Below are 56,401 nucleotides of genomic sequence, written 5' to 3' on the forward strand. Positions count from 1 at the left end.
GCCATCCGCCTTCCACCAAATCAGCCTAATCGACACCAGACTCAGTTGAGACGAAGTGGGAGCGGGCTTGCCCCGCGATTGCAACTGCCCCCCGCTCAACCCCTCCCGCCTTTCCCCCTCAAACAAATGCATTTTGTCCGAACAAGCGCATCTCTCCTGCACGATAGGTGCGACAATATTGCAGTTCGATGACGTGACTTTCTCGCACATAGTCAGCGTCAAGACTTAGATTCGGGGGCACCTTCCGCCCGCGACAGACCGAAGTCAGTACACCGTGCTGACCGTCCTGGACGTCTCCACCGTCCTACTACTTGAGGTAACAAGCAAGATGGCTAAGGCCGCCGATGTCGTTGTGCAATGCCTGGAAAACGAAGGTGTCGAGTATGTGTTCGGCATTCCTGGTGAGGAGAACCTCGACCTGCTGGAGTCCCTGCGCAAGTCGAAGATCAAGCTGGTACTGACCCGCCACGAGCAGTCTGCAGGCTTCATGGCCGCCACCTATGGCCGCCTGACCGGCAAGACCGGCGTCAGCCTGTCGACCCTCGGCCCTGGCGCGACCAACCTGGTGACCGCCAGTGCATACGCCTACCTGGGCGGTATGCCGATGATGATGATTACCGGCCAGAAGCCGATCAAGAAGTCCAAACAGGGCCGCTTCCAGATCATCGACGTGTGCGGCATGATGGCCCCCATCACCAAGTACACCCACCAGTTCGCCTCGGCCGACAACATCCCCGCGCGCATGCGTGAAGCCTTCCGTCTGGCTGAAGAAGAAAAGCCGGGTGCCGTGCACCTGGAGCTGCCGGAAGACATCGCTGCCGAGCAGACTGATGCCATGCCGATCCCGCGCAGCCTGCACCGCCGTCCGCTGGCCGAGCATGTGGCCATCGAAGCCGCCATCGAGAAACTGCGCACCGCCCGCAGCCCGATCCTGGTGATCGGTGCCGGCGCCAACCGCAAGATGACTGCCAAGGTCCTCAAGCAACTGATCGACAAGACCGGCATTCCGTTCGTCACTACCCAGTTGGGCAAGGGTGTGGTTGACGAGCGCAGCCCACGCTTCCTGGGCAATGCTGCGCTGTCGTCCGGTGACTTCGTGCACCGCGCGATCGAGGCTGCCGATCTGATCATCAACATCGGCCACGACGTGATCGAAAAACCGCCGTTCTTCATGGTCCGTGGCGGCACTGAAGTCATTCACATCAGCTTCCGCTCCGCCGAGGTCGATGCCGTGTACTTCCCGCAGGTCGAAGTGATCGGTGACATCGCCAATGCCGTCTGGCAGATCGGCGAAGGCCTGGGCGATACCTCGCACTGGGACTTCACTCGCCTCATGGCGATTCGCGAAGCCAACGAAGTGCAGATCGCCGAAGGTGCCGATGACGATCGCTTCCCGGTCTACCCACAGCGCCTGGTCGCCGACATCCGCCGCGTGCTGCCATCGGAAGGCATCGTCGCTCTGGACAACGGCATCTACAAGATCTGGTTCGCCCGTAACTACAAGGCGCACAAGCCCAACACCGTGCTGCTCGACAACGCCCTGGCGACCATGGGCGCCGGCCTGCCATCGGCCATGGCGGCGCACTTGGTCTACCCAGATCGCCCAGTGATTTCGGTGTGCGGCGATGGCGGCTTCATGATGAACAGCCAGGAGCTGGAAACCGCAGTGCGTCTGGGCATGCACATCACCGTGGTGATCCTGCGTGACGACGGTTACGGCATGATTCGCTGGAAGCAGGCCAACATGGGCTTCACCGATTTCGGCCTGGACTATGGCAACCCGGACTTCGTCAAATACGCCGAAGCCTATGGTGCCAACGGCCACCGCGTGGAAAGCGCCGAAGGCTTCCTGCCGCTGCTCGAGCACTGCATCAAGACCCCAGGCGTGCACGTGATCGACTGCCCGGTCGACTACTCGGAGAACGACCGTATCCTCAACAGCGAGCTGCGTGAGCGCGCCCTGGCGGTCTAAACGCTGATGCTTCTATCGCGGGTCAAGCCCACTCCCACAGAGCCAATACAGGCCTTGTGGGAGCAGCTTGACCCGCGATGAGGCCAGCCCAGACAACACCTCTGTGCTTCACCTGATCATGTGCTAGGGTGCACCCAAACTCCTTACCCAGGACACCCAGACTCATGCTTCCCCGCCTCAATGACAAAGAACTCGCCCGCCTCGAAGACCTGCTGATCACCTACGGCAACGACTTCTCCGTGCTCAACCTGGCCGAGCTCAATGGTTTCTTTACCGCGCTTGCCAGCTCGCCAACCACCGTCACCCCGGAAAAATGGTTACCCGCCGTCAGCGGCGGCAAAGTGCCTAAGTTCAAACGTCCCGCTCATGAAGAGGCCTACACCGCACTGATGCTGCGTTACTGCAATGACGTAGCCGCCGAGCTGGCCGAGCAGTTGGAGCACTTCGAGCCGTTGTTCGAAGAGAGCGAGGGCGAGGAAGGGCCGGCGATCATTCTCGAAGAGTGGTGCTTTGGCTACATGCGTGGCACCCAGGTCGCCCAGTGGGACGCACTGCCACCGGAGCAGGATGCACTGCTCAAGGCGATCTCCTTGCATGGCCTGGAAGACAACTTCGAGTTGCTCGACTCGATGAGCTTCGATGAGCTGCAAGCTTGCGTGCCGCTGGTGATCGATGCCGCGCGTGGTTTGTATCGCTACCAGAAGCAGCAGCGCCACTGAGTTATTCGCGCAGCGCCATTCGCGCCTGGCCGTGAATGGCTCGCTAATGATTATTTCGCTTGGCGAAATTATGGATTGCCCCTTGCACTGATTCTGTTGCCAGCAGATTAGGTGCAGCATGTGTTCCACAGCCTAACCCGCCTGGAGCGCAATCATGTCGACCGCCATCAAACTGTACAATTTCCCCAAATCTGGCCATGCCCATCGCATCGAGCTGATGCTCTCGCTGCTCAACCTGCCCACCGAACTGGTGTTGGTTGATCTGGCCAAGGGCGCCCACAAGCAGCCCGAGTTCCTGGCCATTAACCCGTTCGGCCAAGTGCCGGTGATCGACGATAACGGCACGGTGATCGCCGATTCCAATGCCATCCTCGTGTATCTGGCCAAGACCTACGGCCAGGGCCGCTGGCTGCCCGAGCAAGCACACGCGGCCGCCCAAGTGCAACGCTGGCTGTCAGTGGCTGCCGGGCCGGTCGCCTATGGCCCTGCCGCTGCGCGGTTGGTGACTGTTTTCGGCGCGACGTTCAACACCGAGGAAGTCATCGCACGTGCCCACACGCTGCTGACAGTGATGGACCGTGAACTGGCCAAGTCGCCATTCCTGGTCGGGGATACGCCCACCATCGCCGATATCGCCAACTACTCCTACATCGCCCACGCGCCGGAGGGCAATGTGTCGCTGGAGCCCTACGCTAACGTCCGTGCCTGGTTGGCGCGCATCGAGGCGCTGCCTGGATTCGTAGCGATGCCACGCACCGCCGTGGGCCTGCAAAGCGCAGATTGATCGCCACCCAACGCTGCGAGGTATTCCACCATGCGCGCACACCATCGAACTTCGCCCTGGCACCCCGGCGAAAAAAGCCTGCAGGAAAAGGTCGGCGTCGCCGAGCGCATGGAGCAGTTCGGGCAAAAGGTCATTCGCGACTACATGCCCGATCAGCATCGCCAGTTCTACCATCAGTTGCCGTTCATGGTGGCCGGCACGGTAGATGCCCAGGGCAGGCCTTGGGCGACCCTGCTCGAAGGCCCAGAAGGCTTCGTCACCTCACCCGAACCCTGCCAGCTGGTGATATCCGCTACACCGGCGCCTGATGATCCTGCTGCATCAGGTATTGCGGCGGGCCAAGCGATTGGCTTGCTGGGCATCGAGCTGCACACAAGGCGACGCAATCGGATCAATGGCCAGATCAGCCTGGCCGTAGGCGGACAGCTGCTGGTTGAAGTGGAGCAATCGTTCGGCAACTGCCCGCAATACATCCAACTGCGTGAATACCGACGAGCCGATCAACCTGCATTGCCGCGTGAGGATTCAGCCACCTTGGACGCCCGGGCGACTGCGATGATCGAGTCGGCCGACACTTTTTTTGTCGCAAGCTACGTCGATCACGACGACGCTCAGCGTTCGGTGGATGTCTCGCACCGGGGAGGTCGCGCAGGCTTCATCAAGGTCGAGGGCAATCGCCTGACCATCCCCGATTATGCCGGCAACCTGCATTTCAACACCCTTGGCAATTTGCTGCTCAATCCACGGGCCGGGCTGTTATTCGTCGATTTTGCCAGTGGCAATGTGCTGCAGCTTTCAGGTCGCACCGAGCTAATTCTGGAGAGCCCGGCCATAGCCGCTTTCGAAGGTGCCGAGCGGCTGTGGACGCTTGAGGTCGAGCTGGTGGTGCTGCGCCCAGCTGGCGTGTCGCTGCGTTGGGGGTTCGAGGAGTATGCGCCGACCAGCCTGATGACCGGCACCTGGGCCGAGGCCGAGCAGCGCCTGAGACAGAGCAAGGCCCAACGAGAGTGGCAGGATTGGCGTGTGCTTCAGATAGCGCAAGAGAGCCGCGATATTCGCTCGTTCTATCTGCAACCACAGGATGGCTTGCCCGTACCATTCGCCGCAGGTCAGCACATACCTGTGCGTGTTCGCCTGGGCGAGGGTTCAGTGGTGCGTACCTACAGCCTGTCCAGTGCGCCCGCCGATGGCTATGTGCGTATCAGCGTCAGGGCGCAAGGCCCGGCATCGCGGCACTTGCATGAACAGGTTGCCGTGGGTGACCTGCTGCAGGTGCGCTTGCCGATGGGCAGTTTCAAGCTCGATAGCGATAGCCCGCGCCCGGTCGTGCTGATTGGTGCGGGCGTCGGGATAACCCCGCTCTGGGCAATGCTGCGCGAGCAGCTGGCGCGCAATCCCAGCAGACCTATCCATCTGTTCCAAGGCGCTCGAAGCCTGGCTGAGTTGCCATTCCAGCAGGAACTGGCTGCGCTGCGACAGGCCAACAGTGCGCTGAGCGTTCACCGAGCCCTGAGCCAGCCGGAAGCGCATGCGCAACAGGGACGGGATTACGAGCTCTCAGGGCGCCTGGGTATTGAGCAGATCAAGAACCGACTGGCCTTGGATGACTACGACTTCTATCTGTGTGGCCCACCTGGTTTCACCCAGGACATCTATGACGGACTACGCGCTGTAAACGTGCCGGATCATCGCCTGCATGCCGAGGCCTTCGGGCCTTCCACGCTCAAACGTCACGGCGATGCCGCGCAGCCGCCCCTGATGCAGCCGCCCGCAGCCAGTGTGCCAGTGCCGGTGTATTTCGCCGGTTCCGCCAAGGAGGCACGCTGGACACCTGACAGCGGCAGCTTGTTGGAACTGGCGGAGAATCGTGGTCTGTTACCGGACTTCAGTTGCCGGGGCGGTTCGTGTGGCAGCTGCAAGACCCGTTTGCTCAGTGGCCAGGTGCATTACCCGAATCCACCGGCAGAACTGCCGGAAAGCGGCTCAGTGTTGATCTGCTGCGCAGTTCCAGCCCAGCTAGAGGGGGACAGTGCTCAAACGTTGGTACTGGATCTATAGATCGCCGCACTTGTGCAAGCGGGTTGGCCCCGCGAATAATCGCCCCACGACAACCACGGGGGCGCGGCATGGATCAGATCCACCTGATGAAGGTGTTGGTGGCCGTCGGCGAGCTGGAGAGCTTTGCCGGCGCCGCCTGCCGTCTGGGCATCTCGCCCGCCGCGGTGACCCGCGCAATCAGCACGCTGGAGGAAACCCTCGGGGTCAAACTGCTGCTACGCACCACCCGCAGTGTGCGCCTGACTGAAGCGGGCAGCCGCTATCTGGAAGACACCCGCAACATTCTCGCCAGCATCGTCGAAGCCAACGAAGCAGCCGCCGGGGTCAATGCAGCGCCCAAGGGCAATCTCTCGGTGACCGCGCCGCTATTGTTCGGCAAGGCCTTCGTCATGCCTTGCATCGTCGACTACCTGCAGGCCTACCCGCAGGTTGATGTGTCGGCGTATTTTCTCGATCGGGTGGTCAACCTGGTGGAGGAGGGCATGGACGTTGCGGTGCGCATCGGCCCGCTGCCCGACTCGGGCCTCAAGGCCTTGTACGTCGGCCAGGTGCGCCGGTTGTTGTGCGCCTCGCCGGAGTACCTCGACCGCCACGGCGTGCCGCAGCATCCGAGTGAGCTGGTGCAGCATACCGTGATTGCTGCCAGCGGTGTGTCACCGCGACTGGATTGGAAGTTCGGGCCGGCCCATGAACCGATCCAGGTTCGGCTCAAGCCGCGCCTGACCGTTACCAGCAATGATGCGGCCATCGTGGCCGCCAGCGCTGGCCTGGGGATCGCCCGGCTGCTGTCCTATCAGGTGGCGGGCGATCTGGCTGCCGGTCGTTTGCAGGTGGTGCTCGAAGCGTACGAAGAGGCGCCTTGGCCGATTCATGTGCTGCACCGGGAAAGCAAGTACGGCTCGGCCAAGGTACGTGCCTTCATCGATAGGCTGGCGCAGCATTTGCGAGCGCATCGGTATCTGAATTGAGCAGCAGAAGGGGAATGTTTCAATCTCCCCCTTCAGCCTGGAGAGGTTTACTTGGCTAGACTGGCGACCACCTTCGCCAGCTTGTCCACTGCTGCACGCATCTCGCTAGGTGTCTGTGCCGCGAAGCCCATCAACAGCCCAGTATCATTGCGCGGCGTCGCATACAGGCTGCCGAGCCCCAATAGATCGATACCTGCCGCCCGTGCCGCCTTGACCACGGCATCCTCCGGCAGGTCGTGGACGAAGTGGCAGGGCATCTGCAGTCCACCGGCGGGGATCCTCGGGAGCATAAACGCTCCAAGATGTTTGTGCACAAGCTCTGCCAGCACGTCCCGTCGCTCGGCATAGAGGGCTCTCATGCGCCGCACATGAGCGCTGTAGTGGCCGCCCTCCATGAACCTGGCCAGCGTCAGTTGGGCCACGGATGCCGTATGCCCGTCCTGCAGCGTCCGTGCGTTGGTCATTGGCGCGACGAGGGAGGGCGGCAAGAGCAGATAGCCGATACGTAACCCGGCAAACAGCGACTTAGTGAAGGTGCCGATGTACAGCGTCCTCTGGTGTGGGTCCAGGCCCTGCACGCAGGCAGTTGGCCGGCCCTCGTAGTGAAACTCGCTGTCGTAGTCATCTTCGATGATCCAGGCACGCTGTTGCCTTGCCCATTCGATCGCTAACAGGCGCCTGTCCAGTGACAACGTTGCACCAGTTGGGTATTGATGGGAAGGCGTAAGAAAAACCGCTCTGGCATTAGCCGCCAACCGGCCCATGCGCTCCACCCGCATGCCGCTGTCATCCACGGGCACCGCAACGCATTCCAGGCCGGCGGCGGCTACGGCTTTGCGGGTGCCCTGATAGAGCGGATCTTCAACCAGCACCTGGTCACCTGCATCCATGAGTACTTGCGCGCACAGGCCAAGGGCCTGCTGTGAGCTGGTGAGGATCAGCACCCGATCGGCAGAAGCCTGCGCTCCCCGTTCGAGATTGAGGTAGTCAGCGATTGCACTGCGCAGCGCGGCCATGCCCTGTGGTGCACTGTGCGCCAATGCCTGAGTGCCATACTCCTTGTACACCTGACGCTCCAGTTTTTCCCAGATGGCCAGGGGAAAGTGTCGGGCCTCAGCCAGCCCAGGCGCGAATGCGCGTGGTGCTTGGAAATTATCCACGCCCCCGCTTTGCAGCATGGCGATCGCTCGGCGACTTAGTTGTGCGGGTTCAGCGCAAAGTGCCTGGTGTTGGCGTTGGCGCAGGAGTAGGTGCCGAGCGCGCTGCGACACAAAGCTGCCACTGCCCACGCGGCGTTCGATGAAGCCCTCTGCATGCAACTGACTGTAAGCTGCTTCAACGGTATCGCGCGACACGCCCAGGGATTGGGCCAATGACCGTGAAGCTGGCAATGGCTGGCTGATCGGCAGCGCGCCATTAACGATCAGTTGGCGAATCGCCCGTTGGATCCGCACGTGCAGCGAAAGCGCCCCGTGGGTCGGGTCAATCATCCAGGCTTTGACCGATTGCAGCTGAGCATGCTTGAACATTGGTCTGGATCACTTGCAAAAAGTGGCGGGGCAATTCAGGCCATTGTATCGCTATAAATGTCCCTGCTTTCCTCACTTAGACAGGGATTTTTCACCATGAGCGCTGCACACACTTTGGTTTCGGTTCGCCGATTGAAGCAAAGCGATTTTCCACAATGGAGCGGGTACTGGGAGCAGTATCAGGCGTTTTATCAAGTGGAGCTGGGAAAGGCCACTAGCGAGCTGACTTGGGCGCGCTTCTTCGACCCGGCAGAGCCCGTGCACTGCGCCGTGGCCACCGACGGCGAGCGGATTCTCGGGTTCGTCCATTTCGTTTTCCACCGCTCGACCTGGGGGCGTAACGACTTCTGCTATCTGGAAGATCTGTTCGTCTGCCCACGTGCGCGAGGGAACAGGGTCGGCAAGCAATTGATCGAGTTCGTTCAGAGCCAAGCGCAGGACAAAGGCTGTGATCGGCTCTACTGGCATACCCAGCAGGGCAACCAAACCGCCCAGCGGCTGTACGATTGGATTGCTGAAAAGCCTGGGGTGATCGAGTATCGAATGGCGCTGACGCCGCAGGGCAATTGACCCCAGTAATCAGATGAGCTGTGCTTGTTGGTTGACGTCCAGGCGCAAAAAAGGCTGCCAATTGGCAGCCTTCTCGATGTCAGCCCGGACCATCAGTCCCAGCTCAACGCCCCACCCGTCTGATACTCGATAACGCGTGTCTCAAAGAAGTTCTTCTCCTTCTTCAAGTCCATGATTTCGCTCATCCACGGGAACGGGTTGGTGGTCCCTGGGTATTCTTCCTTCAGACCAATCTGGGTCAGGCGACGGTTAGCGATGAACTTGAGGTAGTCCTCCATCATCGCGGCGTTCATGCCCAGTACGCCGCGTGGCATGGTGTCACGGGCGTATTCGATCTCCAGCTGGGTCCCTTGCAGGATCATCTGGGTGGCTTCTTCCTTCATCGAGGCATCCCACAGGTGCGGGTTCTCGATCTTGATCTGGTTGATCACGTCGATGCCGAAGTTCAGGTGCATCGACTCGTCACGCAGGATGTACTGGAACTGCTCGGCAACGCCGGTCATCTTGTTGCGGCGACCCATCGACAGGATCTGGGTGAAGCCGCAGTAGAAGAAGATGCCTTCCAGTACGCAGTAGTAGGCGATCAGGTTGCGCAGCAGTTCTTTGTCGGTCTCTGGGGTGCCGGTGTTGAACTCCGGATCCGAGATCGCGCGGGTGTACTTCAGGCCCCAGGCGGCCTTTTTCGCCACCGATGGGATCTCGTGGTACATGTTGAAGATCTCGCCTTCATCCATGCCCAGCGACTCGATGCAGTACTGGTAGGCGTGGGTGTGGATCGCCTCTTCGAAGGCCTGGCGCAGGATGTACTGGCGGCACTCTGGGTTGGTGATCAGGCGGTACACGGCCAGCGCCAGGTTGTTGGCAACCAGCGAGTCAGCGGTGGAGAAGAAGCCCAGGTTACGCATGACGATGCGGCGCTCGTCTTCGGTCAGGCCGTCCTGGCTCTTCCACAGGGCGATGTCGGCGGTCATGTTGACCTCTTGCGGCATCCAGTGGTTGGCGCAGCCGTCGAGGTACTTCTGCCAGGCCCAGTCGTACTTGAACGGTACCAGCTGGTTGAGGTCGGCGCGGCAGTTGATCATGCGCTTCTCGTCAACCGCAACGCGGGCCGAGGAGCCTTCCAGTTCAGCCAGGCCTTCGGCGATGTCCAGGTCGTTCAGGGCAGCCTTGGCGCGCTTGACCGCCTCGGAGTCAGAAGCGGTAGCGGCACGCGCTTCCAGGGCGGCGGCGCCACCGGCGCTGTCGAGCTTGTCGAGGGTAGCGGCGGCGTTGGCCTGCGCGGGGGTGCTGCCTTTGGCGGCGACTTCGCCGTCTTCTTTATCGAATTCGTCCCAGCTCAGCATGGTCCTGGCTCCTGCTAGAGGGTTGCGCGGGGCAACCGGTTGGATTTGAGGTGATGCCTGTACTACGCAAGGCCCATAAGGCAATACGGCGGGCAGTGAGAGCTCGCTCTCGTCACATTTGAAATTGTCGGGTCAGCGCTTGGCCTGTCCTCGAACGAGGGGCCAGGACGCCTGAAAACAGTGTGGCAACGACAAAACATGCGGTCTGGCCAAGCGGGGCTTGTGTCACGCAGTCGATCATTGGCTCAACCCTTTTTTGGGGGGCGAAGTATAACGGAATTCGCAGGCGATCGGAGCGACGCTGGGCCGGTCTGCGGTAATTTTTCGACCGGTACAGGGCGATTCCGTTCACGAATAACGCGTCGTTTCACGGGGAAGGAGTGTAGCCGAAAAATCGCTAGATGTGGTGGTTGGTTATTTGATTTGGCACAAAATATTGTGTTTTAAGCGAGGAGAGAGGAGGGGCGGGAGGCTATGCGCCTCCCGCGATCGGGGGCTAGCCGCACTTCTTGCGAAGCGTTTCGACGATGTGGGTCTTAGGGTTGTCGCGCGCTTCTTCGACCGTGGTGAAGCGGCCGGTTGCAGCATTGCGGCCAATCCTGCGAGTGATGGTTTTTTTCCGAGCCATGCTTGCCTTCCTCATTGGATGTGGGGGCCGATGCCGCCTGTGCGGTGTCGACACTCTTTTTTATCCATTGACGAAGGTTGGCAGGCAGCGGGTGATGATTCCCTGTCAGGCCCCAGTACAGACAAAAATGCCGCAAGCGGCGCTCCTCAGAGCGCCCCTTGCGGCATCAGGCCTTACTGGCAGGCTTCGCAGTCAGGCTCGTCGATCGCGCAGGCCTTCGGCACAGGTGCTGGACCTGCGGCCTGGACCGGGGCGCTGTCGCCACCGCTGGAAACGGCGTTGAGCTTGCCGGTGTTGATGGTCGACTTCTCGGTGCTGGTCGCGGCCAGGGCACGGAGGTAGTAGGTGGTCTTCAGACCACGGTACCAGGCCATGCGGTAGGTCACGTCCAGCTTCTTGCCCGAAGCGCCAGCGATGTACAGGTTCAGCGATTGAGCCTGGTCGATCCACTTCTGGCGACGCGAGGCGGCATCGACGATCCACTTGGTCTCGACTTCGAACGCGGTGGCGTAGAGGTCTTTGAGCTCTTGTGGGATGCGCTCGATCTGCTGGACCGAACCATCGTAGTACTTCAGGTCGTTGATCATCACCGAGTCCCACAGGCCGCGAGCCTTGAGGTCGCGAACCAGGTACGGGTTGATCACGGTGAATTCGCCCGACAGGTTCGATTTCACGTACAGGTTCTGGTAGGTCGGCTCGATCGACTGCGAAACGCCGGTGATGTTGGCGATGGTCGCAGTTGGCGCGATGGCCATGATGTTCGAGTTACGAATACCTTTTTGTACGCGGGCACGTACCGGAGCCCAGTCCAGGGTCTCGTTGAGGTCGACGTCGATGTACTTCTGGCCACGGGCCTCGATCAGGATCTGTTGCGAGTCCAGCGGCAGGATGCCTTTGGACCACAGCGAACCCTGGAAGGTCTCGTAGGCGCCGCGCTCGTCGGCCAGGTCGCAAGAGGCCTGGATGGCGAAGTAGCTGACCGCTTCCATCGACTTGTCGGCGAACTCGACGGCGGCGTCGGAGCCGTAAGGGATGTGCTGCAGGTACAGTGCGTCCTGGAAGCCCATGATGCCCAGGCCGACCGGACGGTGCTTGAAGTTCGAGTTACGCGCTTGCGGCACCGAGTAGTAGTTGATGTCGATCACGTTGTCGAGCATGCGCACGGCGGTGTTGACGGTGCGCTGCAGCTTGGCGGTGTCCAGCTTGCCATCAACGATGTGGTTCGGCAGGTTGATCGAGCCCAGGTTGCAGACCGCGATCTCGTCCTTGTTGGTGTTCAGGGTGATCTCGGTGCACAGGTTCGAGCTGTGCACGACGCCCACGTGTTGCTGCGGCGAACGCAGGTTGCACGGGTCCTTGAAGGTCAGCCATGGGTGGCCGGTCTCGAACAGCATCGAGAGCATCTTGCGCCACAGGTCTTTGGCCTGGATGGTCTTGAACACCTTGATCTTGTTGTACTCGGTCAGGGCTTCGTAGTACTCGTAGCGCTCTTCGAAGGCCTTGCCGGTCAGGTCGTGCAGATCAGGTACTTCGTTCGGCGAGAACAGAGTCCACTTGCCGTCATCGAAGACACGCTTCATGAACAGGTCAGGGATCCAGTTGGCGGTGTTCATGTCGTGGGTACGACGACGGTCATCACCGGTGTTCTTGCGCAGTTCGATGAATTCTTCGATGTCCAGGTGCCAGGTTTCCAGGTAGGCACACACAGCGCCTTTGCGCTTGCCACCCTGGTTCACGGCGACGGCGGTGTCGTTGACCACTTTCAGGAACGGCACGACGCCCTGGGATTTACCGTTGGTGCCCTTGATGTAGGAGCCCAGTGCACGCACAGGGGTCCAGTCGTTGCCCAGGCCACCGGCGAATTTCGACAGCATGGCGTTGTCGTGGATCGCGTGGTAGATGCCCGACAGGTCGTCCGGCACGGTGGTCAGGTAGCAGCTCGACAGCTGTGGACGCAGGGTACCGGCGTTGAACAGGGTCGGGGTCGAAGCCATGTAGTCGAACGACGACAACAGGTTGTAGAACTCGATCGCGCGGGCTTCTTTGTCTTTCTCTTCCAGCGCCAGGCCCATGGCCACACGCATGAAGAACACCTGCGGCAGCTCGAAGCGCACGCCATCCTTGTGGATGAAGTAGCGGTCATACAGGGTCTGCAGGCCCAGGTAGGTGAACTGCTGGTCGCGCTCGTGGTTGATCGCCTTGCCCAGACGCTCCAGGTCGAAGTCGGCCAGGGCAGGGTTGAGCAGCTCGAACTCGATACCTTTGGCCACGTAGGCCGGCAGGGCCTTGGCGTACAGCTCGGCCATCTCGTGGTGAGTGGCGCTGTCGGCGACGCTGAGGAAGCCCAGGCCTTCGGCGCGCAGGGTGTCCATCAGCAGGCGAGCGGTGACGAACGAGTAGTTTGGCTCACGCTCGACCAGGGTACGGGCGGTCATCACCAGGGCGGTGTTGACGTCCTTGATGGCGACGCCGTCGTACAGGTTCTTCAGGGTTTCGCGCTGGATCAGCTCGCCATCGACTTCGGCCAGGCCTTCGCAGGCTTCGCTGATGATGGTGTTCAGGCGGGCCATGTCGAGCGGTGCCAGGCTACCGTCGGCGAGGGTGATGCGGATGCTTGGGTGCGGTTCTACCACCGAGTCGGCGTTGCTGCGGGTAGCACGCTCTTTGGCGCGCTGGTCGCGGTAGATCACGTAGTCGCGGGCAACTTTCTGCTCGCCGGCACGCATCAGGGCCAGTTCGACCTGGTCCTGGATTTCTTCGATGTGGATGGTGCCGCCCGATGGCATGCGACGCTTGAAGGTGGCGGTGACCTGCTCGGTCAGGCGCGCAACGGTGTCGTGGATGCGCGACGAGGCGGCGGCAGTGCCGCCCTCAACTGCGAGGAACGCCTTGGTGATGGCCACGGTGATCTTGTCGTCGGTGTACGCGACGACAGTGCCATTGCGCTTGATCACGCGCAGTTGGCCAGGTGCGGTGGCAGCCAGATCCTGGTTCGAATCTGCGCCCTGCGGCACCTGGGCCTGCGGGTTCTCGCGAGTTGTGTCGGTTTGCATCGGTGGGTGTCTCCACAGTTTCTATATGTTCAGGCGCCTTTTGAGCGCCCACCGTTCCATCCACTAGCCTGGTGGCCCCGCGGGGATGCACACGCACGTGCATCCGCCCGCTCGGGCTTACCGACTTCGGGACAGACTCAGGAATAAGGGGCAATAGCTTGCCGCTCCCTGGCCGAAGTCAAAGGTTCTGGGCCGTGGCCCAAAAACTGTTGCTGTCGAGTGTCACCAGGCGATGCCTGCAACACCCATACCCGAACAAGACCGCTTGGACGGGCTTGCCTCGGTCGCCTCCGCAGGAGCGGTTTGGCTGCGCAAATCACACTAAGTTCAGGCCGAAAAATCGCTTGAGTTTGCGTGCCGACTTGTGTTTGTGATTTCAAGCGAAACCCAATATGTAGTGGTTCGCTGCAATGGGGATACAAGATAATGCGGTCGCGGGGGCTTTGCAAGGTGAGCGCCTGTGGATAACTTGTGCGTAGTTTGTGTGTGATTCGTGGGTATTGGCTGTAGGCCTTGTCCCATGAGGTTTTCACTTTTTTTCTACGCGTTGATGCCCCGGCAGAGTTTTTTTAGGGCGCGCACCCTATCACAAAAAACGGTTCAGTCCAGGGCGTGTTGGCGCGGGCTTGGATGAGATTTGGAAGTCCGTGGTGCGCGACGTAGTATCCGTCGGTGATATTGCCTTTTGGTGAACGGCAGGGACACTGTAGTGGCTCGCGCGCAAACGTATCTCAGCGTGGGAGCGGGCTTGCCCCGCGATGAGGCCCGCCCAGGCAACACCCTACAGCAGATAACTAGAACAACACAGAGGAAGGCCATGGACCAGCCCTGCAACCGCATCCTGATTGTCGAGGACGACCAGCGCCTCGCTGAGCTCACCGCCGAATACCTGCAGGCCAACGGTTTCGAGGTGGCAGTGGAAGGCGATGGCGCGCGCGCAGTGCGGCGCATTCTCGACAGCCAGCCGGACCTGGTGATCCTCGACCTGATGCTGCCCGGCGAAGATGGCCTGAGCATCTGCCGCCGGGTGCGCGGCCAATACCCCGGGCCGATTCTCATGCTCACCGCCCGTAGCGACGAGCTCGATCAGGTCCAAGGCCTGGACCTGGGGGCCGACGACTATGTGTGCAAACCGGTGCGCCCCCGCTTGTTGCTGGCGCGTATCAATGCCCTGTTGCGCCGCAGCGACAGCCTGGATGGCAAGCGCCAGGAGTTGCAATTCGGTGCCCTGCGGATCGACAGCAGCCTGCGCGAGGCCTGGCTCAACGAACAACCGATCGACCTGACCGGCGCCGAATTCGACTTGCTCTGGCTGCTGGCCAGCCACGCAGGGCGGGTGCTCTCGCGCGAACAGATCTTCACCTCCCTGCGCGGCGTCGGCTACGACGGCCAGGACCGCTCCATCGATGTGCGTATTTCCAAGATTCGCCCCAAGATCGGCGATGATCCGATTCACCCGCGGCTGATCAAGACCCTGCGCAGCAAGGGCTATCTATTCGTCGCCGAGGCGGCCCAGGCCTGATGAACTCGATCTTCCTGCGTATCTATGGCGGCATGCTCGCCGTCCTGGTGCTGGTCGCGGTGCTTGGCGTGCTCAGCCTGCACCTGGTCAATCAGGTGCGCGCCGAACAGCACCGCGAGCGCCTGGCCCAGGGCACTTTCAGTTTGATGGCCGACAACCTGGCGCTGCAGAACGACGTCGAGCGCAAGCGTTCGCTGGTGATCTGGGAGCGGCTGCTCGGTGTGCCGCTGGACCTGCAACCGATGAGCGCGTTGACCCTCGACGGCGGCCAGCGAGCGCGTCTTTACCGTGACCTGGTGGTGGTGGAGAAGACTGGCCCGCATGCGGCGCGAGTATTGCGTCGGGTCGGCCGCGAAGACGTGTTGCTCGAAGCCCAGGTCCAGCAGGTCAGCGAGCAATTGGCGCGAGCCACGCTGTACCTGTTGGCCGATGAACTGGTGCGTTATCCGGTCACCGAGCAACAGCGACGCCTGGCCGAGCTGCGCCAGAGCAAGGGCTTTGGTTTTGACGTCGCCCTGCAGCGCTTGGAGCGCGTGGGCCTGGACGACGACCAGCGGCGGCGGGTGGAGGAGGGCGACACGGTGATGGCGTTGGGTAAGGATGGCGACTCGATTCGGGTGTTTGCTGGCCTGCCTGGCTCGCCCTGGGTGCTGGAGATCGGCCCGCTGTATCAGCTCAACCTCTATCCACCGCAGTTGTTGATCCTTATCGCCTTCCTTGGCCTGTGCCTGATCGGCTTGGTCGTGTACCTGCTGGTGCGCCAGTTGGAACGGCGGGTTTCGGGCCTGGAGAATGCCGCCACGCGTATTGCCCAGGGCAGTCTGGATACCCGCGTGCCAGCGGGCGATGCGGACTCGGTCGGGCGTCTGGCGGCAGCGTTCAATGGCATGGCCGAGCACCTGCAGCGTTCGCTGAGCATGCAGCGGGAGTTGGTGCGTGCCGTTTCGCATGAGCTGCGCACACCGGTGGCGCGCCTGCGTTTTGGCCTGGAGATGATCGAAACCGCCAACAGTGAACAAGCCCGGGCCAAGCATCTGGCGGGCATGGACAGCGACATTCAAGACCTCGACAAGCTGGTCGACGAGATGTTGACCTACGCTCGCCTGGAACAGGGCGCACCGGCACTGAAATTCCAGGCCGTCGACCTCGACGCCTTGCTCGACCGGGTGATCGCCGAGTTGGCGCCCCTGCGCGCCGAGGTACGCGTTAGCCGTGGCGTATGCCAGGGACTGGAAGGGGCGGGCGCCTGGGTCGAGGCGGAACCGCGCTATCTGCACCGCGCCTTGCAGAACCTGGTCGGCAACGCCATGCGCCATGCCGAGTCCGAGGTGCGCCTGAGCTATCAGATTGGCCAGCAGCGTTGCCGGATCGATGTCGAAGACGACGGCCCAGGCATTCCCGAAGGCGTCTGGGACCGCATTTTTACCCCCTTCACCCGCCTGGACGACAGCCGCACGCGTGCCTCGGGCGGCCACGGCCTGGGGCTGTCGATCGTGCGACGAATCATTTACTGGCACGGCGGGCGGGCCATGGTCGGGCGTAGCGAAGGCTTGGGCGGTGCGTGTTTCAGCCTCAGTTGGCCACGGGCACAGGCGCCGTCCTGAGGGCTAGACGCTGATCAAACTCAGCAGGTGGCCGTCCTTGATGCAGAACTGCCCGTCGATCTCGAGCCCCTGCTGCCATGCTGGCGACAAGTCAGTGAGCAGGCGAAGCCGGGCCAGGCCGTCGGCGGACCATTCGAGCACTTCGGCGTGTTCGAAGTAGAAGCGTTGTTTAGTGAGTGGGTAGAGGGTCTTGAACAGGCTCTCTTTGAGCGAGAAGGTCAACGTCACAGTCAGGCCAAACTGGCTGCGGTCCAAACGTTCGAGCTCGGCAGGCGTCAGGATCTCCTGGGCCAGGCGCTCGGCACGCTCATCGTCCAGCAGGCTTTCCTGATCCAGACCCAGGCCCTTGCAGCGGCCATCGGCGGCCACGACCGCAGCGGCCCACCCCTTGCCGTGGGTGATCGAGCCATGAATGCCGGTTGGCCAGATCGGAGAGCGGTCTTCATGGCTGCCGGGTACATAGTCGCGACCGTCCAGTTGCTGCAACGCGGCCCGAGCGCAGACGCGGCCCGCCAGGTATTCAGCCCGACGCTTGGCCACCGAACGCTGCAAGCTGGCGCTCTGTTCGATGCCTGCGCGCTGAAAGTCATCGGCGGCAAGCTTGGCGGGGTCGAAGGCACAGCTGACCAGCTGCGCACCGGGGACCGGATGGGGCAGGGGCCAGTGGTGCTGGAGTGGGGCGCAGCAGGCGGGGAGTCTGTTCATGGCCGATATTGTGCCAGCCGATGAGTCATGTGTCAGGGGCCGCTATGCCGCCGTTGGCAGGCTCAATGCACCCTGTAGGAACTGGCTTGCCTGCGATGGGCCGCCAAGCGGCCCCGGCGATAGTCAATCAAACGCAGTCTTGAAGAACGCCTGCATATCCGCCCAAGAGCTCTCGTCCGCCGCCTTGTCATAGCCGATGTCCGGCCCGCCATGCCCGCCATGGCTCAAGCGGTCAGCATCCGGATTGGTAAAGCCATGCTTGGCCCCGGCAATGCCGACGAACTTCATATCAGCCCCGGCCGCCGCCATCTCTTGTTTGAACGCCGCGACCTGCTCGGGTGTGATCATGCTGTCAGCGTCACCGTGCTCCACCAGGATCTTCGCCCTGATAACCCCAGGCTTGGCGGGTTCCTGCGTCACCAGCGCGCCATGGAAGCTCACCACGCCATCAAGCTTTACCCCACGGCGGGCGGCATCGAGCACCACTTTGCCACCGAAGCAGTAACCCACCGCGCCCAGTTGATGCTTATTAATGTTGGGCTGGATCTTCAAGAGCTCAAGACCTGCATCGAAGCGTGCGGCAGCTGCCTTGGGATCCTTCAGGGCGGCGGCCATGAACGCCTTGGCGTCAGCCGGGTGTTCGGTGTTCTTGCCATCGCCGTACATATCGATCGCCAACGCGTTGTAGCCCAGCCCAGCAAGGTCGCGGGCACGGCGCTTGGCGTAGTCGTTCAGCCCCCACCATTCATGCACCACGACGATGCCGGGGCGCTTGCCCTCGATGGCGTCATCGTAGGCGTAGTAACCCACCAGACGGTTGCCGTCGGCGTCCTGGTAAGCGATCTCGCGGGTTTGCACGGCCGCTTGGGTAACAGCGGCGCTGCACATCAGGATCAGGGCAAGCAGAAAACGCATGGTCGTAGCTCCTTTGGACATGGCGTTTCGACAATCGGTGCGACTCGTTCAGCGAAGGTTCAGCCTGGGTTCAGCAGCGGTTCAGGGCGTCCTGCTTACTCTAGCTTCCAGACAGAAACAGCGCATCCAACTGGAGTACGAAGCTATGAAAACACTCAATACCCTGATCGCTGCCATGGCCGTTTGCGCCGCAGGCTTCACCGTCAGCGCCCAGGCCGACGACACCTTCGCCAGCCTCACCTACGGCCAGACCAGCGACAAGATCCGCAAGTCCGGCCTGCTCGACCGCAACACCGACCATCTCAACGCCGATGGCATCATCAGCAAGGACGGCACCTGGGGCGTGCGGGTCGGTAAGATCAACGACCAAGGTCGCTACTACCTGACCTACGACAATGTGTCCAACGACCATAGCGGCCTCAAGCTGCGCCAAGAAAACCTGCTCGGCAGCTACGACCTGTTCCTGCCCGTGACTGATACCACCAAACTGTTCGGCGGCGGTAGCCTGGGCATGACCAAGCTGTCCCAGGAGTCCTCCGGCTACGGTCGCGATACCGACTATGGCTACGCTGTCGGCCTGCAGGCCGGTGTGATCCAGGACATCACCGACAACGCCTCGGTCGAGCTGGGCTACCGTTACCTGCGCAGCAACGCCAGCACCGAGCTGGTCGAACATGGCGGTCCAAAGGTCGGCACCCTGCGCCTGACCAGCAGCGCCCAGACCTACCTGTCGGCCAACTACAAGTTCTGAGGTGATGGCTAAGCCGGACCGGCCCGCTGAAGGGGCCGGTTCGCTGTTATGCTTTTCGTCAGTTCAGGCTTCATCGCGGGGCAAGCCCGCTCAGGTATCGACGCACACCGTTGCGCTAGGAGCGGGCTCGTCCCGCGATGAGGCCAGTAAATAGAGGAAGGAGAGCTGCATGAAACTGCTGGTGGTCGAGGACGAGGCGCTGCTGCGTCACCACCTGTTCACGCGCCTGAGCGAAACGGGCCATGTGGTCCAGGCGGTCGCCAACGCCGAGGAAGCCCTGTATCAGGTCGAGGAGTACCACTTCGACTTGGCAGTGGTCGACCTGGGCTTGCCCGGCATGAGTGGGCTGGACCTGATCCGCCAGTTGCGCAACCAGGGCAAGAGCTTCCCGATCCTCATCCTTACCGCGCGCGGCAACTGGCAGGACAAAGTCGAGGGGCTGGCCGCCGGGGCCGACGACTACGTGGTCAAGCCCTTCCAGTTCGAAGAGCTGGAGGCCCGCCTCAATGCCCTGCTGCGCCGCTCCAGTGGTTTCACCCAGTCGACCATTGCCGCCGGCCCGCTGGTGCTCGACCTCAACCGCAAGCAGGCGACCCTGGACGAGCAGCCGCTGGCGCTGACCGCCTACGAATACCGCATCCTGGAATACCTCATGCGTCATCACCAGCAGGTGGTCGCCAAGGATCGCTTGATGGAGCAGCTCTATCCCGATGACGAGGAGCGTGATCCGAATGTCATCGAAGTGCTGGTTGGCCGTCTGCGCCGCAAGCTCGAAGGTGAGCATGGCTTCAAGCCGATCGACACCGTGCGCGGCCTGGGTTACCTGTTCACCGAGCGCTGCCGATGATTCGCTCGCTGCGCGTGCGCCTGATGCTGGCGGCGGCGCTGCTTGCCTTGCTGTTTATGTTGGCGCTGCTGCCGGCCCTGCAAAAAGCCTTCAGCATGGCGCTGCAAGAGTCGATCGAGCAGCGCCTGGCCTCCGACGTCACCACGCTGATTTCCGCAGCGCGCATCGAGCATGGCCAATTGCAGATGCCCGAGCTGCTGCCGGATGAGCGCTACAACCTCCCTTATACCGGCCTGATGGGCTACATCTTCGATCGCCAGGGCAATCAAGTTTGGCGCTCGCGGGCCACCACCGACCGCAATATCAATTATCACCCCCGCTACGATGGGCGCGGCAACGAGTTCGCGCGGATCCGCCAGGACGACGGTGAGGAGTTCTTCGTCTATGACGTCGAGGTCAAGCTGCTCGGCGGCAAGAACGCCGCCTACAGTATCGTCGCCCTGCAGCCGGTGCGTGAGTACCAAGACACCATCAATGGCCTGCGTGAGAAACTCTATCTGGGCTTTGGCGCAGCCTTGCTGGCGCTGATGGTGCTGCTCTGGGCCGGCCTGACCTGGGGGCTGCGCTCGTTGCGCAGGCTCAGCCTTGAGCTCGACGAAGTGGAAACCGGCGCCCGCGACGGCCTGAGTCGCGAGCACCCACGTGAGCTGCTGCGCCTGACGGGCTCGCTCAACCGCCTGCTGCACAGCGAGCGCGAGCAGCGCCAGCGCTACCGCGATTCGCTCGATGACCTGGCGCACAGCCTGAAAACGCCGCTGGCAGTGCTGCAAGGGGTAGGCGAAAGCATGGGCCAGGGCAGTGGCGAGCGTGAGCAGGCGCGGGTGCTGCAGAGCCAGATCGAGCGCATGAGCCAGCAGATCGACTATCAATTGCAGCGCGCCAGCTTGCGCAAGAGCGGCCTGGTGCGCCACCGGGTGCAGCTCAAACCGCTGCTCGACAGCCTGTGCAGCACATTGGCCAAGGTCTATCGCGACAAGCGCGTGGCCATCGACGTGGATGTCCCAGAGCACGCCCAAGTGCCGATGGAACAGGGCGCTTTGCTCGAGTTGCTTGGCAACCTGTTGGAGAATGCCTATCGGCTATGCCTGGGGCAGGTGCGGGTGAGCCTGCAGGAAACGCCCGGCCACCTGGTGTTGTGCGTCGAGGATGATGGGCCAGGGGTGCCGGCGGATCAGCGCGAGCGGATTCTGCAGCGCGGTGAGCGGTTGGATCGCCAGCATCCGGGGCAGGGCATCGGCCTGGCGGTGGTCAAGGACATCATCGACAGCTATGACGCGCACCTAAGCCTGGATGATTCGCCACTGGGCGGCGCGGCGTTCCGGATCATCTTCAACCTCGATTAAGTGCTTCGTCAGTACCGACCTCATCGCGGGGCAAACCCGCTCCTACAAGGTCACCGCTAATCTTGTAGGAGCGGGCTCGTCCCGCGATGAGGCCAGCAGGGCACACTCCGGGCGGATTCCCGCCATCGACCCTGTTCAATTCCCGCCACCGGGCGGAAATCCGCCAGCGATTCCCCCCGCCATTGCCCCCTCATTGGGCAAGCAAACCCTTCAAATCCGGCTCCTGCACCCAATCCGGGCATTTTGGCATCGCCCTTGCTATTGACTTGGCAGAGACCTGCCCAGGCGGCTCGAACACAACGACAAATCCCTCCAGGTGCAGGAGGGTTAGCGATTCAGGTGCCCCCGCCCTGGGAAGGGTGGAAACCGGCACACTTGAGGAAAATTAGCCATGACGACACGTCAGCCGCTGTACAAATCCCTGTATATCCAGGTGTTGGTTGCCATCACCATCGGTATTCTGCTCGGTCACTACTACCCTGAAACCGGCGTCGCGCTCAAACCCCTGGGTGACGGGTTCGTCAAACTGATCAAAATGGTCATCGCCCCGATCATCTTCTGTACCGTGGTCAGCGGCATCGCTGGCATGCAGAGCATGAAATCGGTCGGCAAGACCGGCGGCTACGCGCTCCTGTACTTCGAAATCGTCTCCACCATCGCCCTGATCATCGGCCTGGTCGTGGTCAACGTGGTCAAGCCAGGCGCTGGCATGCACATTGACGTCAGCACCCTGAACGCCAGCAGCGTGGCCGCCTATGCCGCCGCCGGCGCGCAGCAGACCACCGTCGGCTTCCTGCTCAACATCATCCCTAACACTGTGGTCGGTGCCTTCGCCAACGGCGACATCCTGCAAGTGCTGATGTTCTCGGTGATCTTTGGCTTCGCCCTGCACCGCCTGGGTAGCTACGGCAAGCCGGTGCTGGACCTGATCGACCGCTTCGCCCATGTCATGTTCAACATCATCAACATGATCATGAAGCTGGCCCCGATCGGTGCCTTCGGTGCCATGGCCTTCACCATCGGCCAATACGGCGTCGGTTCGCTGGTGCAGCTGGGCTACCTGATGGCCTGCTTCTACGTCACCTGCCTGGCGTTCATCCTGATCGTGCTCGGCGGTATCTGCCGCGCCCACGGCTTCAGCGTGCTCAAGCTGATCCGCTACATCCGTGAAGAGCTGATGATCGTGCTGGGTACCTCTTCCTCGGAATCTGCCCTGCCGCGCATGCTGGCCAAGATGGAGCGTCTGGGTGCGAAGAAATCCGTGGTTGGCCTGGTCATCCCGACTGGCTACTCGTTCAACCTCGACGGTACCTCGATCTACCTGACCATGGCTGCGGTGTTCATCGCCCAGGCCACTGACACCACCATGGACATCACCCACCAGATCACCCTGCTGCTGGTGCTGCTGGTCGCGTCCAAAGGTGCTGCTGGCGTTACCGGTTCGGGCTTTATCGTCCTGGCTGCGACCCTGTCGGCTGTCGGCCATCTGCCGGTTGCCGGCCTGGCGCTGATCCTCGGCATCGACCGCTTCATGTCCGAGGCGCGTGCGCTGACCAACCTGATTGGTAACGGCGTGGCTACCATCGTCGTGGCCAAGTGGGTCAAGGAGCTGGACGAAGACAAGCTGCAAGCCGAACTGGCTTCCGGTGGTTCGCCGCTGGAAGACACCCGTCCGACTGACGACCTGGGCGTGGCTGAAGGCCCAGCTCGCTGATTCAGGCGTAAGCACAAAGGCGACCTTCGGGTCGCCTTTTTTGTCGCTGGGATTTGTGATGCAGCGTCGGCCTCATCGCGGGGCAAGCCCGCTGCCACGCAGGACGAGCGGCACAAGAGCTGCGTGGGGGCGATAACCCTCTATTCGACGCGCGTCTGGCCGCTGTACACCAGAATCTGCCGGCAGCGCCGACACAGATAACGCCGCCCCTGGCGCACCAGCTTGTGGCGCTGCGCACTGAACGGAAAATCACTCTGCGGGCAAGGGCACTGATAGATGTAGCGCGTAGCCGTGCGCCGCTTCACTTCATAGTTATGGCAGCGATTGGGCGGCAGCTCGTACACCCCACGCATGATCAGCTGCCACTCCTCGCCATGCGGCTGGATGCTGTCGCCAAACAGCTGATGCGCCACCAGGTGGGCCACTTCATGGGCCACCGTCTGGCGCAGGAAGTCTTCCTGGTTGTCGCGGTACAGCTGCAGGTTGAAGCGCAGCAGGTTCTCATGCAGGTGGGCAACCCCGGCTTTCTGGCCGCGCAGCTTGAAGCTGACCTGCGGGCGGGCAAAGGGGCGCTTGAAGAAGGCTTCGGCTTGCTGATAGCAGGTTTCGACGCGGGATTCGAGCAACTCGGGCATGGCGGTGAATAGTCTCCTGAGCCGGGCATTATGCCGTAACCACCTTTGGCCTGCCGAGCCACCGGTCAGCAGGCAGCCAAAGGCCGCCTTGCGGCGGCCCGTGACTTGATGCCCCAGTGTTGGTTTGGATCTAGTTGGTATACACAGGCCCCACGCCCAAGCCCCAGATGATCACGGTGGCGGCCATGATTGCCACCAACACCACCAGGCCCACTGCCAGCACCGAGCTGGAGAACAGGAAGCCTTCATCTGACGGGATGTTCATGAACGTCGGCAAGCCCACATACAACAGGTAAACCGTGTAGCAAATGGCCGCTGTGCCGACCAGCATGCCCAGCCATAGGTGTGGGTAGAGCGCCGCCAGGCCGCCGATGAACAGCGGGGTGGCGGTGTAGGTGGCAAAGGCGATGCATTGGGCCATGGACGGCGTGGCATCGTAGGTGCGCGCCATCCAGTGAATGAAGGCGCCCATCACCGCCACCCCGGCTAGCATGGCCAGGTAGGACATCACGCTCATCCACAGCGCGCTTTCCATGGTCAGCATCACTGCCGGTCGATTACCGATCACCCAGCCCACCTGGGTAGTGCCGATAAATGCCGAGACCGCGGGGATCGCCGCCAGTATCAGCGTGTGGGTCAGGTACATGTGGCTGATGGTTTCGTCCTCGCCACGAATCTCCTTCCACTCCTGATCGGGATGGGTAAACAGCCCCAGAACGTGATGGATCATGCGGGTCACTCCTATCGTCGTTGCCAAACGCCCCCCAAGTGGAGCGCTTGCGGCCCGAGGCCAGGCACCGATGCATGCGGTAATGTGGCCTTATGTCGCAGTATAGGAAGCAGATCCCCGCTTAATACCTGCTTTTTAGAGCAAATTGCGCTGTTAAACGGCTTGCTGATTCCCTTGCAGTCTTTGATCGGAATACGGCCGTTAATTGTGCCCAGGCCCTACGCCCACGTGCGGTTTGTGCGTAAAATAGCCGGCTTTTGTCACACCTCGCGGATTCAAGCGCTATGGGCACCCTCTCGGTCAACCAGAACAAACTGCAAAAACGCCTGCGTCGTCTCGCTGGCGAAGCCATCACCGACTACAACATGATCGAGGATGGCGACAAGGTCATGGTCTGCCTGTCTGGCGGCAAGGACAGCTACACCATGCTCGATGTTCTGCTGCACCTGCAGAAGGTGGCGCCGATCAAGTTCGAGATCGTCGCGGTGAACATGGACCAGAAGCAGCCAGGCTTCCCCGAGCATGTGTTGCCGGCCTACCTCAAGGAACTGGGGGTCGAGTACCACATCGTCGAGAAGGACACCTACTCGGTGGTCAAGGAGCTGGTGCCCGAGGGCAAGACGACCTGCTCGCTGTGCTCGCGCCTGCGCCGTGGCACCTTGTACACCTTCGCCGACGAGATCGGCGCGACCAAGATGGCCCTCGGTCACCACCGCGATGACATCGTCGAAACCTTCTTCCTCAACATGTTCTTCAACGGCGCGCTCAAGGGCATGCCGCCCAAGCTGCGTGCCGATGACGGCCGTAACGTGGTGATCCGCCCGCTGGCCTACTGCCACGAGAAGGACATCCAGGCCTACTCGGACATGAAAGAGTTCCCGATCATCCCGTGCAACCTCTGCGGCTCGCAGGAAAACCTGCAGCGCCAGGTGGTCAAGGAGATGCTGGTGGAGTGGGAGCGCAAGCACCCGGGGCGTACCGAGAGCATCTTCCGCGCCATGCAGAACGTTGCCCCGTCGCAGTTGGCCGACCGCAACCTGTTCGACTTCAACAGCCTGAAGATCGACGAAAACGCCGCGCCGCGCTTCCTTGACGTGCTGAACATCTGAGCCCATGCGCGATTATCAGTGGCTGCATGAGTACTGCCTGAACCGCTTCGGCTCGGCCAAGGCCCTCGAAGCCTTCCTGCCGCGGCCGAAAACCCCGGCGCAGTTACGCGATATCGGCGATGACCGCTACCTATCGACCCTGTCGCTGCGGGTGTTTCGCGCGGGCCTCAAGCACAGCCTGGTGGACGCCAAGTGGCCGGCCTTCGAGCAGGTGTTCTTCGGTTTCGATCCTGAGAAAGTGGTGCTGATGGGCGCCGAGCATCTGGAGCGGCTGATGCAGGATGAGCGGATCATCCGCCACCTGGGCAAGCTCAAGAGCGTGCCGCGCAATGCCCAGATGATTCTGGATATCGAGCAGCAAAAGGGCAGTTTCGGTGCGTTCATCGCCGACTGGCCGGTGACTGATATCGTGGGCTTGTGGAAGTACCTGGCCAAGCATGGCAACCAGCTCGGTGGACTGTCGGCGCCGCGCTTCTTGCGTATGGTCGGCAAGGACACCTTCATTCCAACCGATGACATGGCGGCGGCGTTGATTGCCCAGGGCATCATCGACAAGGCGCCGACCAGCCAGCGCGATCGGGCGTTGGTGCAGGAGCTGTTCAATCAGTGGCATGCCGAGAGTGGCCGGCCGCTGTGTCAGCTCTCGGTGATGCTGGCGCACACAGTCAACCACTGATTCGGCCCCTCGTCGGCGGCCCCTTGTCGGAAGGGGCGTGGGAGCGGACTGCGTGGGAGCGAACTGCCTGGGAGCGAGCTGCGTGGGAGCGGGCTTGCCCCGCGATAGCGATGTCGGCCTCAGCCTCGCTATCGCGGGGCAAGCCCGCTCCCACGTAGCCTACGCAGTCCACGCAGTCCACATAGCTTGTTCTAGTTTCCTTCGCCGGCCAGCCTGCGCTCATGCTGAAACTTCCAGCGCACAAACAGCAGCCCGCTAACAAACAGCCCCAAGCTCACCAGCACCTCGATCCAGCCAAACACCGCGCGCGCCGGATCGAACGCCGCCAACACGCCCTTGATGAAGTAGATGTTCACCACAAAGCAGGTCCAGGCATGCGCCCGGGCGCTGCCCATCAGCATCCCCGGCAGCAACAGCAGCAGCGGGATCAGCTCGATCGCCAGGATGACCTCGACCCGCGCCCCATGCAGGTTGGCGAACCACAGGTTATTGATCACCAGCAGGACGATCAGGCCGAAGAAACAGCCCAGGCTCAGCGCCCGCGTCAAGCGCAGGCGCGGGCTCAACCACTCAAGCGCTGGCAGCACCTTGGGCTTCCTAGCCACGTTCACCACCCAAAGCCTTGGCGGTGCTCGCCAGGCGTTGGCCGAGCGCGCGGCACAGGGCGATCTCATGGCTGTCCAGCTCGCGCTTGCCATCTGCCCCGGCATGATGGCTCGCCCCGTACGGGGTGCCGCCACCACGGGTCTCGAGCAGCGCCGACTCGCTGTAGGGCAGGCCCATGACCAGCATGCCGTGGTGCATCAGCGGCAGCATCATCGACAGCAGGGTGGTCTCCTGGCCGCCGTGCAGGCTGGCGGTGGAGGTGAACACCGCCGCCGGCTTGCCGACCAGCTCACCGCCCAGCCACAGGCTGCTGGTGCCATCGAGGAAGTACTTGAGCGGCGCGGCCATGTTGCCGAAGCGGGTCGGGCTGCCCAGGACCAGCCCGGCGCAGTGGCGCAGGTCGTCGAGGGTGGCGTACAACGCACCGCTGGCGGGGATATCCGGGGCCACTGCCTCGCATTCGGTGGAGATCGCCGGCACGGTGCGCAGGCGCGCTTCCAGGCCGGCCATCTCGACGCCGCGGGCAATGTGCCGGGCCATCTCGCTGGTCGAGCCATGGCGGCTGTAATACAGCACCAGGATGAATGGATCGCTCACGGCAGGATCTCCAGCACCTTCTCGGGTGGGCGACCGATGATCGCCTGGTCGCCGACCACCAGAATCGGCCGCTCGATCAGTTTCGGGTGTTGTGTCATGGCTTCGATCAACTGTTGGTCGCTGAGCGCCGGGTTGGCCAGCTCCAGGGTCTTGTATTCGTCTTCACCGGTGCGCAGCAGCTGGCGCGGGGCGATGCCCAGCTTGCCCAGCAATGCCTTGAGGGTCGCCGCATCGGGCGGGGTTTCCAGGTAGCGCACGATGGTCGGGCTGAGGCCGCGCGCTTCGAGCAGCTCCAAGGCGCCGCGGGATTTCGAGCAGCGCGGGTTATGATAGAGAGTCAGATCAGTCATGACGGGTCGCATCCAGCAGGGTGTGGCGGCTATTCTAACCGCAGCGACTGAATTACAGGTTTAGAAAACTTCGAGAAGGATTGACCCATGGCAAAGCGTTTGGCAGCTGCACTGGCCATCACTGCGAGCCTGTTGCTCGGCGGTTGCGGTGCGGACTACGGCGTGGACCAGCACGGCAATACGGTAAAGGCTGAACAGATCGAGGGGCACTGGCTGGTGCTCAATTACTGGGCCGAATGGTGCGGGCCGTGCCGTACTGAAATCCCTGAGTTGAACGCTGCGGCCAAGCAGTGGGACAGCCAGGGCATCAAGGTGGTCGGGGTGAACTTCGATGGCCTGCAAGGGCAGGAGCTCAAGCAAGCTGCCGAGACCCTCGGGATTGGCTTCACGGTACTGGCCCAGGATCCGGCAGAGCGTTATGAGCTGCCGCGTAGCGAGGCGTTGCCGGTGACCTACATCATCGATGACAAAGGCAAGGTCCGTGAGCAACTGATGGGCGAGCAGACCCTGGAAGGGCTGCAGGAGAAGATCAAGGCCCTCAAAGGCGCCTAATGATGTTGACTTGATACCTGGGGCTGCTTTGCAGCCCTTCGCGGGCAAGCCCGCTCCCACAGGGACCGCGCTTGTACCCGGTACACACTCTGTGGGAGCGAACTTGTCGGGGCGCTGACCCGCCGCGAAGGGCCGCAGAGGGGCCCCAACAGAGGTGATCAGCCTTCTTCAGGCCAGAACCGCAACGGTTTGCCTTGGGCCGGCCAGAACCGAATCTGTTCGATCGCCGAAACATCCCAACGCTGCACCGTCTCCAGCGCCTCGAGGAAACGCTTCTCCTGCTCCATCAACGCCGGCGCGCACAGCTTGCGGGTCTTGCCGACCTTGCCGAAGCTGATCCGCTCACCCTCAAGCGTATACGGCGCAAACCAGTGGTTGCAGCCGCCATTGCCATAGGCGCGGCCGTCTTCGGCCAAGGTCAGGGTCAGGTGGCTGTAATCGATCAGCGGGCGTTCGCCAATCCACTCAAGCACATAGCTCTGCTCTTGTTGCAACTTCGACGGCTGCGCAGCGCAGCCCAGCAGGCCGGTGGCAATCAGCACGCCGGTCAGCATGTTTTTCACTGAGCGCTCTCCTGGCAGTGTGGGCACAGGTGCTTGTCACCCTTGCTGATCCAGCCCAATTCAGCGACGCGGGCACTGGCGGCCGGCTTGTGCGCCTTGTTACCCAGCTTGCCGTCGACGGCGAACTCGAAGTCGAGCACGGCTTGGCAGCTGTCGCACTTGACCTGCCAGTTGAGGATCTCCAGCTCTTTGAACGCCGGGCCGCTGGCCACCGCGACCCACTGGCCGCGCGGGTTGATCAGGTGGCGTACGCTTTCCACGGTCAGGCGCATGGACAAGTCCTTGCTGCCTTTGAGGGTGACCAGCAGGACGTCGTCCTTCTGGATCGATCCGCCATTGCCGGTCACCTGATAGCGACCCGGCACCAGCGCGCGGCATTCGATCAGGGTGTGTTGCGGGTTGAATAGGGTGTAGCGGAAATCGTGCTCGACCATGGGTCCTCCAGAAATGCCGCGTATCCTAGCATCAACCCTCGACCAGATTCTGCGGATTGCCTGCCACCCAGCGGATGATATTTTCCAGGGTGGTCGCAGCGATCGCATCCAGCGCCTCACGGGTCAGGAACGCCTGGTGGGCGGTAATGATCACGTTGGGGAAGGTCAGCAGCCGGGCCAGCACATCATCTTGCAGGGGCAAGTCGGAGCGGTCCTCGAAGAACAGCTGGGCTTCTTCTTCATACACGTCCAAACCCAGGTAGCCGAGTTGGCCGCTCTTGAGCGCATCGATCAGGGCTGGGGTGTCGACCAGCGCACCGCGACCGGTATTGATCAACATCGCGCCCGGTTGCAGCGCTGCCAGGCTGTGGGCGTTGATCAGGTGGCGGGTGTGCTCGGTCAGCGGGCAGTGCAGGCTGACGATCCGCGACTGGCGCAGCAACTCAGGTAGCTCCAGGTAGCGTGCACCCAAGGCCAGCATGTCGGGGTTGGGGTAGGGGTCGTAGGCCAGCAGCTGGCAGCCAAAGCCGGCCATGATGCGGGCGAAGGCCACGCCGATCTGGCCGGTGCCGACCACCCCGACGGTTTTGCCATGCAGGTCGAAGCCGGTCAGCCCGTGCAGGGTGAAGTCGCCTTCGCGGGTGCGGTTGTAGGCGCGATGCAGGCGGCGGTTGAGGGCCATGATCAGCGCCACCGCGTGCTCGGCCACCGCATGCGGCGAGTAGGCCGGCACCCGTACCACGGTCAGCCCCAGGCGTTTGGCGGCGGCCAGGTCGACGTGGTTGTAGCCCGCCGAGCGCAGGGCGATCAGGCGCGTGCCGCCGGCGGCCAGGCGCTCCAGCACCGGCTGGTCCAGTTCGTCGTTGATGAAGGCGCAGACCACCTCGAAGCCGCTGGCCAAGGCGGCGGTGTCCAGGGTCAGGCGGGCCGACTGGAAGTGCAGTTCAAGGTTGTTGTCGGTGCTGGCGCGGGTGAAGCTTTCCTGGTCGTAGTGCTGGCTGCTGAACAACAGAGTGCGCATGGCGGATTCCTTGGCAATGAGGCGAGGTGAGTTTAGCCCGATTGGCTTGGCGGACTTTGATCGGTGCCAAGAGAGGCTCAGTCAGTACCGGCCTATTCGCGGGCAAGCCCGCTCCCACAGGGTCCGAGATGTCGAGAAGCCAGTGGGAGCATCAGTAACCGCACTCAAGCACTCTGCTGCGCCTGTTCGGCCAACCGGCTGATCGCCTGATCCAGCTCATCCAGCGCCTGCAAGGCCTGGGGATTATCCTGCTTGAGCAGGGTCTCGCTACGCTGGCACGCCGCCCGCAACTGCGGCACTCCACAGTAGCGCGATGCGCCATTCAAGCGGTGTACCCGCTCGATCATCGCCTCACGGTCACCCGCTTCACGTGCGCTGCGAATCGCCTGGCGATCAGCCTCCAGCGACTCCAGCAGCATGCTCAGCATGTCCGCTGCCAAGTCCGGCTTGCCCGCGGCCAGGCGCAAGCCTTCTTCCGGGTCGAGCACCTTCAGCTCGCTGCTGTCCGGCAGGCGCTCGGTGATGCGTTCCTGCTGCGGGGTGCCCAGGTTCAGCCCGGTCCATTTCATCACCACCTGGCCCAGTTGCCGTTCACTGATCGGCTTGGTCAGGTAATCGTCCATGCCGCTGTGCAGCAGGGCGCGTTTTTCATTGGCCATGGCATGCGCGGTGAGCGCGACGATCGGCAGCGGGTTACCGCTCTGGCTGTTTTCCCACAGGCGGATCTGCTCGGTGCAGGCGCGCCCGTCCATACCAGGCATCTGCACATCCATCAGCACCAGGTCGAACGGCTCATCCTGCACCGCTTGAACCGCCGCAAAACCATTGTCGACCGCCAGCACCTCGGCGCCGAGGTCTTCGAGCAGGGTCTGCACCAACAACAGGTTGGCCGGGTTGTCGTCGACGCAGAGGATCTTCGGCACCCGCTGGCTGCCGGCAACCCGGACTTCGCTGGTTTGCCGACGTGGCTGAATCAGCTCTACCAGCAGCCGGCGCAGCTTGCGCGTACAGGTCGGCTTGGACAGCAGCTGACCATGTGCGTTGGGCAGGTAAGGGTGGTACAGCGCCTGTTCGGTGGTTGGGCACAGCACCACGCACTGGCAATCCAGGCGCTCCAGTTGTTGGTGGTACTGGGCGAGTTGTTCCGGCGACAGGTTGCCCAGGTTGGCCCCGAGCACGGCGAACTCGAACGGCTGGCCAGCCAGGTGCGCCGCCTGAACGCCTTGCAGCAACTGATCGAAGGAGGCGAACAGACTCACGCTCAAGCCGCAATCTTCCAGTTGGTGCTCAAGAGCCTGGCGCGCCAGTTCGTGGCCGTCGACGATTGCCGCGCGTCGCCCGAGCAAGGGTTGCAGCGGCAAGTCTTCGGCATCGTCGTGGGCCTTGGGCAGGTTCAGGCTGATCCAGAACTGCGAGCCTTCTCCCGGCGTGCTGTCGACGCCGATCTCGCCGCCCATTTGCTCGATCAAGCGCTTGGAGATCACCAGCCCCAGGCCGGTGCCGCCGGGCTGGCGCGATAGCGAGTTATCGGCCTGGCTGAAGGCCTGGAACAGGGTGCGCACATCTTGCGGCGACAGGCCGATGCCGGTGTCTTGCACGCTGATGCGCAGTTGCACGCTGTCTTCTTGCTCGTCTTCGAGCATGGCGCGCACGACGATAGTGCCCTCACGGGTGAACTTGATAGCGTTGCTGACCAGGTTGGTGAGGATCTGCTTGAGCCGCAGCGGGTCGCCGACCAACGACAACGGCGTGTCGCGATAGACCAGGCTGAGCAACTCCAGCTGCTTGGCGTGGGCCGCTGGGGCGAGGATGGTCAGGGTGTCCTGGATCAGGTCGCGCAGGTTGAACGGGATGCTGTCGAGCACCAGCTTGCCGGCCTCGATCTTGGAGAAGTCGAGGATCTCGTTGATGATCCCCAGCAGGTTGTCGGCCGATTTCTCGATCGTGCTCAGGTAATCGAGCTGGCGCGGCGCCAACTCGCTCTTTTGCAGCAGGTGGGTAAAACCGAGGATGCCATTGAGCGGGGTGCGGATCTCATGGCTCATGTTGGCGAGGAACTCGGACTTGATCCGGCTGGCTTCCAGGGCCTCCTTGCGCGCCATGTCCAGCTCGATGTTCTGGATCTCGATGGTCTCAAGGTTCTGGCGCACATCTTCGGTGGCCTGGTCGATGCTGTGCTGCAGCTCTTCGTGGGCGTTGTGCAGGGTTTCGGCCATGCGGTTGATGCCGGCAGCCAACTCGTCCAGCTCGTGGCTGCCCATGGCCGGCAGCCGCGCTTCGAGGTTGCCGTCCTTGAGTTGGGTGACCGCTTGCTTGATGCGGCTGATCGGGTCGTTGATCGTGCGGCTCATGCGCAGGGCGAGCAGGGCCGTCAGGATCAGGCAGCCCAGGATCAACAGTACGCTGGTGAACAGGTTGCGATAGCCGCGCAGCAAGGTGCCGTCGTGGGACAGCTCGATCTCGACCCAGCCGAGCAGTCGCTCGGCCTCGGCGGGGATGGCATCGGTAGCCAGGTCGCGATGATGACCGAACACCGGCATCAGGTAGCGCGTGGCATCGTTGCCACTGCGTTGCAGCAGTTGGGTACCAGTGCCGCCGCTGGGCGGCTGATTGAGCATGCTCGGGCCGGCGTGGGCCAGGCGCGAGCGGTCGGGCGCGAGGAACGCCACGGCGCGCACGTCGGCCTGCTCCAGCGCCTGGGCCGCGATGCGTTCGAGCTGCGGCGCGGTGTGCTGGGCCATCGCCGGTGCGGCCAGCGGCGCCAGCTGTTCGGCGATCATCTTGCCGCGCTGCAGCAATTGGCTGCGCAGCTCGTTCTGCTGCAACCAGGTGAAATAGCTGCCCAGCACCAGTGCCATCAGGCTGGCCGGCAACAAGGCCAGCAACAGCACCCGGCTTCTGATTCCCAAACGATCGAGCACACTCGCCTCCTGTGATGTGCCTTGCGGCCGTCGCCGAGCGGGACGGAATAATCTCGGAACGTTACTCCGGGTCTGGCGCTAATGCACTCATTGCAGACGATTTTTGTCGCCTGCGCTGGCCTCATCACCTCACCGGTCGCAATTGGGTTGCCTGGCCCGGCCACATGGCCAATAATCGCGCAACTGAGAATAAATGTCAGAAGCCAATGAATCCTGTAGCCATTCACAATTCGAACATTCTCGCCATCGAGGACGACCCAGTCCTTGGCGCCTACCTGCATGAGGAGTTGCAGCGTGGCGGCTTCCAGGTGACCTGGTGCCGCAATGGCCAGGAAGGTTTGGAAAGGGCAGGCCGCCAGGTGTTCGATGTCGTGCTCATGGACATCCTGCTGCCTGGCCTCAATGGCCTGGACGCGCTCGCCCAGCTGCGCAGGCGCAGCACGACGCCGGTGATCCTGATGTCGGCGCTCGGTGCCGAGGCCGATCGCATCACAGGCTTCCAGCGCGGTGCCGACGACTACCTGCCCAAGCCGTTCAGCATGGCCGAATTGCAGGTGCGCATCGAGGCGATCCTGCGCCGGGTCGATCTTGAGCGCCGGCGCAAGGTCCAGCCGCAGGTCGAGCCGGGTCAATTGCAGTTCGACGAGGCCGCCAGCGACGTCTGCCTGAATGGTCAATGGGCCGGGCTTACCCCCAGCGAATACCGCCTGCTCGATACCCTCAAGCGCAGCCAGGACGAGGTGCTCAGCAAGCCCTTCCTTTATCAGCAGGTGCTCCAGCGCGGCTACTCGCGTCACGATCGCAGCCTGGACATGCATGTCAGCCAGATCCGCCGCAAGCTCAAGAGCGTGGGTTATCACGATCAGCAGATTCGCACCGTTTGGGGCAAGGGCTACGTGCTCAGTGCCGGTGAGGCCGACTGATCATGCTTGACCGACACTCGTTGTTCTGGCGGCTGGCGATTCTGCTGGTGGGCTTCTGCCTGTTGATGATCGGCCTGAGCTACACCTGGGGCCGGCACATGGAAACCCAGAATGCGTTTCTCTCCGAATCGGCCCGCCAAGAGCTGCGTGGCTATGCCGCCGAGGCCGAGCGGGCCTGGCGCGAAGGCGGCCAGGCTGGGGTCGATCGCTGGCTGGCCGAGATGCACCAGCGCGAACCAGGCTGGGTCGGTGTGCTCGACGCCGACCTGCAATCACTGAGCAGCACGCCGCTGGTCACCGCCGAGCGCCAGCGCATGACCCGCTTGCGCGGCGTCGACTGGCCCATGAGCCGGCGCAGTGTCGATCAGCCCTGGGTGCGCTTGGCGTTTCCCACCCTGCCCGAGCAGGGCATGTTGGTCATCGAGTTGCCCGAGCGGCTCAATCCCGGCAAGTACCGTCTGCTCTGGCAGGTCGTGACCAATGGCGTGATTCCGGGTCTGTTCACCTTGCTCTTGTGCGTGGGTCTGTATCGCATGCTGATCGTGCCGCTGAACCAGCTGCGCGAACAGGCCAATGCCTGGCGCGCCGATCAGCTCTCGGCACGTCTCGACTCGCGCACCACTGGCCGGCATGACGAGTTGGGCGAGTTGGCCCGGGCATTCGACCAGATGGCCGAACGCTTGCAGGGTACGGTCGCCCTGCAGCAGCAACTGCTACGCGATTTGTCCCATGAGATGCGTACTCCGCTGAGCCGTCTGCGCGTCGCCTGCGATGGGGAGAACGACCTTGAGCGTCTGCGCGAGCGCCTGACCCGAGAAGTGGACTGCATGCAGCAACTGGTCGAGGACACGCTGCAACTGGCCTGGCAGGACGCCGAGCGGGCGCCGATGAACCTTGAGCCGATCCAGCTCCAGGCGTTGTGGGACATGCTGGCTGAGGATGCCTGCTACGAGAGTGGCTGGAGCCCGTCGCGGCTGCGCTGCGAGGTGCCGGCAAACTGCTGGGTGCAGGGCAACCTCAATCACTTGGCCCAGGCCTTCGAGAACATGCTGCGCAATGCCATTCGTCATTCGCCTGAACAGGGCTTGATCAGCCTCGGCGCAAAGCGTGAGGGCAATCACTGGCGGATCTGGCTGGAAGATCAAGGCGGCGGTGTGGCCGAGGACGATCTGGAGCGGATCTTCGCGCCTTTCTCGCGCCTGGACGGATCGCGGCCCGGGGATGGGGGCTTTGGCCTGGGCCTGAGCATCGCGCGCGGCGCCATCCAGCGCCAGGGCGGTACCTTGTGGGCGGAGAATGGCAAGCACGGCCTGCGCTTGTGCATGCGCCTGCCGGCGCATATCGCGGGGCAAGCCCGCTCCCACGAGGCCGCTGTAGAGCCAACGTCATACGCTGGAGCCTGAACTGCGCGTGCTCGCCCGGGGAAGCGTCTCTCACGCCTATATAGCGGTTAGCTATAGCAACCGTAGATTGCGTGATATGGCCGCGAAAGGTTTGCCGGTATGATAGTCGCCCCTGCCGTCCGGATTGCGAAATACGCCATGACCCTGCAGTACCCAACCATCGCCGATTGCGTCGGCAATACGCCTCTGGTTCGCCTGCAGCGCTTAGCCGGCGAAACCAGCAATACCTTGCTGCTCAAGCTCGAAGGCAACAACCCCGCAGGCTCGGTCAAAGACCGCCCGGCGCTGTCGATGATCACCCGCGCCGAGCTGCGCAACCAGATCAAGCCCGGTGACACCCTGATCGAAGCGACCTCCGGTAACACCGGTATCGCCTTGGCCATGGCGGCGGCGATCAAGGGTTACAAGATGATCCTGATCATGCCGGACAACTCCACTGCCGAACGCAAGGCGGCGATGACGGCCTATGGCGCCGAGCTGATCCTGGTCAGCAAGGAAGAGGGTATGGAAGGTGCGCGCGATCTGGCCGAGAAGCTCCAGGCCGAAGGCCGTGGCCTGGTCCTGGATCAGTTCGCCAACGGCGACAACCCGATTGCCCACTACACCAGCACCGGCCCGGAAATCTGGCAACAGACGCAAGGCACCATCACTCATCTTGTCAGCTCCATGGGCACCACCGGGACCATCATGGGCTGCTCGCAGTACCTCAAGGAGCAAAACCCAGCGGTGCAGATCGTCGGTCTGCAACCGATGGAAGGCTCGGCCATCCCCGGCATCCGCCGCTGGCCGCAGGAATACCTGCCGAGGATCTTCGATGCCACCCGCGTTGATCGGGTCGTGGACATGTCCCAGGCCGAGGCCGAAAACGTCACCCGTCGCCTTGCCCGTGAAGAGGGCATTTTCTGCGGTGTGTCTTCCGGTGGTGCGGTGGCAGCCATGCTGCGCCTGTCCCAGGAAGTGGAAAACGCCGTGATGGTCGCGATCATTTGTGATCGCGGTGATCGTTATCTCTCCACCGGCCTGTTTGACGCGACCTGATGACCAGCAAGAAAAGCAAAGGCGGCCTGCGCTTCCAACCGGCCGGCGGCAACCGTGCACCCCAAGTCCCGGTGGGCAAGAAGCAGCGCCTGGACATCGAGCGGCTGTCCGGAGATGGCCGAGGTATCGCCTTCCATGACGGGCGCACCTGGTTCGTCAGCGGTGCGTTGGCTGGCGAAGCGGTCGAGGCGCGGGTGCTCAATGCCCGCGGCAAGATCGTCGAAGCGCGTCTTGAGCGGGTGTTGCAGGCCAGCGCCGAACGGCGCCAGGCGCCGTGTCGGCATTTCGACCGCTGCGGCGGCTGCAACTTGCAGCACCTGGCGCATGAAGACCAGCTCGTACTCAAGCAGCGCCTGCTCGCCGAGCAGTTGCAGCGGGTGGCCGGTATCCAGCCGCAGGCCTGGGCCGCGCCGCTGTTCGGTCCGGAGTTTGGCTACCGCCGCCGGGCGCGCATCGCCGTGCGTTGGGACGCCAAGGCGCGGCAACTGGACGTAGGCTTTCGTGCCGAAGCCAGCCAGGACATCATCGCCATCGACGACTGCCCGGTGCTGGTACAGCCCTTGCAAACGATCATGCGGCATTTGCCGACTGTGCTGCGCAGCTTGAGCAAACCTCAGGCCCTGGGCCATGTCGAGCTGTTCAGTGGTAGCGCCGAAGCGTTGCTGGTGCGGCATGTGGCGCCACTGCCGGAAGACGACCTGGCGCGCCTGCAGGCCTTCTGCAAACAAGCCGGTGCCCAGCTATGGTTGCAAGGGGACGGTGAGCCGGCGCCAGTCGAGGCCGGGCAAACCTTGGGCTTCACCCTGGAGCCGTGGGCGTTGCAACTGGCCTGGCGGCCGGGCGACTTCGTCCAGGTCAATGCCCAGGTCAATACGATGATGATCGAGCAGGCCCTGGCCTGGCTCGCGCCGCAAGCCGATGAGCGGGTGCTGGATCTGTTCTGTGGCCTGGGCAACTTTGCCCTGCCGCTGGCCAGGCTGGCCCGCGAAGTGGTTGCGGTGGAAGGTGTACAGGCCATGGTCGATCGGGCCGCGGCCAATGCCGGGGAAAACAATGTGCATAACGCACGGTTTTTTCAGGCCGATTTATCGCAGCCTTTGGCAGGCGCCGGATGGGCCGCCGAGGGCTTTTCTGCGGTACTCTTGGATCCACCGCGCGACGGTGCTTTCGAGGTGGTGCAAGGCATCGCACGCCTCAAGGCCAAGCGGTTGGTCTACGTGTCCTGCAACCCAGCGACGCTGGCGCGAGACGCCCAGGTGCTGGTCGCTCAAGGGTACCGGTTAACAAGGGCCGGGATTCTCGACATGTTTCCTCAGACGGCGCATGTCGAAGCCATGGCGTTATTCGAAGCGGGCTAGTCAGCTGGCCCCTTGGTGCGGCTTCCATGGATTGGAGGTCACACGGTGATTGTCAGTGCACCTGCGTGGTGCGCTGTATGGAAAGGTAAAGCAAAGATGGTACAGGTGAGAGTGCACCAGCCGGTCAACACCGACGGCAGTATCAATCTCGAAGCGTGGTTGGATCATGTGGTCAGCGTCGATTCGGCGTTGGACCGCGTGGCCCTGAAAGAGGCTTGTGAGTTCGCTCAGGAAGTCGAGAAAAAGGGCAACCCGGCCAAGCATTCCTGGGCGGACGGTACGTCCAGCTTCCAGGCCGGTCTGGAAATTGCCGAAATTCTCGCAGACCTGAAGCTTGACCAGGATTCGCTGGTAGCTGCAGTGATCTACCGCTCGGTGCGCGAAGGCAAGGTGACCCTGGCCGAGGTCGGCCAGCGCTTTGGTCCGGTGGTGTCCAAGCTGATCGACGGCGTGCTGCGCATGGCGGCGATCAGTGCCAGTCTTAGCCCGCGTCAGTCGCTGGTACTCGGCTCCCAGGCGCAGGTGGAAAACCTGCGCAAGATGCTCGTGGCCATGGTCGACGACGTGCGCGTGGCCCTGATCAAGCTCGCCGAGCGCACCTGCGCGATTCGTGCGGTCAAGGCCGCCGACGATGAAAAACGCCTGCGCGTGGCGCGTGAGGTGTTCGACATCTATGCGCCGTTGGCCCATCGCCTGGGTATCGGTCATATCAAGTGGGAGCTGGAGGACCTGTCCTTCCGCTACCTCGAACCCGATCAGTACAAGCAGATCGCCAAGCTCCTGCACGAGCGCCGGCTGGACCGCGAGCGGTTTATCAGCGACGTGATGAACCAGCTGCAGAACGAGCTGCTGGCCACCGGCGTCAACGCCGATATCAGTGGCCGGGCGAAACACATCTATTCGATCTGGCGCAAGATGCAGCGCAAGGGCCTGGAGTTCAGCCAGATCTATGACGTGCGCGCCGTGCGCGTGCTGGTGCCGGAAATCCGCGATTGCTACACCGCGCTCGGCATCGTGCATACCCTGTGGCGGCACATCCCCAAGGAATTCGACGACTACATCGCCAACCCCAAGGAGAACGGCTATCGCTCGCTGCACACTGCGGTGATCGGCCCTGAGGGCAAGGTGCTGGAAGTGCAGATCCGTACCCACGGCATGCACGAGGAAGCCGAGCTCGGCGTCTGCGCCCACTGGCGCTACAAGGGCACCGACGTCAAGGCCAGCTCCAACCACTACGAAGAAAAAATCTCCTGGTTGCGCCAGGTGCTGGAGTGGCACGAGGAACTGGGCGACATCGGCGGCCTGGCCGAGCAGTTGCGGGTCGATATCGAGCCGGACCGGGTGTATATCTTTACCCCCGACGGCCATGCCATCGACCTGCCCAAGGGTGCCACGCCGCTGGACTTCGCCTACCGCGTGCACACCGAGATCGGCCACAACTGCCGCGGCGCCAAGATCAACGGGCGGATCGTACCGCTCAACTACAGCCTGCAGACCGGCGAGCAGGTGGAGATCATCACCAGCAAGCACGGCAGCCCTAGCCGCGACTGGCTGAACTCCAACCTCGGCTATGTCACCACCTCGCGGGCACGGGCGAAGATCGTCCACTGGTTCAAGCTGCAAGCACGCGACCAGAACGTCGCTGCCGGCAAGACCCTGCTCGAACGCGAACTCAGCCGCCTCGGCCTGCCGCAGGTGGACTTCGAGCGTTTGGCGGAGAAGGCCAACGTCAAGACGGCCGAGGACATGTTCGCTGCCCTCGGCGCCGGCGACTTGCGCCTGGCCCATCTGGTCAACGCCGCGCAGCAGTTGCTCGAACCTGAGCGCATCGAGCAGATCGAGCTCACCCCGCGCAAATCATCGAGTTCGCGCACCGGCAAGCGTGCCGATATCCAGATCCAGGGGGTCGGCAACCTGCTCACGCAGATGGCCGGTTGCTGCCAGCCGCTGCCCGGTGAGGCGATCGTCGGTTACATCACCCAAGGCCGCGGCGTGACCATCCACCGCCAGGACTGCGCCTCGGTGCTGCAACTGGCTGGCCGTGAGCCGGAGCGGATCATCCAGGTCAGTTGGGGCCCGGTGCCGGTACAGACCTACCCGGTGGACATCATCATCCGCGCCTACGACCGCCCAGGCTTACTGCGCGACGTGTCGCAGGTGTTGCTCAACGAGAAGATCAACGTGCTGGCGGTCAACACCCGCTCGAACAAGGAAGACAACACCGCGCTGATGTCGCTGACCATCGAGATTCCGGGCCTGGGTGCCCTCGGACGCTTGCTGGGGCGCATTTCGCAGTTGCCTAACATCATCGAGACGCGGCGTAATCGTACCCCTTGAAATCGCGGCGGCCTCTTCGCGGGCAAGCCCGTTCCTACAGGATCTCAGCGGTCCTTGTGGGCGCGGGCTTGCCCGCGAATGGGGCGACACGGTCCGGAAGGATTGACCCATGACCTACACCCTAGAAGATCTGCTGCACCTGATGGCCCGGCTGCGCGACCCCAAGCACGGCTGCCCCTGGGACCTCAAGCAGGACTACGCCAGCATTGTCCAGCACACCCTCGAAGAGGCGTATGAAGTCGCCGATACTATCGAGCGCGGCGACTTTGTTCACCTGCAAGGCGAGCTGGGCGACCTGTTGTTCCAGGTGGTCTACTACAGCCAGCTGGCGCGCGAGGAGGGCCGTTTCGAGTTCGCCGGTGTGGTCGATGCCATCACCCGCAAGCTGATTCGTCGCCACCCTCACGTATTCCCCACCGGCGATCTCTATGCGGCCCTCGACACCCCACGCCTGAGTGAGGCCGAGGTCAAAGCCCGTTGGGAGCAGATCAAGGCCGAGGAGCGCGCCGAGCACAGCGAGCCAGAGCAGCTGTCGTTGCTCGACGATGTGCCTGCCGCGTTGCCAGCCTTATCGCGAGCGGCCAAGCTACAAAAGCGTGCGGCCACGGTCGGCTTCGACTGGCCAGAAGCACTGCCGGTGCTGGACAAGGTCCGCGAGGAGCTTGATGAGGTATTGCAGGCCATGGCCGACGGCGACAGCGATGCGCTGGAAGACGAAATCGGCGACCTGCTGTTTGCCACCGTCAACCTGGCCCGGCACCTCAAGCATGACCCGGAAAACGCCCTGCGTCGCGCGAACCGCAAGTTCGAGCGACGTTTCCGCTTCATCGAACAGGCCTTGCGCGACAGCGGCAAGCCGATCGAAGAGTGTAACCTTGACCAGCTGGACGCCCTTTGGGGTGAAGCCAAACGTCAGGAAAAGAACCTGCCCAGCTGCGGCTGAGCTGTTGCATAAGTGAGTGAACATCCATGAGCCTTTCCCTTCGCGACCAATTGCTCAAGGCCGGTCTGGTTAACCAGAAGCAGGTCAAGCAGACCAACAAAGCAGAAAAGAAACAGAAGCGCCTGGAACAAAAGGGCCAGGTCGAGGTGGACGACACCCAGCAGCGCCTGGCCAAGGAAGCCATGGCCGAGAAGGCCAAGCGCGATCAGGAGCTGAACCGTCAGCAGCAGGAAAAGGCCGAGCACAAAGCCCGCGCCGCGCAGATCAAGCAATTGATCGAAGCCACCCGCCTGCCCAAGCTGACCACCGAGGACTACTACAACTTCGTCGACGACAAGAAGGTCAAGCGCATCGCTGTCAACGCCTTGATGCGCAGCAAGCTGAGCAATGGCTCGTTGGCGGTGGTGTCGTTCGGCGGTGGTTACGAGGTGATCCCGCGCGAAGCGGCGGTGAAGATCCAGGAGCGCGACCCTAATCGCATCCTGCTGCTCAATACCCATGTCGAGGAGGCGGACGAGGACGATCCGTACGCGGCCTACAAGATCCCTGACGACCTGATGTGGTAAACATGAAAAACCCCGCCTTGGCGGGGTTTTTTATCGGAGACTGTTTACTGCGTGTGGCGCTGGTTCTCCAGGTGCTCAAGCTCCATGCGGTACTGATGGGCTTCATGCTCCTGGTGGAACATGCCGACCAGCTGACCTTGCTGATGCACATCCCAGATCCGCACACCGGCGGCCAGGCCTTCGTGGGACATTTTCGATTCGTCGCGTTCGCTTACTTGGACTGTCATCGTTAAAACTCCACTTCTCGTTGGCTGCGGCACTGTGTCGCAGGCCTTAGTTATAGAGTTTGTTAGCAGGCTAAGTAAATAAACTGCCGATGAAACATGTTTAATGAAGCGCGCATGTGGAAACGTGGGAGCGGGCTTGCCCCGCGATAGCGTCAGACCAAGCAACGCTATCGCAGGGCAAGCCCGCTCCCACGCGCCATGTATCACCCAATACCAAAGGCAAAAAGAAACCCCGCACGCGGCGGGGTTTGTGTGTCAGCAACAAGCCCAGGCGATCAGTTACCTTTCACCGACTTGCCATCGACCGTGCCGTCCTGCAGCACGATCACGTACTCCTTGCCATCAGTTTCAACCTGACGCAGTTGCACCAGCAGGTAGTCCCAGTCCTTGGCGAACCACAACTCGGTGATGCGCTTGCTTTGGCTCGGGTCGCGCACGCGCTCGACCTTGACCGCATCGACCTGGCCGGTCTTGGTGCTGACTTTCTCAGTCCCCAGCACGCGGAAGTCGTAGGTGTCGATCTCGTCACCGTCGACCACCTGGTAGGTCATGCTCTTCTTGCCGGCGGCCACGTCATGCTGCAGCGCCAATTGATAGGACGACTTGTCCAACACGCCGCGGTTGAGCGGCAGGTTGATGGCATCGCCACGGTCGCTACCGGTGACTTTTTTCGCGGTCCAGTCGAAGTCCAGGTCGACTTTCTTCGCTTTGCCCAGGCCGCCACGCTCGAAGTGGTACTTCTGTGGCAGCAGGGTGTCGTTGTCCAGGCGCAGGGTGCTTTGCTCGGTGAGGCTGGCAATCATCATGGAAGCCTTGAAATGAAGGTCCCAGGTACCATTGGCATTCTTCACCAGGCTACGTTCAGCGGTGCCGCTCATGGGCAGCTGCTTCCAGTCGGCGGTGTAGCTGGCCGAGAACGGCTTCAGATCGGCTGCCTGGAGGGGCAGGGCAAGCACGGCGAGAGCCAAGAGCAGGGCGCGACGCATAAATTCTCCTAGGGTCGAATCAAGTGACCGCTGGCCGCCAGCGGCTGGCCATCCAGTAATGCACCGTGTTCGCCAAGACGCAAGCGCCCTTGAGCGAACCAGCGCACCGCCAGCGGGTAGATCTGGTGTTCCTGATGGTGAACCCGGTCGGCCAGGCTTTGCACGGTGTCGTCTGGCGCTACCGCAACCACTGCCTGTACGACCAGTGGCCCGCCATCGAGTTCCTCGGTGACGAAGTGCACGCTGCAGCCGTGCTCGGCATCACCCGCCTCCAGCGCACGCTGGTGGGTATGCAGGCCCTTGTATTTGGGCAGCAACGAGGGGTGGATGTTGAGCAGGCGGCCCTGGTAGTGGCGCACGAAGTCGCCACTGAGGATGCGCATGAAGCCAGCCAGGACCACCAGGTCAGGCTGCATGCCGTCGATCAGCGCCATCAGCGCTGCATCGAAGGCTTGGCGCCCATCGAAACCCTGGTGTTGCAGCACTGCGGTGTCGATCCCGGCGGCCTTGGCCCGTTCCAGGCCATAGGCGTCGGCGCGGTTGGAGATCACCCCGCGAATCTGCACCGGGCTGTCTTGACCCAGGCTGCTGTCGATCAGCGCTTGCAGGTTGCTGCCGGAACCCGACAGCAGTACCACAACGTTGCAGGTCTTGCTCGGCATCAGTGTGCCTTGAGGTTTTGCAGCTCGACCTGGGCAGCGCCTTCGGCGGCATCGGCGATCTGGCCGATGACCCATGGCTGCTCACCCGCTGCGCGCAGCACGTTCAGGGCGTTGTCGACCTGATCCTGAGCGACGCAGATGACCATGCCAACGCCGCAGTTCAGTACGCGGTGCATTTCGTGCTCGTCGACGTTGCCTTTTTCCTGGAGGAAATCGAATACGGCCGGACGCTGCCAGCTGGCTACGTCGATGATCGCCTGGGCGTTCTTCGGCAGCACGCGTGGGATGTTGTCGAGCAGGCCACCACCGGTGATGTGGGCCATGGCTTTGACCGCGCCGGTGTCTTTGATCAGCTTGAGCAGCGGCTTGACGTAGATGCGGGTCGGGGCCATCAGCAGGTCAGCCAGCGGCTTGCCGTCGAGCTGGGTGCTGTCGATGTCGGTGTTGGACACTTCGAGGATCTTGCGGATCAGCGAGTAGCCATTGGAGTGCGGACCGGACGAGGGCAGGGCGATCAGCGCATCGCCGCTGGCGACTTTCGAGCCGTCGATGATCTCGGCCTTTTCCACCACGCCGACGCAGAAGCCGGCCAGGTCGTAGTCTTCACCCTCGTACATGCCTGGCATTTCGGCGGTTTCGCCACCCACCAGGGAGCAGCCAGCCAGTTCACAGCCAGCGCCGATGCCGGTGACCACGGTCGCGGCGACGTCGACATTGAGCTTGCCGGTGGCGTAGTAGTCGAGGAAGAACAGCGGCTCGGCGCCACAGACCACCAGGTCGTTGACGCACATGGCGACCAGGTCCTGGCCGATGCTGTCGTGCTTGTTCAGGTTCAGCGCCAGGCGCAGCTTGGTGCCGACGCCGTCGGTGCCGGAGACCAGAACCGGCTGCTTGTAGCCGGCCGGGATCTCGCAGAGGGCGCCGAAGCCGCCCAGGCCACCCATGACTTCAGGGCGTGCGGTGCGCTTGGCCACGCCCTTGATGCGTTCGACCAGTGCTTCGCCGGCGTCGATGTCTACACCGGCGTCCTTGTAGCTCAGGGAGGGTTGCTTGCTCATTGATCCAGGCCTTTAGGAGGGAGGGATTCAGGAAAACGACCGCGACGGCCAAGGCCGGCTGTTAAAGCGGCGGCTGCCTGTTCGTCACTGGTCTGCGAAGGCGCGCGATTTTATCAGGGTTGCCGGGCAGCGGCCATCCTCAGGCCGACCGACTGGCCGGGAATCGATTAAAAAACCTTGTTTAGGCGTGCGCGACTGGTTGCCGCGCCAGCGCCTGTATAAGGTATAGAAAAGGCGGCAGACTCTGATTGCAGGCGTGAAGGAGCGATTTTCTCACGCAGTGGTCTGAGCCGGCAGGCGCGACGTTCGCCGTCACTTAGCTCACTGGACAGGAATCCTCCATGCGTTTTCTCAACTACCTGGCCGCCGGTTGCCTGGCCCTGGTCGGCACTGCCGCCCAGGCCGAGGCGGTATCCGGGCTGTATCAAGTTCGCGAACCGCTGCAAGGGCAGGGCAGCGAAGCCCGTACCCAGGCCACCCGCCAAGCCCTGGATACCTTGGTACTGCGCTTGACCGGCGACCCCAAGGCGCCGCAGAGCCCGGCCCTGGCCGCGCTGCGCAGCGATCCGCAGCAGATCATCAATCAGGTCGGTAGCGATGCTGGCCCGCCGGAAAGCGTGCTGGTGGAGTTCGACCCCGGCAGCACCGAGCGCGCCCTGCGCAAGGCCGGCCTGGCCCTGTGGGGCAGCAACCGGCCAGCGATTCTCGGTTGGTGGTTGAATGACAGTGTCGATGGCAGCAGCCTGGTCGGCGATGGTCAGAGCGCTGCCGAACCGCTGCGCCGCGCCGCCCAGCATCGTGGCCTGCCACTGCGCCTGCCGTTGGCTGATCTGCAGGAACAACTGGTCGCCACCCCTAAGCAGCTGGAAGGCAAGGACCCGGCGCCGCTGCGCGAGGCCTCCGAGCGCTATGGCGCCGATGCCTTGCTGGCGGTGCACGCCCATGAAGCCGACGGCAAGTGGCAGGGTAAATGGCAGCTGTGGCTGGGGGATCAGCGCGAACAAGGCGATGCCGAAGGCGCTGACCAGGGCGCGTTGGCCGATGCGGTCATGCTCGCAGTCAGCAACCGCCTGGCACCGCGCTATGTCACCCGCCCGGGAGCCAGCAGTGAGCTGCAAGTGCAAGTGCAGGGCATGAACCTGCAGCGCTACGCTGAGCTCAGCCGTGTGCTCGAACCCTATGGCCCGCGCTTGCAGATGGCCGATGGCGCCACGCTGACCTATGCCGTCACCGGCAATCGTGACCAGCTGCGCGCCCAATTGGGCCTGGCCAAGCTTCAGGAACTGCCAGCCGAACAACCGGCCAGCCCGGCTAATCCGCCGGCGCCCGCAGCCCAGCCTGGGGCCGAGCAGCCTGCGGCGGTTCAGGCCGCTGCGCCCAAGCCGTTCGACGGCCTGCGTTTTGCCTGGTAAGGATACGTGCACATGATGACTGACCCGCGTCGCTGGGTATGGCTGGGCGTGGCCCTGCTGATCGCCGTGCTGCTATATAGCCTGCACAACATTCTTTCTCCGTTTCTGGTTGGCATTCTCCTGGCGTATCTGGCCGACCCGCTGGTCGATCGCCTGGAGCGCCTGGGCCTGTCACGCACCTGGGGCGTGGTGGTGGTGTTCAGCCTGTTCACCTTGATCTTCATGGCCATGTTGCTGGTGCTGATCCCGATGTTGGCCAAGCAGTTGGTGCGCCTGTACGAACTGACGCCGCAAATGCTCGACTGGCTGCAGCATGTTGCGCTGCCTTGGGTGCAGAGCCGCCTGGGCCTGGCCGACGGCTTCTGGAAGTTCGACAAGATCAAGGCTGCGGTCGGCGCGCACATGGGCCAGACCACCGACATCGTCGGCATGCTGCTGTCGCAGGCCACCGCCTCGAGTCTGGCGCTGATGGCGTGGCTGGCCAACCTGGTGCTGATCCCGGTGGTGGGCTTCTACTTGCTGCGCGACTGGGACGTGATGATGGCCAAGCTGCGCAGTCTGCTGCCACGCCAGCGTGAGTCGCAGGTGATGGGCCTGGCGGGCGAATGCCATGAAGTACTCGGCGCCTTCGTGCGTGGTCAGTTGCTGGTGATGCTGGCGCTGGGCGTGATCTATTCCAGCGGCTTGATGCTGGTAGGCCTGGAACTGGGTCTGTTGATCGGTCTGTTGGCCGGGCTTGCGGCGATCGTGCCGTACATGGGCTTCATCATTGGCATCGGCGCCGCTTTGATTGCCGGGTTGTTCCAGTTTGGCGGCGATCCGTATCCGCTGCTGGGCATCGTCGCGGTGTTCATGATCGGCCAGGTGCTCGAAGGCATGGTGCTGACGCCGATGCTGGTGGGCGATCGCATTGGCCTGCATCCGGTGGCGGTGATCTTCGCGATTCTGGCCGGGGGCGAGCTGTTTGGCTTTACCGGGGTGCTGCTGGCCTTGCCCGTGGCGGCTGTGATCATGGTGCTGCTGCGTCATGTGCATGACTTGTACAAGGAGTCGGACATGTACGGCGGCGAGGTCGATCCGGACCTGTGACACCGTCAGGGGCCGTGCAAAGGCCCCTTTTTTAGCATTTTTACCGCGCAACTCATTGATTTTACTTGCGCTCTTGCGCTCGCCGATTGTGCCGCCCGCGCTGCGGGTATAGACTTTGCACACTGTTCACCAAAGGCCCCCGTGGTCCTCGCGACCGTCAGCCAGCATGAAACCGATCCAGTTGCCCCTGGGTGTGCGTCTGCGCGATGACGCTACCTTCATCAACTACTATCCGGGCGCCAATGCCGCGGCATTAGGCTACGTCGAGCGGCTATGTGAAGCCGACGCCGGCTGGACCGAGAGCCTCATTTATTTATGGGGCAAACAGGGTGTGGGCCGAACTCACCTGTTGCAGGCCGCCACCCACCGTTTCCAGCAACGCGGCGAACCTGCCGTGTACCTGCCGCTGGCGCAATTGCTCGAGCGCGGCGTAGAGCTGCTCGACCACCTCGAACAATACGAGCTGGTGTGCATCGACGACTTGCATGTGATCGCCGGCAAAGCCGATTGGGAAGAGGCCATGTTCCACCTCTTCAACCGCCTGCGCGACAGCGGCCGGCGCCTGCTCTTGGCGGCCTCCAGCTCGCCGCGTGAGCTGCCGATCAAACTGCCTGACCTTAAGTCGCGCCTAACCTTGGCGCTGATCTTCCAGATGCGCGGTCTGTCCGACGAAGACAAGCTGCGCGCCTTGCAACTGCGCGCTTCGCGCCGTGGCCTGCACCTGACCGATGAGGTCGGCCATTTCATCCTCACCCGTGGCGCGCGCAGCATGAGTGCGCTGTTCGATCTGCTCGAACGCCTCGATCAGGCCTCGCTGCAGGCCCAGCGCAAACTGACCATCCCGTTCCTCAAGGAAACCCTCGGCTGGTAAGTCCTTGAAAACAGCGGGCCAGAGCGTTGCGTAGGAAAAGTCACATCTTTTTCGATAAAATTTGCAAATGGCCATGATAGAGGGCATAGTCTCACCCTTCTAAAGGATTACAGACACGGTCGTGCCCATGCTCAAGCGCTTCGCACCCCTCGTGCCACTCGCACTCGTGACCCTGCTTTTTGGCTGCGCGGCTCATGGCCCGGTTTCCCAGCCTCAGGATCAACATCAGGTCGCCGCCCATTCGGCGGTCATGGCCAAAGCTTCGGCCTCTTCGGTTTTCGCTGAAGAGCCAGTGGCCACTGAAGAAGACCTCGACGCCTTTTCCAGCACCAGCAAGCCGTACCAGTTGCCAGTCCTTGCCGACAGCATCCTGGAGCGTGGCATGTCGCTGATCGGCACTCGCTATCGCTTTGGCGGTACCTCGGAGAAATCCGGTTTCGACTGCAGCGGTTTCATCGGTTATCTGTTCCGTGAGGAAGCCGGCATGACCCTGCCGCGCTCGACCCGCGAGATGATCAACGTCGATGCGCCCAAGGTTGCCCGGAACAAACTCAAGCCAGGTGATCTGCTGTTCTTCAGCACCAATGGCCGTGGCCGCGTCAGCCATGCTGGCATCTACCTGGGTGACAATCAGTTCATCCACTCCAGCAGTCGCCGCAGCGGTGGTGTGCGCATCGACAACCTCGGTGACCGCTACTGGAGCAAGACCTTCATCGAGGCCAAGCGCGCCCTGGCCATGGCGCCGACCACGATCTCGCGCAACTGATAGCGAATTGCTATATTCTCCCGCGGCGGCGATGCTGAAAAGCTCGCCGCCGTGCGCATTTACAGAAAGCGTCTAATCTAATTTCTCAACTCTTTTCGGCTGCGGTCGATCGGTCTCTGACAGGAAGTTTTGGCCATGGTGATGATGGCGCGCTTCGCATTACTTTCCCTGGTGGCCTTGCTGGCTGCCTGCTCCAGCCGTGCGCCTGCACCGGCGCCGGTGGTCAAGCCACAAACTACCTTCAATCAACAAGTTAGCGCCTCGCCGGTGGCGGAAGATGTGCTGTTCCGGGCAATTGGCTTGGTCGGTACGCCCTATCGTTGGGGCGGTAATACGCCCGATTCAGGGTTCGATTGCAGTGGCTTGATTGGCTATGTGTACCGCGATGCTGCGGGGATCAGTTTGCCGCGTTCGACGCGGGAGATGATCGTCATGCGCGCCCCAACTGTGGAGCAGCGGGCGCTGCAGTCGGGGGATTTGGTGTTCTTTGCGACGAACGGTGGGTCGCAGGTTAGCCATGCCGGAATTTATGTGGGGGAGGGGCGCTTTGTTCATGCGCCTTCCACAGGTGGGACGGTGCGTCTGGATTATCTTTCCAATAGCTACTGGGCCAAGGCTTATTTGCAGGCTAAGCGGATCATCCCGCCGGGGCATTTGGCGCACAATCCCTGATTTGTAGTGTTTGTTCTGGCCTCTTCGCGGGCAAGCCCGCTCCTACAGGCACCGCGCCGTTGTTACGGTTGGCGGTGGGCCTGTGGGAGCGGGCTTGCCCGCGAAAAGGCCTAAACATCCGCCAGCGCTGTCCATCGACATAGCGCCAGCCCAATCGCCGCCACCCACAACCCACCCGTTCGCTTGACCCTCCCTATCCCCAAAACCACCAGTGGATCGACTGTCTCGCCGGATCCACTGGGGCCGATGGCAAAGGCCACAACAGGTTGAAGATGCAGCAGCCCCCCGTCGCTGAGCTTTAAAGTTCGCCGCAGGAGGTCCATAGCTGCTGCCCGCACCATACATCTACCACAAGCCCATACACCTCGTTAGCGATCATGAGCGCCGAACAATCGCAGCCCAGAGGTGGCCATGAGCACTATTGAACAAAGAAAACAGCGTGAACTTGCATCCTTGGATGTCGGCTGGTCGCTGGTGCAGCTTGTCGATGACTTTATCCGCGATTATCCCGATCCCTATGTGCTGGCGCGCAAGCATGCGAGCGCCATCCTGCTTAAACATACCGGCAAGGCGATAGACCCACGATTCGTCTGGTGGCACCAGTTTGCTACCAGTAGTTCCAGCAGCCGTACCTTCAACGGCTGGCAGCACAGCGGCCAACCTGTGAAGTCCATGACCTTGGCCGAACTGATAGTGCAACGTTTCGACCTGCGCTATCAGGACGCCAGCGATGAGTTGGACCTTTATGGTGGCTTCTACAGACAAGGGCCGCACGCTAATCAGTTCGATGAGCGTAATGAGGTGCCAATGCTCGCCGCGGCTGTTCAGCAAGATCTGTGGGCGCTGAATTTTGCCCAGCTGTACCGGGCCGAAGTTGCCCAGTTCTGGGCAACGCAGACTTCTGATGTCCGCGTGCTGGCCAAGATCAACATCCTCGGTGAGAGCGTCAAGGCGGTGCGTGCCGGGCGCATCAGCTCCGCCAACGCCACGGCCTTGCGCGCCATGGTGGCCGATGGACTGGAGTCATCCAGCCAACTGCCAACCATCGCTCAATTGCGTCAGGACAGCACCAGTGGGACGCTGGCGGTAAGTCGCTATCAGCTGGGTAGAGGAGAGAGCGGTTGTATCTATACCCTGCGCGGGCAACGTGGCCCGGTGCTGCTTTACCTGCCCTGGTCGGGTGAAGCACTCAGGGCGTTCGATACCGAGTTGGAAATGGCGCGGTGGCTGCGCGATGCCTTGCAAAGTGAGCAGGGGCGAAACGAGTTTCTCGCCAATATCCTGACCAATCCACGTGACAAGTCGCTGTCCGACCTGGTCCGAGTCACCCTCAAAGCCATTGCCGACACCGCTTCTGATCAGGCAGCCCTGGCCATACTGACGTTTAATCGAGAGGCGATCACGGGTGATTTCTTCACCCATATGGCCAGCCAGGCGCAGGCGCAAATGCAGGAAAATGCGTCGCTCATGCTCGATAACGCAGGGCTGCGAGAGGCCATGTGGAGTGGCTATCTTTCAGCCTTTCTCACGGTGTTTGGCGGTTTCGCTCCGCTCGGCTGGCCAGTGAGCTTGGTGCTTCTGGGGGCAGCTGTAACCAAGCTGGGCCTACAAGTAGACATTGCTGCACATGCTCCCGACGAGGAGGCCCGCAAGGCGGCCTTGCGCCAAGCCTTGCTTGACAGTTTGTTCGCGGCGCTGAGCCTGGCTGATCTTGGGTTCCAGTCGACCTTTGCCTCGTTGGCCTACCAGGCGCCCTTCCATGAGAGGGGCGTAGCGCTCGACAGCTGGTCGCTTAGTCCCACCCCCGAAGTTGCTCTGGCCGGCAGAGAAAGCAACCTGTTGAACGATGGTCAGCTGGTCAGCAGTGGCCGCTTACGCGGTGTACGCGTTACCCAAGATGGTGCGTGTTGGGTCCAGGTGCAGGGGTTGACCTATCGCGCACGCTACAGCCATGAAATGGCCTGTTGGCTGATCGTTCCGGCCGACAACCCCTTTGCCTTCGGCCCTTTGCTGCCGGTGCGCTTGGATGAGTTTGGTGAGTGGCAGTTGCTGCAACCGCCAAGCTTGTTGGGCGGTACTCCATTCGCGGCTGTGGGCATTCCCAGTCGACCCTCGCCGTTATGGGACGAATACATGAAGACCCACGGGCTGCGCAGCCGCTTGCTTTCGGCGCAAGCGCGAGCTCGGCAGAAAAAGCTGCTGGTGGCCTGGGGGATCCCCACCTTGGGCAAGGATGTAACGCTCGGCATCGATCGCCATGGGCTGTCGTGTGTGATGCTCAACGGTAAGCCGCAATACTCCTTTCGCTATGAGGGTGGGGAGTTCGTCAACTTCCTGATCGAGTACTACACCGACGAAGCTTCACAGATCAATCAAGTCCTGCGTGATGGGGTTTACAACCATGCGGACGCAGCCAGTTACATCAACGACCTGGCCGATACCCTCGAGTCCTTGCCTAGCAACAATGCAGTCAATCTGTATCGCGGTGGTCATGGTGGGCGCAGCACCAGTGGTGCGCATTTTCGCAATGGTCAATTGAAAGTCGGCGATGTGTTGATCAATACCGACCTCACCTCGTTCACCGAAAACCCTTATCTGGTACGCCAGTTCGCCTCATCCGTGACAGGGGGAGGTGCAACCGGGCTGCTGGGCGCCTTCGATGACAGTTCGGTGGTGTTTGAGCTGCCCGCCGGTCGTTACCAAAGCGGCACCCCGATCAGTGCATTCTCCCTGTACTGGGAGGAAGCCGAAACCCTGTTTCTGCCCGGCCATTACTTTCGCATCGATCAGCTTGAGCAAGTCTATGGCGAGGGATATCGGTTCATTCACGTGTCGCTCAGCCAAATTGGCAAGCCTGCGTCAGGGCCGATCTACGATATGCGTACGGGCGAGCCGTTCGATCGGACAGCCTACGGCCTGAAGCTGAAATCGCAGGTCTTGCTCGATCGGTTCTTTCCAGTCGATGCCCTGTAGCAGCTACTGGACATCCTCCAGATCCAGATGATCGATGCGCTCAAAACGTTCGATCAAAAAGTCGATCAGACGCCGCACCCGCGTCGATAGATGTAACTGCTGCGGGTACACCGCATAGACGTCGGCGCGGCTAGGTGTCTGGTCTTCGAGGAGCAAACGCAAGCGCCCGCTACGCACGTAGCGGGCGATGTCCCACTCGGCGCGCAGCAGGATGCCATGCCCTTGCAACGCCCAATTCAGTGCCACTTCACCATCGTTGCAGCTCAGGGCGCCTTGCACCTTGATGGTCTGCGTGCGCCCGCCGCTGGTGAAGCTCCATACGCCATAGGGCGACTCGTTCTGGCGCAGGAAAATGCAGTTGTGTTGGGCCAGGTCGGCCAGTTTCGACGGCGTGCCGTATTTGTCCAGATACAGCGGTGAGGCGCACAGCAGGCGCCGATTGGAGGCGATCTTGCGTGCATGGAACGAGGCGTCGGGCAGGGTGCCAAAGCGGATGCCTAAGTCGAAGCCATGGCTGGCCAGGTCCAGCGGATGATCACTGATTTCCAGCTGCACTTCGATATCTGGATAGCGCGCGTAGAAGTCGGCGAGCGCCGGGCCGATGTAGCGCCGACCGAAGCCCAGCGAGGCATTGACCCGGATCAGCCCCTTGGGCTCGGCGCGATGACGGCCGAGCAACTGCTCGACCTCATCGACCTGCACCAGGATCCGCGCCGCATGGGCAAAGTACAACTCGCCTTCAGCAGTCAGGCTCATCGAGCGGGTGGTGCGATTGACCAAGCGCACCCCCAGGCGCGCCTCCAAGACGCTCAAGCGCTTGCTCACCGCCGGGGGCGTAACCCCCAGCTCACGTGCAGTTGCGGCCAGGCTGCCTTGCTTGGCCAGCAGGTGAAAAAAGCCCAGGTCCTGTGTTGGATTCATTGTTAACCCTGAGTTATCTATGTAGTAATCCAGGGTTAACTGCTGCCCTGATTTCACTACATATACTCGGCCCATACCCGTCAGGACAAGCCCGGCGGGGCACAACAACAATGGGAACCGAGACATGAGCAAGTACAAGATCGCAGCAATCCCAGGTGACGGCATCGGCGTGGAAGTGATCGCCGCAGGCGTTGAAGTACTCAAGGCGCTGGCGGCCAAGCGCGGCACCTTTGGCCTGGACTTCGAGCATTTCGACTGGGGCTCGGAGCGCTATCTGCGCGAAGGCCAGTACATTCCCGAAGGTGGCCTTGAGGCATTGAAGTCATTCGATGCGATCTTCTTCGGCGCCGTCGGCAGCCTGGAGGTAGCCGACCATGTCTCGCTGTGGGGCCTGCGTCTGCCGATCTGCCAGGGCTTCGATCAATATGCCAACGTGCGCCCGGCGCGGGTCTTGCCGGGGGTGACCAGCCCGCTGGCCAAGGGCAAGGCGATCGACTGGGTGATCGTGCGGGAGAACTCAGAAGGTGAGTACTCCGGCAGTGGCGGACGGGTGCATCAGGGCCTGCCGATCGAGGTCGCCACCGAGGTATCGACCTTCACCCGCGTCGGTGTCGAGCGGATTCACCGTTTTGCCTTCGAGCTGGCCCGCAGCCGCCCGGCCAAGCACCTGACCCTGGTGACCAAATCCAATGCCCAGCGCCATGGCATGGTGCTGTGGGATGAGGTGTTCGCCGAAGTCGCTCAAGATTATCCGGACGTGCGCACCACCCGTGAGCTGGTCGATGCGGTGACCACCACCATGGTGCTCAAACCTGAGCAACTGGACGTGGTGGTGGCCACCAACCTGCATGCCGACATCCTCTCCGACCTGGCCGCCGCGCTGTCCGGCAGCCTGGGTATCGCGCCAACCGCCAACCTCAATCCAAGCCGCGATTTCCCCTCGATGTTCGAGCCGATCCACGGTTCGGCCTTCGATATCACCGGCAAAGGCGTGGCCAACCCCATCGCCACCTTCTGGACGGCGGTGATGATGCTCGAGCACCTGGGCGAAACGGCGGCGGCGGCTGAATTGATGTCTGCCATCGAAGCGGTGACCGAGAGCGGCCTGCACACCCCGGACCTGGGCGGCAAGGCCACTACCCGTGAGGTTACCGATGCGGTGCTGGCGCTGATCCGCCGCTGATTCGCGCGACTTGCGCTGCGGGGCCGGTAACCGCCAGGCCCCAAGGCACTCCTGAACAAAAACAACAATCAGGGCCAAATCATGAAACGCATGCTCAGCAAGCTGTACGTGCAAGTCCTGCTCGCCGTCATCATCGGTGCCATCGTCGGCGTGCTCTGGCCGCAGACCGGCGAGGCGCTCAAGCCGATTGGCGATGCCTTCATCAAACTGATCAAGATGCTCCTGGCACCGGTGATCTTCCTCACCGTGGTCACCGGCATCGCCCGCATGGAAAACATGAAAGAGCTGGGGCGGGTGGGCTTTCGCGCGCTGATCTACTTCGAGGTGGTGTCGACCCTGGCGCTGGTGATCGGCCTGGTGGTAGTACAGGTGTTCCAGCCGGGCGCAGGCATGAACATCGACCCGGCGAGCCTGGATAGCGGCAGCATCGCCAGCTACACCGCCGCTGCCAAGCACAGCTCGTTCCTCGACTTTGTCCTGGGAATCATCCCCGATACCGTGGTCGATGCCTTTGCCAAGGGCAATATCCTGCAGATCCTGTTGTTCTCCATTCTGCTTGGGGTGGCCCTGGCCAAGGCCGGTCCGAAAGCGCAGCTGTTCGTCGACAACCTCGACAGCTTGATGCGCGGCATGTTCGTGGTGGTCAACATGGTCATGCGCCTGGCCCCGATCGGGGCATTCGGCGCGATTGCCTTCACCATCGGCAAGTACGGTTTCGAGTCGCTGTTCTCGCTGGGCAAGCTGATGGCCTGCGTGTACCTGACCTGCTTTGCCTTCGTGGTGGTGATCCTCGGGCCGATCTGCCGCTGGGCTGGCTTCAGCTTGTGGAAGTTCCTGCGCTTCATCAAAGAGGAGCTGTTCACCGTGCTCGGCACCAGCTCGTCTGAATCGGTGCTGCCGCAGATGATCGCCAAGATGGAAAAGGCCGGAGTGTCCAAGCCGGTGGCAGGGATGATCATCCCCTCGGGGCTGACCTTCAACCCCGACGGCCAGGCGATCTACTACACCATCGCGGCGATTTTCATTGCCCAGGCGACCAACACGCCGCTGAGCTTCAGCGATCAGCTGATCGTGCTGGCGGTGTTGATGTTTACCTCCAAGGGCTCGGCTGGGGTGACGGGGTCGGGGTTCATTATCCTCGCAGCGACCCTGGCTTCGCTGGGTACCATTCCGGTGGCTGGGATGGTCTTGCTGTTGGGCGTGGACCGGTTCATGTCCGAGGCGCGGGCGATCACCAATACCATTGGCAACGGGGTCGGGACGCTGGCGATTGCCAAGTGGGTGGGTGCGCTGGATAAGGACAAGTTGCGCGAGGCGATGGAGGGGGAGGTGGCGGTGAAGCAGCAGGAGTCTGCTGCTGGCACCGTTCTTTTGCCTGAGCGATCGGTGTAAGGAGGCCGCTGCCAGGGGCTGCAATGCAGCCCCGATTCTTCAACCCTGCTTCACCATCAACGCCACCCCCGGAAAATATTGCCCCAGCTCGTTATGCAACTTGCGATAGGCATACGGGAAATACCACGCCAGCACACACGCCGTGTGCTTTTGCAGATCATCCACCAGGTCCTGCAGCTCCTCGGGACTGGCATGCTGTCCTGTCTTCCACGGGCTGATGAACAGCGCGCCGGCCTTGAGCTGACTGGGGTAGGCAATAGGCTTGGCCAGCGCCGTCGCCTCCTGCAGCGCCGCGCTCAAATCCAGCCGGGCAATCCGCGGCCAACGCTGGCTGGCACGCAAATGAATCGACTCCTCAGCATTGCTGAGGGACAGATCACAGCGCCCCTCACGCTCGCCCTC

Annotated in this window: 50 protein-coding genes and 1 pseudogene (1 of these 51 cut by a window edge); 30 read left to right on the top strand and 21 right to left on the bottom strand. The window is 62.2% G+C overall.

Annotation, left to right across the window (positions count from 1 at the left end):
* Positions 1-328: 328 nt before the first annotated feature.
* The 5 genes from ACF8K2_RS16615 (at position 329) to ACF8K2_RS16635 (ending at position 6,501) form a co-directional block, all read left to right on the top strand.
* A complete protein-coding gene (locus tag ACF8K2_RS16615; RefSeq protein ID WP_186554616.1) occupies positions 329-1,972 on the top strand; it encodes an acetolactate synthase large subunit in 1,644 nt (547 codons plus the stop codon).
* 164 nt (positions 1,973-2,136) lie between these two features.
* Positions 2,137-2,691 carry a UPF0149 family protein gene (locus ACF8K2_RS16620; RefSeq protein ID WP_392466117.1) on the top strand — a complete coding sequence of 185 codons (555 nt, stop codon included), beginning with the start codon at positions 2,137-2,139 and terminating at the stop codon, positions 2,689-2,691.
* Between the two features lie 154 nt (positions 2,692-2,845).
* Positions 2,846-3,475 carry a glutathione S-transferase family protein gene (locus ACF8K2_RS16625; RefSeq protein ID WP_186554618.1) on the top strand — a complete coding sequence of 210 codons (630 nt, stop codon included), beginning with the start codon at positions 2,846-2,848 and terminating at the stop codon, positions 3,473-3,475.
* A gap of 30 nt (positions 3,476-3,505) precedes the next feature.
* Positions 3,506-5,533, top strand: a complete 2,028-nt coding sequence (locus tag ACF8K2_RS16630; protein WP_392466119.1) for a pyridoxamine 5'-phosphate oxidase family protein — start codon at positions 3,506-3,508, stop codon at positions 5,531-5,533.
* A gap of 68 nt (positions 5,534-5,601) precedes the next feature.
* Complete coding sequence (locus ACF8K2_RS16635) at positions 5,602-6,501, top strand: LysR family transcriptional regulator (RefSeq protein ID WP_392466120.1); 900 nt, start codon at positions 5,602-5,604, stop codon at positions 6,499-6,501.
* Between the two features lie 47 nt (positions 6,502-6,548).
* Here the strand turns inward: ACF8K2_RS16635 and ACF8K2_RS16640 are convergent, their stop codons facing one another.
* The gene (locus ACF8K2_RS16640) at positions 6,549-8,030 is read right to left on the bottom strand and encodes a PLP-dependent aminotransferase family protein (RefSeq protein WP_392466123.1); all 1,482 of its coding nucleotides are present in this window, start codon (positions 8,028-8,030) and stop codon (positions 6,549-6,551) included.
* Between the two features lie 96 nt (positions 8,031-8,126).
* Between ACF8K2_RS16640 and ACF8K2_RS16645 the strand changes: the two genes are divergently transcribed.
* Positions 8,127-8,600 (top strand): GNAT family N-acetyltransferase, encoded by a 474-nt coding sequence (locus ACF8K2_RS16645; RefSeq protein WP_392466125.1) that lies wholly within the window; start codon positions 8,127-8,129, stop codon positions 8,598-8,600.
* Positions 8,601-8,692: 92 nt separating this feature from the next.
* On the opposite strand, the gene ACF8K2_RS16650 is transcribed toward ACF8K2_RS16645, so the two are convergent.
* The 3 genes from ACF8K2_RS16650 to ACF8K2_RS16660 all read right to left on the bottom strand — a co-directional run bounded on the left by ACF8K2_RS16650 (position 8,693) and on the right by ACF8K2_RS16660 (position 13,624).
* Positions 8,693-9,943, bottom strand: coding sequence for a ribonucleotide-diphosphate reductase subunit beta (locus tag ACF8K2_RS16650; protein WP_186554621.1), 1,251 nt, complete (start codon positions 9,941-9,943; stop codon positions 8,693-8,695).
* A gap of 496 nt (positions 9,944-10,439) precedes the next feature.
* A complete protein-coding gene (locus ACF8K2_RS16655) occupies positions 10,440-10,571 on the bottom strand; it encodes a hypothetical protein (protein WP_264082861.1) in 132 nt (43 codons plus the stop codon).
* Positions 10,572-10,744: 173 nt separating this feature from the next.
* Positions 10,745-13,624 (bottom strand): ribonucleoside-diphosphate reductase subunit alpha, encoded by a 2,880-nt coding sequence (locus ACF8K2_RS16660; protein ID WP_392466128.1) that lies wholly within the window; start codon positions 13,622-13,624, stop codon positions 10,745-10,747.
* 817 nt (positions 13,625-14,441) lie between these two features.
* Between ACF8K2_RS16660 and ACF8K2_RS16665 the strand changes: the two genes are divergently transcribed.
* Positions 14,442-15,146 (top strand): response regulator transcription factor, encoded by a 705-nt coding sequence (locus tag ACF8K2_RS16665; protein WP_312154389.1) that lies wholly within the window; start codon positions 14,442-14,444, stop codon positions 15,144-15,146.
* Entirely contained in the window at positions 15,143-16,750 is a 1,608-nt protein-coding gene (locus tag ACF8K2_RS16670) for an ATP-binding protein (protein WP_186554811.1), read from the top strand. Before ACF8K2_RS16665 ends, ACF8K2_RS16670 begins: the two co-directional genes overlap by 4 nt.
* Before the next feature lie 3 nt (positions 16,751-16,753).
* Here ACF8K2_RS16670 and ACF8K2_RS16675 read toward each other — a convergent pair whose 3' ends face one another.
* Entirely contained in the window at positions 16,754-17,455 is a 702-nt protein-coding gene (locus ACF8K2_RS16675; protein ID WP_186554624.1) for a 4'-phosphopantetheinyl transferase, read from the bottom strand.
* Between the two features lie 123 nt (positions 17,456-17,578).
* Positions 17,579-18,370, bottom strand: a complete 792-nt coding sequence (locus ACF8K2_RS16680) for a dienelactone hydrolase family protein (RefSeq protein ID WP_392466130.1) — start codon at positions 18,368-18,370, stop codon at positions 17,579-17,581.
* A 145-nt stretch (positions 18,371-18,515) separates the two neighbouring features.
* On the opposite strand from ACF8K2_RS16680, the gene ACF8K2_RS16685 reads away from it, so the two are divergent.
* From ACF8K2_RS16685 to ACF8K2_RS16700, 4 genes are all read left to right on the top strand, one after another.
* A complete protein-coding gene (locus ACF8K2_RS16685) occupies positions 18,516-19,121 on the top strand; it encodes an outer membrane protein (protein WP_186554626.1) in 606 nt (201 codons plus the stop codon).
* Positions 19,122-19,290: 169 nt separating this feature from the next.
* On the top strand, positions 19,291-19,968 hold the full coding sequence (locus ACF8K2_RS16690; protein WP_186554627.1) for a response regulator: 678 nt from the start codon (positions 19,291-19,293) through the stop codon (positions 19,966-19,968).
* A complete protein-coding gene (locus ACF8K2_RS16695; RefSeq protein WP_186554628.1) occupies positions 19,965-21,311 on the top strand; it encodes an ATP-binding protein in 1,347 nt (448 codons plus the stop codon). Before ACF8K2_RS16690 ends, ACF8K2_RS16695 begins: the two co-directional genes overlap by 4 nt.
* 391 nt (positions 21,312-21,702) lie before the next feature.
* On the top strand, positions 21,703-23,025 hold the full coding sequence (locus tag ACF8K2_RS16700) for a dicarboxylate/amino acid:cation symporter (RefSeq protein WP_186554629.1): 1,323 nt from the start codon (positions 21,703-21,705) through the stop codon (positions 23,023-23,025).
* A 140-nt stretch (positions 23,026-23,165) separates the two neighbouring features.
* Here ACF8K2_RS16700 and ACF8K2_RS16705 read toward each other — a convergent pair.
* Positions 23,166-23,663: pseudogene (locus ACF8K2_RS16705) on the bottom strand (SprT family zinc-dependent metalloprotease); the annotation flags it as partial.
* A 127-nt stretch (positions 23,664-23,790) separates the two neighbouring features.
* Positions 23,791-24,390, bottom strand: a complete 600-nt coding sequence (locus tag ACF8K2_RS16710; RefSeq protein ID WP_186554631.1) for a Yip1 family protein — start codon at positions 24,388-24,390, stop codon at positions 23,791-23,793.
* 284 nt (positions 24,391-24,674) lie between these two features.
* Between ACF8K2_RS16710 and ttcA the strand changes: the two genes are divergently transcribed.
* Both ttcA and ACF8K2_RS16720 read left to right on the top strand, forming a co-directional pair.
* Positions 24,675-25,499 carry a tRNA 2-thiocytidine(32) synthetase TtcA gene (gene ttcA / locus ACF8K2_RS16715; RefSeq protein WP_186554632.1) on the top strand — a complete coding sequence of 275 codons (825 nt, stop codon included), beginning with the start codon at positions 24,675-24,677 and terminating at the stop codon, positions 25,497-25,499.
* 4 nt (positions 25,500-25,503) lie between these two features.
* Positions 25,504-26,175 carry a DNA-3-methyladenine glycosylase I gene (locus ACF8K2_RS16720; protein WP_186554633.1) on the top strand — a complete coding sequence of 224 codons (672 nt, stop codon included), beginning with the start codon at positions 25,504-25,506 and terminating at the stop codon, positions 26,173-26,175.
* Positions 26,176-26,366: 191 nt separating this feature from the next.
* Here ACF8K2_RS16720 and ACF8K2_RS16725 read toward each other — a convergent pair whose 3' ends face one another.
* Genes ACF8K2_RS16725 through arsC form a run of 3 tightly spaced genes read right to left on the bottom strand, consistent with a single transcriptional unit; the run spans position 26,367 to position 27,728 of the window.
* Positions 26,367-26,780, bottom strand: a complete 414-nt coding sequence (locus ACF8K2_RS16725) for a DUF2069 domain-containing protein (protein WP_186554634.1) — start codon at positions 26,778-26,780, stop codon at positions 26,367-26,369.
* Complete coding sequence (wrbA, locus tag ACF8K2_RS16730; protein ID WP_186554635.1) at positions 26,773-27,378, bottom strand: NAD(P)H:quinone oxidoreductase; 606 nt, start codon at positions 27,376-27,378, stop codon at positions 26,773-26,775. The genes ACF8K2_RS16725 and wrbA overlap by 8 nt, the downstream gene beginning before the upstream one ends.
* Entirely contained in the window at positions 27,375-27,728 is a 354-nt protein-coding gene (arsC, locus tag ACF8K2_RS16735; RefSeq protein ID WP_392466137.1) for an arsenate reductase (glutaredoxin), read from the bottom strand. Before arsC ends, wrbA begins: the two co-directional genes overlap by 4 nt.
* Before the next feature lie 87 nt (positions 27,729-27,815).
* Here arsC and ACF8K2_RS16740 point away from each other — a divergent pair, with 87 nt between their 5' ends.
* A complete protein-coding gene (locus ACF8K2_RS16740; protein WP_392466139.1) occupies positions 27,816-28,280 on the top strand; it encodes a TlpA disulfide reductase family protein in 465 nt (154 codons plus the stop codon).
* A gap of 158 nt (positions 28,281-28,438) precedes the next feature.
* On the opposite strand, the gene ACF8K2_RS16745 is transcribed toward ACF8K2_RS16740, so the two are convergent.
* The 4 genes from ACF8K2_RS16745 to ACF8K2_RS16760 all read right to left on the bottom strand — a co-directional run bounded on the left by ACF8K2_RS16745 (position 28,439) and on the right by ACF8K2_RS16760 (position 33,219).
* Positions 28,439-28,843, bottom strand: coding sequence for an META domain-containing protein (locus ACF8K2_RS16745; protein ID WP_186554638.1), 405 nt, complete (start codon positions 28,841-28,843; stop codon positions 28,439-28,441).
* Positions 28,840-29,277: a hypothetical protein gene (locus tag ACF8K2_RS16750; RefSeq protein WP_392466141.1), complete on the bottom strand. Its 438-nt coding sequence runs from the start codon at positions 29,275-29,277 to the stop codon at positions 28,840-28,842. The genes ACF8K2_RS16745 and ACF8K2_RS16750 overlap by 4 nt, the downstream gene beginning before the upstream one ends.
* 31 nt (positions 29,278-29,308) lie before the next feature.
* Positions 29,309-30,298, bottom strand: a complete 990-nt coding sequence (locus tag ACF8K2_RS16755; protein ID WP_186554640.1) for a 2-hydroxyacid dehydrogenase — start codon at positions 30,296-30,298, stop codon at positions 29,309-29,311.
* 164 nt (positions 30,299-30,462) lie between these two features.
* On the bottom strand, positions 30,463-33,219 hold the full coding sequence (locus ACF8K2_RS16760) for a response regulator (RefSeq protein ID WP_186554641.1): 2,757 nt from the start codon (positions 33,217-33,219) through the stop codon (positions 30,463-30,465).
* A gap of 206 nt (positions 33,220-33,425) precedes the next feature.
* On the opposite strand from ACF8K2_RS16760, the gene ACF8K2_RS16765 reads away from it, so the two are divergent.
* The 7 genes from ACF8K2_RS16765 (at position 33,426) to ACF8K2_RS16795 (ending at position 41,787) form a co-directional block, all read left to right on the top strand.
* Positions 33,426-34,142, top strand: a complete 717-nt coding sequence (locus ACF8K2_RS16765) for a response regulator transcription factor (protein WP_186554642.1) — start codon at positions 33,426-33,428, stop codon at positions 34,140-34,142.
* Positions 34,143-34,144: 2 nt separating this feature from the next.
* Complete coding sequence (locus ACF8K2_RS16770; RefSeq protein WP_392466146.1) at positions 34,145-35,545, top strand: sensor histidine kinase; 1,401 nt, start codon at positions 34,145-34,147, stop codon at positions 35,543-35,545.
* Positions 35,546-35,683: 138 nt separating this feature from the next.
* Entirely contained in the window at positions 35,684-36,583 is a 900-nt protein-coding gene (cysM, locus tag ACF8K2_RS16775) for a cysteine synthase CysM (RefSeq protein WP_392466149.1), read from the top strand.
* On the top strand, positions 36,583-37,941 hold the full coding sequence (rlmD, locus tag ACF8K2_RS16780) for a 23S rRNA (uracil(1939)-C(5))-methyltransferase RlmD (RefSeq protein WP_392466151.1): 1,359 nt from the start codon (positions 36,583-36,585) through the stop codon (positions 37,939-37,941). The genes cysM and rlmD overlap by 1 nt, the downstream gene beginning before the upstream one ends.
* A gap of 96 nt (positions 37,942-38,037) precedes the next feature.
* Positions 38,038-40,278 carry a GTP diphosphokinase gene (relA, locus tag ACF8K2_RS16785; protein WP_186554645.1) on the top strand — a complete coding sequence of 747 codons (2,241 nt, stop codon included), beginning with the start codon at positions 38,038-38,040 and terminating at the stop codon, positions 40,276-40,278.
* A gap of 109 nt (positions 40,279-40,387) precedes the next feature.
* Positions 40,388-41,221: a nucleoside triphosphate pyrophosphohydrolase gene (gene mazG, locus ACF8K2_RS16790; protein ID WP_264235800.1), complete on the top strand. Its 834-nt coding sequence runs from the start codon at positions 40,388-40,390 to the stop codon at positions 41,219-41,221.
* 26 nt (positions 41,222-41,247) lie between these two features.
* Entirely contained in the window at positions 41,248-41,787 is a 540-nt protein-coding gene (locus ACF8K2_RS16795; RefSeq protein ID WP_264235799.1) for a DUF2058 domain-containing protein, read from the top strand.
* Between the two features lie 44 nt (positions 41,788-41,831).
* On the opposite strand, the gene ACF8K2_RS16800 is transcribed toward ACF8K2_RS16795, so the two are convergent.
* The 4 genes from ACF8K2_RS16800 to purM form a co-directional block, all read right to left on the bottom strand.
* Complete coding sequence (locus ACF8K2_RS16800) at positions 41,832-42,014, bottom strand: hypothetical protein (RefSeq protein ID WP_186554648.1); 183 nt, start codon at positions 42,012-42,014, stop codon at positions 41,832-41,834.
* A 275-nt stretch (positions 42,015-42,289) separates the two neighbouring features.
* Entirely contained in the window at positions 42,290-43,000 is a 711-nt protein-coding gene (locus tag ACF8K2_RS16805) for a DUF3108 domain-containing protein (protein WP_312154735.1), read from the bottom strand.
* 8 nt (positions 43,001-43,008) lie between these two features.
* A complete protein-coding gene (purN, locus tag ACF8K2_RS16810; protein ID WP_264235738.1) occupies positions 43,009-43,662 on the bottom strand; it encodes a phosphoribosylglycinamide formyltransferase in 654 nt (217 codons plus the stop codon).
* A complete protein-coding gene (purM, locus tag ACF8K2_RS16815; RefSeq protein ID WP_186554651.1) occupies positions 43,662-44,720 on the bottom strand; it encodes a phosphoribosylformylglycinamidine cyclo-ligase in 1,059 nt (352 codons plus the stop codon). The genes purN and purM overlap by 1 nt, the downstream gene beginning before the upstream one ends.
* Before the next feature lie 341 nt (positions 44,721-45,061).
* Here purM and ACF8K2_RS16820 point away from each other — a divergent pair, with 341 nt between their 5' ends.
* The 6 genes from ACF8K2_RS16820 to ACF8K2_RS16845 all read left to right on the top strand — a co-directional run bounded on the left by ACF8K2_RS16820 (position 45,062) and on the right by ACF8K2_RS16845 (position 52,503).
* Positions 45,062-46,132 carry a DUF2066 domain-containing protein gene (locus ACF8K2_RS16820; RefSeq protein WP_392466167.1) on the top strand — a complete coding sequence of 357 codons (1,071 nt, stop codon included), beginning with the start codon at positions 45,062-45,064 and terminating at the stop codon, positions 46,130-46,132.
* 15 nt (positions 46,133-46,147) lie between these two features.
* Positions 46,148-47,221: an AI-2E family transporter gene (locus ACF8K2_RS16825; RefSeq protein ID WP_264235828.1), complete on the top strand. Its 1,074-nt coding sequence runs from the start codon at positions 46,148-46,150 to the stop codon at positions 47,219-47,221.
* A gap of 166 nt (positions 47,222-47,387) precedes the next feature.
* Entirely contained in the window at positions 47,388-48,092 is a 705-nt protein-coding gene (gene hda / locus ACF8K2_RS16830; protein WP_186554653.1) for a DnaA regulatory inactivator Hda, read from the top strand.
* A gap of 127 nt (positions 48,093-48,219) precedes the next feature.
* Positions 48,220-48,858 (top strand): C40 family peptidase, encoded by a 639-nt coding sequence (locus tag ACF8K2_RS16835; RefSeq protein WP_186554654.1) that lies wholly within the window; start codon positions 48,220-48,222, stop codon positions 48,856-48,858.
* Positions 48,859-48,993: 135 nt separating this feature from the next.
* A complete protein-coding gene (locus tag ACF8K2_RS16840; RefSeq protein WP_392466172.1) occupies positions 48,994-49,530 on the top strand; it encodes a C40 family peptidase in 537 nt (178 codons plus the stop codon).
* A gap of 411 nt (positions 49,531-49,941) precedes the next feature.
* Positions 49,942-52,503, top strand: coding sequence for a dermonecrotic toxin domain-containing protein (locus ACF8K2_RS16845; RefSeq protein WP_392466177.1), 2,562 nt, complete (start codon positions 49,942-49,944; stop codon positions 52,501-52,503).
* A 3-nt stretch (positions 52,504-52,506) separates the two neighbouring features.
* Here the strand turns inward: ACF8K2_RS16845 and ACF8K2_RS16850 are convergent, their stop codons facing one another.
* Positions 52,507-53,424, bottom strand: a complete 918-nt coding sequence (locus ACF8K2_RS16850) for a LysR family transcriptional regulator (RefSeq protein ID WP_186554657.1) — start codon at positions 53,422-53,424, stop codon at positions 52,507-52,509.
* Positions 53,425-53,548: 124 nt separating this feature from the next.
* Between ACF8K2_RS16850 and ACF8K2_RS16855 the strand changes: the two genes are divergently transcribed.
* Positions 53,549-54,607: a tartrate dehydrogenase gene (locus tag ACF8K2_RS16855; protein ID WP_392466181.1), complete on the top strand. Its 1,059-nt coding sequence runs from the start codon at positions 53,549-53,551 to the stop codon at positions 54,605-54,607.
* Positions 54,608-54,688: 81 nt separating this feature from the next.
* Positions 54,689-55,999: a dicarboxylate/amino acid:cation symporter gene (locus ACF8K2_RS16860; RefSeq protein ID WP_392466184.1), complete on the top strand. Its 1,311-nt coding sequence runs from the start codon at positions 54,689-54,691 to the stop codon at positions 55,997-55,999.
* 39 nt (positions 56,000-56,038) lie between these two features.
* On the opposite strand, the gene ACF8K2_RS16865 is transcribed toward ACF8K2_RS16860, so the two are convergent.
* Positions 56,039-56,401: the 3' portion of a hypothetical protein gene (locus ACF8K2_RS16865; RefSeq protein ID WP_392466186.1), read on the bottom strand. 216 nt of this gene lie beyond the right edge of the window; 363 of the gene's 579 nt are visible here — the last part of the coding sequence; its start codon lies beyond the right edge, outside the window; the stop codon is at positions 56,039-56,041.

The organism is Pseudomonas sp. xss_2 (assembly GCF_043104195.1).
Lineage (GTDB): Bacteria > Pseudomonadota > Gammaproteobacteria > Pseudomonadales > Pseudomonadaceae > Aquipseudomonas > Aquipseudomonas urmiensis.

What these genes read in the sequence shown, in the direction of transcription:
- ACF8K2_RS16615 (WP_186554616.1), top strand. Translation starts at nt 329, where the DNA reads ATGGCTAAGGCCGCCGATGTCGTTGTGCAATGCCTGGAAAACGAAGGT.
- ACF8K2_RS16620 (WP_392466117.1), top strand. Translation starts at nt 2,137, where the DNA reads ATGCTTCCCCGCCTCAATGACAAAGAACTCGCCCGCCTCGAAGACCTG.
- ACF8K2_RS16625 (WP_186554618.1), top strand. Translation starts at nt 2,846, where the DNA reads ATGTCGACCGCCATCAAACTGTACAATTTCCCCAAATCTGGCCATGCC.
- ACF8K2_RS16630 (WP_392466119.1), top strand. Translation starts at nt 3,506, where the DNA reads ATGCGCGCACACCATCGAACTTCGCCCTGGCACCCCGGCGAAAAAAGC.
- ACF8K2_RS16635 (WP_392466120.1), top strand. Translation starts at nt 5,602, where the DNA reads ATGGATCAGATCCACCTGATGAAGGTGTTGGTGGCCGTCGGCGAGCTG.
- ACF8K2_RS16640 (WP_392466123.1), bottom strand. Translation starts at nt 8,030, where the DNA reads ATGTTCAAGCATGCTCAGCTGCAATCGGTCAAAGCCTGGATGATTGAC.
- ACF8K2_RS16645 (WP_392466125.1), top strand. Translation starts at nt 8,127, where the DNA reads ATGAGCGCTGCACACACTTTGGTTTCGGTTCGCCGATTGAAGCAAAGC.
- ACF8K2_RS16650 (WP_186554621.1), bottom strand. Translation starts at nt 9,943, where the DNA reads ATGCTGAGCTGGGACGAATTCGATAAAGAAGACGGCGAAGTCGCCGCC.
- ACF8K2_RS16655 (WP_264082861.1), bottom strand. Translation starts at nt 10,571, where the DNA reads ATGGCTCGGAAAAAAACCATCACTCGCAGGATTGGCCGCAATGCTGCA.
- ACF8K2_RS16660 (WP_392466128.1), bottom strand. Translation starts at nt 13,624, where the DNA reads ATGCAAACCGACACAACTCGCGAGAACCCGCAGGCCCAGGTGCCGCAG.
- ACF8K2_RS16665 (WP_312154389.1), top strand. Translation starts at nt 14,442, where the DNA reads ATGGACCAGCCCTGCAACCGCATCCTGATTGTCGAGGACGACCAGCGC.
- ACF8K2_RS16675 (WP_186554624.1), bottom strand. Translation starts at nt 17,455, where the DNA reads ATGAACAGACTCCCCGCCTGCTGCGCCCCACTCCAGCACCACTGGCCC.
- ACF8K2_RS16680 (WP_392466130.1), bottom strand. Translation starts at nt 18,370, where the DNA reads ATGCGTTTTCTGCTTGCCCTGATCCTGATGTGCAGCGCCGCTGTTACC.
- ACF8K2_RS16685 (WP_186554626.1), top strand. Translation starts at nt 18,516, where the DNA reads ATGAAAACACTCAATACCCTGATCGCTGCCATGGCCGTTTGCGCCGCA.
- ACF8K2_RS16690 (WP_186554627.1), top strand. Translation starts at nt 19,291, where the DNA reads ATGAAACTGCTGGTGGTCGAGGACGAGGCGCTGCTGCGTCACCACCTG.
- ACF8K2_RS16695 (WP_186554628.1), top strand. Translation starts at nt 19,965, where the DNA reads ATGATTCGCTCGCTGCGCGTGCGCCTGATGCTGGCGGCGGCGCTGCTT.
- ACF8K2_RS16700 (WP_186554629.1), top strand. Translation starts at nt 21,703, where the DNA reads ATGACGACACGTCAGCCGCTGTACAAATCCCTGTATATCCAGGTGTTG.
- ACF8K2_RS16710 (WP_186554631.1), bottom strand. Translation starts at nt 24,390, where the DNA reads ATGATCCATCACGTTCTGGGGCTGTTTACCCATCCCGATCAGGAGTGG.
- ttcA (WP_186554632.1), top strand. Translation starts at nt 24,675, where the DNA reads ATGGGCACCCTCTCGGTCAACCAGAACAAACTGCAAAAACGCCTGCGT.
- ACF8K2_RS16720 (WP_186554633.1), top strand. Translation starts at nt 25,504, where the DNA reads ATGCGCGATTATCAGTGGCTGCATGAGTACTGCCTGAACCGCTTCGGC.
- arsC (WP_392466137.1), bottom strand. Translation starts at nt 27,728, where the DNA reads ATGACTGATCTGACTCTCTATCATAACCCGCGCTGCTCGAAATCCCGC.
- ACF8K2_RS16740 (WP_392466139.1), top strand. Translation starts at nt 27,816, where the DNA reads ATGGCAAAGCGTTTGGCAGCTGCACTGGCCATCACTGCGAGCCTGTTG.
- ACF8K2_RS16750 (WP_392466141.1), bottom strand. Translation starts at nt 29,277, where the DNA reads ATGGTCGAGCACGATTTCCGCTACACCCTATTCAACCCGCAACACACC.
- ACF8K2_RS16755 (WP_186554640.1), bottom strand. Translation starts at nt 30,298, where the DNA reads ATGCGCACTCTGTTGTTCAGCAGCCAGCACTACGACCAGGAAAGCTTC.
- ACF8K2_RS16765 (WP_186554642.1), top strand. Translation starts at nt 33,426, where the DNA reads ATGAATCCTGTAGCCATTCACAATTCGAACATTCTCGCCATCGAGGAC.
- ACF8K2_RS16770 (WP_392466146.1), top strand. Translation starts at nt 34,145, where the DNA reads ATGCTTGACCGACACTCGTTGTTCTGGCGGCTGGCGATTCTGCTGGTG.
- cysM (WP_392466149.1), top strand. Translation starts at nt 35,684, where the DNA reads ATGACCCTGCAGTACCCAACCATCGCCGATTGCGTCGGCAATACGCCT.
- rlmD (WP_392466151.1), top strand. Translation starts at nt 36,583, where the DNA reads ATGACCAGCAAGAAAAGCAAAGGCGGCCTGCGCTTCCAACCGGCCGGC.
- relA (WP_186554645.1), top strand. Translation starts at nt 38,038, where the DNA reads ATGGTACAGGTGAGAGTGCACCAGCCGGTCAACACCGACGGCAGTATC.
- mazG (WP_264235800.1), top strand. Translation starts at nt 40,388, where the DNA reads ATGACCTACACCCTAGAAGATCTGCTGCACCTGATGGCCCGGCTGCGC.
- ACF8K2_RS16795 (WP_264235799.1), top strand. Translation starts at nt 41,248, where the DNA reads ATGAGCCTTTCCCTTCGCGACCAATTGCTCAAGGCCGGTCTGGTTAAC.
- ACF8K2_RS16800 (WP_186554648.1), bottom strand. Translation starts at nt 42,014, where the DNA reads ATGACAGTCCAAGTAAGCGAACGCGACGAATCGAAAATGTCCCACGAA.
- ACF8K2_RS16805 (WP_312154735.1), bottom strand. Translation starts at nt 43,000, where the DNA reads ATGCGTCGCGCCCTGCTCTTGGCTCTCGCCGTGCTTGCCCTGCCCCTC.
- purN (WP_264235738.1), bottom strand. Translation starts at nt 43,662, where the DNA reads ATGCCGAGCAAGACCTGCAACGTTGTGGTACTGCTGTCGGGTTCCGGC.
- purM (WP_186554651.1), bottom strand. Translation starts at nt 44,720, where the DNA reads ATGAGCAAGCAACCCTCCCTGAGCTACAAGGACGCCGGTGTAGACATC.
- ACF8K2_RS16820 (WP_392466167.1), top strand. Translation starts at nt 45,062, where the DNA reads ATGCGTTTTCTCAACTACCTGGCCGCCGGTTGCCTGGCCCTGGTCGGC.
- ACF8K2_RS16825 (WP_264235828.1), top strand. Translation starts at nt 46,148, where the DNA reads ATGACTGACCCGCGTCGCTGGGTATGGCTGGGCGTGGCCCTGCTGATC.
- hda (WP_186554653.1), top strand. Translation starts at nt 47,388, where the DNA reads ATGAAACCGATCCAGTTGCCCCTGGGTGTGCGTCTGCGCGATGACGCT.
- ACF8K2_RS16835 (WP_186554654.1), top strand. Translation starts at nt 48,220, where the DNA reads ATGCTCAAGCGCTTCGCACCCCTCGTGCCACTCGCACTCGTGACCCTG.
- ACF8K2_RS16840 (WP_392466172.1), top strand. Translation starts at nt 48,994, where the DNA reads ATGGTGATGATGGCGCGCTTCGCATTACTTTCCCTGGTGGCCTTGCTG.
- ACF8K2_RS16845 (WP_392466177.1), top strand. Translation starts at nt 49,942, where the DNA reads ATGAGCACTATTGAACAAAGAAAACAGCGTGAACTTGCATCCTTGGAT.
- ACF8K2_RS16850 (WP_186554657.1), bottom strand. Translation starts at nt 53,424, where the DNA reads ATGAATCCAACACAGGACCTGGGCTTTTTTCACCTGCTGGCCAAGCAA.
- ACF8K2_RS16855 (WP_392466181.1), top strand. Translation starts at nt 53,549, where the DNA reads ATGAGCAAGTACAAGATCGCAGCAATCCCAGGTGACGGCATCGGCGTG.
- ACF8K2_RS16860 (WP_392466184.1), top strand. Translation starts at nt 54,689, where the DNA reads ATGAAACGCATGCTCAGCAAGCTGTACGTGCAAGTCCTGCTCGCCGTC.